At 65.9% G+C, this 57,671-nt stretch carries 41 protein-coding genes, 3 tRNA genes and 3 rRNA genes (2 of these 47 running past the window's edge); 7 read left to right on the forward strand and 40 right to left on the reverse strand.

What is annotated here, in order from left to right:
• From JOD62_RS03825 to JOD62_RS03875, 11 genes are all read right to left on the reverse strand, one after another.
• Window positions 1-1,277 carry the 5' portion of a DUF3375 domain-containing protein gene (locus JOD62_RS03825; RefSeq protein WP_204937993.1) on the reverse strand. 193 nt of this gene lie to the left of the window's left edge, so the window shows 1,277 of its 1,470 coding nt (coding positions 1-1,277); it begins with the start codon at window positions 1,275-1,277; its stop codon lies beyond the left edge, outside the window.
• A 102-nt stretch (window positions 1,278-1,379) separates the two neighbouring features.
• Window positions 1,380-1,453: transfer RNA gene (locus JOD62_RS03830), tRNA-Met, on the reverse strand.
• Window positions 1,454-1,489: 36 nt separating this feature from the next.
• Window positions 1,490-1,561 (reverse strand) — tRNA-Thr (locus JOD62_RS03835).
• 62 nt (window positions 1,562-1,623) lie between these two features.
• On the reverse strand, window positions 1,624-2,976 hold the full coding sequence (locus JOD62_RS03840; RefSeq protein ID WP_204937994.1) for a M23 family metallopeptidase: 1,353 nt from the start codon (window positions 2,974-2,976) through the stop codon (window positions 1,624-1,626).
• A 182-nt stretch (window positions 2,977-3,158) separates the two neighbouring features.
• A complete protein-coding gene (locus JOD62_RS03845; RefSeq protein WP_204937995.1) occupies window positions 3,159-3,950 on the reverse strand; it encodes an inositol monophosphatase family protein in 792 nt (263 codons plus the stop codon).
• A complete protein-coding gene (locus tag JOD62_RS03850; RefSeq protein WP_204937996.1) occupies window positions 3,950-4,987 on the reverse strand; it encodes a hypothetical protein in 1,038 nt (345 codons plus the stop codon). Before JOD62_RS03850 ends, JOD62_RS03845 begins: the two co-directional genes overlap by 1 nt.
• Before the next feature lie 146 nt (window positions 4,988-5,133).
• The gene (locus JOD62_RS03855; RefSeq protein ID WP_204937997.1) at window positions 5,134-5,931 is read right to left on the reverse strand and encodes an enoyl-CoA hydratase/isomerase family protein; all 798 of its coding nucleotides are present in this window, start codon (window positions 5,929-5,931) and stop codon (window positions 5,134-5,136) included.
• A gap of 152 nt (window positions 5,932-6,083) precedes the next feature.
• A 5S ribosomal RNA gene (gene rrf, locus JOD62_RS03860) occupies window positions 6,084-6,200 on the reverse strand.
• A 113-nt stretch (window positions 6,201-6,313) separates the two neighbouring features.
• Window positions 6,314-9,414 (reverse strand): 23S ribosomal RNA (locus JOD62_RS03865).
• 421 nt (window positions 9,415-9,835) lie between these two features.
• Window positions 9,836-11,359 (reverse strand): 16S ribosomal RNA (locus JOD62_RS03870).
• Together the 16S, 23S and 5S rRNA genes form the textbook arrangement of a ribosomal RNA operon.
• 619 nt (window positions 11,360-11,978) lie before the next feature.
• Window positions 11,979-13,811 (reverse strand): glycerophosphodiester phosphodiesterase, encoded by a 1,833-nt coding sequence (locus JOD62_RS03875; RefSeq protein WP_204937999.1) that lies wholly within the window; start codon window positions 13,809-13,811, stop codon window positions 11,979-11,981.
• Window positions 13,812-13,888: 77 nt separating this feature from the next.
• Between JOD62_RS03875 and JOD62_RS03880 the strand changes: the two genes are divergently transcribed.
• Window positions 13,889-15,265: a CoA transferase gene (locus JOD62_RS03880; RefSeq protein WP_204938000.1), complete on the forward strand. Its 1,377-nt coding sequence runs from the start codon at window positions 13,889-13,891 to the stop codon at window positions 15,263-15,265.
• On the opposite strand, the gene JOD62_RS03885 is transcribed toward JOD62_RS03880, so the two are convergent.
• The 13 genes from JOD62_RS03885 to JOD62_RS03945 form a co-directional block, all read right to left on the reverse strand.
• Window positions 15,189-16,010 carry a DUF4184 family protein gene (locus tag JOD62_RS03885; RefSeq protein WP_204938002.1) on the reverse strand — a complete coding sequence of 274 codons (822 nt, stop codon included), beginning with the start codon at window positions 16,008-16,010 and terminating at the stop codon, window positions 15,189-15,191. The two genes, JOD62_RS03880 and JOD62_RS03885, sit on opposite strands and share 77 nt — an antisense overlap.
• A 39-nt stretch (window positions 16,011-16,049) precedes the next feature.
• Entirely contained in the window at window positions 16,050-17,354 is a 1,305-nt protein-coding gene (gene tyrS / locus JOD62_RS03890; protein ID WP_271171438.1) for a tyrosine--tRNA ligase, read from the reverse strand.
• A 13-nt stretch (window positions 17,355-17,367) separates the two neighbouring features.
• Window positions 17,368-18,177 (reverse strand): hypothetical protein, encoded by an 810-nt coding sequence (locus JOD62_RS03895; RefSeq protein ID WP_204938003.1) that lies wholly within the window; start codon window positions 18,175-18,177, stop codon window positions 17,368-17,370.
• Complete coding sequence (locus JOD62_RS03900; protein WP_204938005.1) at window positions 18,174-18,821, reverse strand: SatD family protein; 648 nt, start codon at window positions 18,819-18,821, stop codon at window positions 18,174-18,176. Before JOD62_RS03900 ends, JOD62_RS03895 begins: the two co-directional genes overlap by 4 nt.
• Before the next feature lie 60 nt (window positions 18,822-18,881).
• On the reverse strand, window positions 18,882-19,772 hold the full coding sequence (locus JOD62_RS03905; RefSeq protein WP_239526533.1) for a bile acid:sodium symporter family protein: 891 nt from the start codon (window positions 19,770-19,772) through the stop codon (window positions 18,882-18,884).
• An 80-nt stretch (window positions 19,773-19,852) separates the two neighbouring features.
• A complete protein-coding gene (locus JOD62_RS03910) occupies window positions 19,853-20,632 on the reverse strand; it encodes a hypothetical protein (protein WP_204938007.1) in 780 nt (259 codons plus the stop codon).
• Entirely contained in the window at window positions 20,632-22,515 is a 1,884-nt protein-coding gene (locus JOD62_RS03915) for a glycoside hydrolase family 13 protein (protein WP_204938009.1), read from the reverse strand. The genes JOD62_RS03910 and JOD62_RS03915 overlap by 1 nt, the downstream gene beginning before the upstream one ends.
• A 123-nt stretch (window positions 22,516-22,638) precedes the next feature.
• Entirely contained in the window at window positions 22,639-24,096 is a 1,458-nt protein-coding gene (locus tag JOD62_RS03920; protein WP_204938010.1) for an alpha-amylase, read from the reverse strand.
• 3 nt (window positions 24,097-24,099) lie between these two features.
• Window positions 24,100-25,038, reverse strand: a complete 939-nt coding sequence (locus JOD62_RS03925) for a sugar ABC transporter permease (RefSeq protein ID WP_204938011.1) — start codon at window positions 25,036-25,038, stop codon at window positions 24,100-24,102.
• Between the two features lies 1 nt (window position 25,039).
• Entirely contained in the window at window positions 25,040-26,653 is a 1,614-nt protein-coding gene (locus JOD62_RS03930) for an ABC transporter permease subunit (RefSeq protein WP_204938012.1), read from the reverse strand.
• A gap of 86 nt (window positions 26,654-26,739) precedes the next feature.
• On the reverse strand, window positions 26,740-27,978 hold the full coding sequence (locus JOD62_RS03935; protein ID WP_204938013.1) for a sugar ABC transporter substrate-binding protein: 1,239 nt from the start codon (window positions 27,976-27,978) through the stop codon (window positions 26,740-26,742).
• Window positions 27,979-28,185: 207 nt separating this feature from the next.
• Window positions 28,186-28,269, reverse strand: a tRNA-Tyr gene (locus JOD62_RS03940).
• Between the two features lie 109 nt (window positions 28,270-28,378).
• Window positions 28,379-29,302 carry a PfkB family carbohydrate kinase gene (locus JOD62_RS03945; protein WP_204938014.1) on the reverse strand — a complete coding sequence of 308 codons (924 nt, stop codon included), beginning with the start codon at window positions 29,300-29,302 and terminating at the stop codon, window positions 28,379-28,381.
• A gap of 75 nt (window positions 29,303-29,377) precedes the next feature.
• Here JOD62_RS03945 and JOD62_RS03950 point away from each other — a divergent pair, with 75 nt between their 5' ends.
• Entirely contained in the window at window positions 29,378-30,013 is a 636-nt protein-coding gene (locus JOD62_RS03950; protein ID WP_239526534.1) for a hypothetical protein, read from the forward strand.
• A 90-nt stretch (window positions 30,014-30,103) separates the two neighbouring features.
• Here the strand turns inward: JOD62_RS03950 and rpoC are convergent, their stop codons facing one another.
• From rpoC to JOD62_RS03980, 6 genes are all read right to left on the reverse strand, one after another.
• Complete coding sequence (rpoC, locus tag JOD62_RS03955; protein WP_204938015.1) at window positions 30,104-33,979, reverse strand: DNA-directed RNA polymerase subunit beta'; 3,876 nt, start codon at window positions 33,977-33,979, stop codon at window positions 30,104-30,106.
• 66 nt (window positions 33,980-34,045) lie between these two features.
• Window positions 34,046-37,540: a DNA-directed RNA polymerase subunit beta gene (gene rpoB / locus JOD62_RS03960; RefSeq protein ID WP_204938017.1), complete on the reverse strand. Its 3,495-nt coding sequence runs from the start codon at window positions 37,538-37,540 to the stop codon at window positions 34,046-34,048.
• 249 nt (window positions 37,541-37,789) lie between these two features.
• Window positions 37,790-39,457 (reverse strand): ABC transporter ATP-binding protein, encoded by a 1,668-nt coding sequence (locus tag JOD62_RS03965; RefSeq protein ID WP_239526542.1) that lies wholly within the window; start codon window positions 39,455-39,457, stop codon window positions 37,790-37,792.
• Between the two features lie 23 nt (window positions 39,458-39,480).
• Complete coding sequence (locus JOD62_RS03970; RefSeq protein ID WP_204938018.1) at window positions 39,481-40,431, reverse strand: ABC transporter permease; 951 nt, start codon at window positions 40,429-40,431, stop codon at window positions 39,481-39,483.
• 46 nt (window positions 40,432-40,477) lie between these two features.
• Window positions 40,478-41,482 (reverse strand): ABC transporter permease, encoded by a 1,005-nt coding sequence (locus JOD62_RS03975; protein WP_204938019.1) that lies wholly within the window; start codon window positions 41,480-41,482, stop codon window positions 40,478-40,480.
• A gap of 76 nt (window positions 41,483-41,558) precedes the next feature.
• Complete coding sequence (locus JOD62_RS03980; protein ID WP_204938021.1) at window positions 41,559-43,235, reverse strand: ABC transporter substrate-binding protein; 1,677 nt, start codon at window positions 43,233-43,235, stop codon at window positions 41,559-41,561.
• A gap of 144 nt (window positions 43,236-43,379) precedes the next feature.
• Here JOD62_RS03980 and JOD62_RS03985 point away from each other — a divergent pair, with 144 nt between their 5' ends.
• Complete coding sequence (locus JOD62_RS03985; RefSeq protein ID WP_204938023.1) at window positions 43,380-44,297, forward strand: sugar kinase; 918 nt, start codon at window positions 43,380-43,382, stop codon at window positions 44,295-44,297.
• Window positions 44,298-44,311: 14 nt separating this feature from the next.
• Here the strand turns inward: JOD62_RS03985 and JOD62_RS03990 are convergent, their stop codons facing one another.
• From JOD62_RS03990 to JOD62_RS04010, 5 genes are read right to left on the reverse strand one after another with little or no spacing between them, the layout of a single operon-like run.
• Entirely contained in the window at window positions 44,312-45,175 is an 864-nt protein-coding gene (locus tag JOD62_RS03990) for a MurR/RpiR family transcriptional regulator (protein ID WP_204938025.1), read from the reverse strand.
• A gap of 27 nt (window positions 45,176-45,202) precedes the next feature.
• A complete protein-coding gene (locus tag JOD62_RS03995) occupies window positions 45,203-46,693 on the reverse strand; it encodes a glycoside hydrolase family 3 protein (protein WP_204938026.1) in 1,491 nt (496 codons plus the stop codon).
• Window positions 46,690-47,523, reverse strand: a complete 834-nt coding sequence (locus tag JOD62_RS04000) for a carbohydrate ABC transporter permease (protein ID WP_204938027.1) — start codon at window positions 47,521-47,523, stop codon at window positions 46,690-46,692. Before JOD62_RS04000 ends, JOD62_RS03995 begins: the two co-directional genes overlap by 4 nt.
• Complete coding sequence (locus tag JOD62_RS04005) at window positions 47,520-48,500, reverse strand: carbohydrate ABC transporter permease (protein ID WP_204938029.1); 981 nt, start codon at window positions 48,498-48,500, stop codon at window positions 47,520-47,522. Before JOD62_RS04005 ends, JOD62_RS04000 begins: the two co-directional genes overlap by 4 nt.
• Before the next feature lie 19 nt (window positions 48,501-48,519).
• Window positions 48,520-49,824, reverse strand: a complete 1,305-nt coding sequence (locus JOD62_RS04010) for a sugar ABC transporter substrate-binding protein (protein ID WP_204938031.1) — start codon at window positions 49,822-49,824, stop codon at window positions 48,520-48,522.
• A 128-nt stretch (window positions 49,825-49,952) separates the two neighbouring features.
• Here JOD62_RS04010 and JOD62_RS04015 point away from each other — a divergent pair, with 128 nt between their 5' ends.
• Window positions 49,953-50,819, forward strand: coding sequence for a spermidine synthase (locus JOD62_RS04015; RefSeq protein WP_204938032.1), 867 nt, complete (start codon window positions 49,953-49,955; stop codon window positions 50,817-50,819).
• Between the two features lie 94 nt (window positions 50,820-50,913).
• On the opposite strand, the gene JOD62_RS04020 is transcribed toward JOD62_RS04015, so the two are convergent.
• The gene (locus JOD62_RS04020) at window positions 50,914-52,719 is read right to left on the reverse strand and encodes a glycosyl hydrolase family 18 protein (RefSeq protein ID WP_204938034.1); all 1,806 of its coding nucleotides are present in this window, start codon (window positions 52,717-52,719) and stop codon (window positions 50,914-50,916) included.
• Between the two features lie 249 nt (window positions 52,720-52,968).
• On the opposite strand from JOD62_RS04020, the gene JOD62_RS04025 reads away from it, so the two are divergent.
• The 3 genes from JOD62_RS04025 to JOD62_RS04035 are packed head-to-tail and all read left to right on the forward strand — an operon-like array spanning window position 52,969 to window position 54,559.
• Window positions 52,969-53,496, forward strand: coding sequence for a hypothetical protein (locus tag JOD62_RS04025; protein ID WP_204938035.1), 528 nt, complete (start codon window positions 52,969-52,971; stop codon window positions 53,494-53,496).
• A gap of 45 nt (window positions 53,497-53,541) precedes the next feature.
• The gene (locus JOD62_RS04030; protein WP_204938037.1) at window positions 53,542-54,030 is read left to right on the forward strand and encodes a SprT-like domain-containing protein; all 489 of its coding nucleotides are present in this window, start codon (window positions 53,542-53,544) and stop codon (window positions 54,028-54,030) included.
• Window positions 54,031-54,076: 46 nt separating this feature from the next.
• Window positions 54,077-54,559, forward strand: a complete 483-nt coding sequence (locus tag JOD62_RS04035) for a hypothetical protein (RefSeq protein ID WP_204938039.1) — start codon at window positions 54,077-54,079, stop codon at window positions 54,557-54,559.
• Between the two features lie 6 nt (window positions 54,560-54,565).
• Here JOD62_RS04035 and JOD62_RS04040 read toward each other — a convergent pair whose 3' ends face one another.
• The 4 genes from JOD62_RS04040 to JOD62_RS04055 all read right to left on the reverse strand — a co-directional run.
• The gene (locus JOD62_RS04040; RefSeq protein ID WP_239526543.1) at window positions 54,566-56,017 is read right to left on the reverse strand and encodes an ABC transporter permease; all 1,452 of its coding nucleotides are present in this window, start codon (window positions 56,015-56,017) and stop codon (window positions 54,566-54,568) included.
• Window positions 56,014-56,775 (reverse strand): ABC transporter ATP-binding protein, encoded by a 762-nt coding sequence (locus JOD62_RS04045; RefSeq protein WP_204938040.1) that lies wholly within the window; start codon window positions 56,773-56,775, stop codon window positions 56,014-56,016. The genes JOD62_RS04040 and JOD62_RS04045 overlap by 4 nt, the downstream gene beginning before the upstream one ends.
• A gap of 122 nt (window positions 56,776-56,897) precedes the next feature.
• The gene (locus JOD62_RS04050) at window positions 56,898-57,536 is read right to left on the reverse strand and encodes a response regulator (protein WP_204938041.1); all 639 of its coding nucleotides are present in this window, start codon (window positions 57,534-57,536) and stop codon (window positions 56,898-56,900) included.
• A protein-coding gene (locus tag JOD62_RS04055) for a sensor histidine kinase (protein WP_271171439.1) crosses the window boundary here: on the reverse strand, window positions 57,533-57,671 show its 3' end. Its footprint extends 1,049 nt past the window's final position; 139 of the gene's 1,188 nt are visible here — the last part of the coding sequence; the start codon falls outside the window, past its right edge; its stop codon occupies window positions 57,533-57,535. Before JOD62_RS04055 ends, JOD62_RS04050 begins: the two co-directional genes overlap by 4 nt.

Consider the following 57,671-nt stretch of genomic DNA (forward strand, 5'->3'; position numbering starts at 1 on the left):
GCGTCCGCCAGGTCGAACTCCTCTCCGAGACCGGCGAGGTACGCCTCGATCTCGGCGTAGCGGGGGCCTCCCCATGCGCGGGTGTCGGCGTCAACGAATTCGACGTCGTCGGCGTCGGTGAGCGGCGCTGGGGTGCCCGGCGGGCGGATGTCACTGATGGACTGGCGGAGGTGCCCGAGGTCGAGACGCGGCAGGCTGCGCACGGGGTCGACGATGTGGCTGCCGGAGGTGTCGCGGGTCCAGGCGTGCAGGCCGGAGATCACGTCGCGCAGCAGATCATCGACCTGGCGATCGCGCAGCGGGTCGTGGGTCTTCACCTGCCCGGTGATGACGTGCGAGGCGCGCCGCTGCGCTGCCAGCACCTCTTCGACGCCGAGTTCGACGCGACGCCCGATCGCGTCAAGTTCGGCGCGCTGGGCGGCATCGAGTCGCTGCGAGAAGGGCTGGCGCAGCAGCACATGCAGCTGGTCGGTGAGGGCGTCGATGCGGTCGGCATCTCCGATGAGGCGGAGCGCTCCGGAGAACGCACGTCCCTCAGGGGTCGACTGCATGACGTCTTTGGCGCGCTGCAGGTATTCGCGCAATACCTCGCCGGTGGGACGCTCGTCGCGGCGGAGATGGGCGACGACATCGCGCTGCATGGCTTTGAGGGACTCCGCGACGCGGGTGAAGTCGGCGGGCAGCTCACGCGCGAGGTGCAGGACGTTCTCGGCTTCTTCGAGCAGCTCCTCGTCGTCGAGCGGAGCGAGATCGCCGAGTTCCGCGCGAGCGATCTCGGCGTCGATTGCGTCGCGCTCTGCCGTGAGGCGTACAAGACGGCGGATGGGGTCGGCCTCGGCGTTGTCGGACAGGTTCTCGACCGCTTCGAGGAGCGTGCGGATGCGGGAGTTGGAGACGCGGGTGCGGCCGGCGCCGGTGCGTCCGGTGATCTCGAGCGCTTCGACGGCGTGGGCGGAGAGACGGTATACCTCGACATCGTCGTCGATCTGCTGCACGAGCCAGCCGACCTTCGCCCAGGTGCGGCAGACTTCGCGTCCGCTGCCGGAGGGCAGTCGCCGCTCTTCATCGTCGTGACCGGCGGAGCGGAGTTCGTCGAGGATCTCGGCGACTTCGGCATGCGCGTCGGCGATCGCGACAGAGGGCCGATCGGCGGTGAAGAGGATCGAGAGGGCGGCGACCACGAAGGGCGCGAACCGCCCGTGCAGGAGATCGAGGGTCGGGGTTCTAAACGCCGCGAGAGAGCGGGAGTATGCCGCCTCGGCACGCGTATCAGTCACCGGATCAATCTTATCGGGGAGCGGTCCAACGGCTGAATTGGGCCCGTCCTGCGGCGGACCCTCAAACGACAAAACCCCCGGAAATCCGGGGGTCCTAGTCTGTAGCAGGAGCGGGGCTTGAACCCGCGACCTCACGATTATGAGTCGTGCGCTCTAACCAGCTGAGCTACCCTGCCGCGAGGCATCCGTTCACAGAGGAGAAGAATGCTGCGAGCCCCGAGTCAGGATTGAACTGACGACCCCTTCCTTACCATGGAAGTGCTCTGCCACTGAGCTATCGGGGCGATGCCGTATTTTTGGCAACCAGATGAGAATAGCACTCTCCGGCGTTCTCGCTAAATCGAGGCTACTTCCGCCCGGCGTTGGCCATCATCCACGGCAGAGGATCGATGGTGGAGCCGTTCACGATGAGCTCGAAGTGCAGGTGGGCGCCGTAGGAACGACCGGTGTTGCCCGTCAGCCCGACGATGTCGCCGACCTTCACCACGTCTCCGGTCTGCAGACGCTGCGAGCCGTACTGCATGTGCGCGTAGTGGCTCGTGATGAGCTGTCCGTCGATGACGTGATCGATGTAGGTTCCGACGCCGTAGCCGCCGTCGGACTCTGTCGCGAGACGCACGACGCCGTCGGCGATCGCCTGAATCGGTGCGCCTTCACCCGGGACCAGGTCGATACCGGCGTGCAGCTGTCCCCAGCGCGGGCCGTACGGCGAACTCATCGCCACACCGACGACGAAGGGCCACTGGATCGACGCGTTCGGGTCGTTCGTATACAGCGAGTCGGAGTAGCGGATGCCCTGCTCGGCGGCGAGATCGGCTCTCGAAATGGTCGAGAACCCGGCTGCGCCGGTGAGCGCCTCGTTCTGCACCGCGGTCGGCGCCACAAAGGCCTGGATCTCACCCTGTTCTGTCTTGCTGCTCCCCGCAGACGGCCCCTGCGCGACCAGCGAGGTTGTCGACGCCAGCGAGGCACCCTGCGCCGCAGCGACAGCCTCGGCCGGAAGCGTCATCGACACGGCGAGGAGACCTGCGATCCCCATGACGCCGGCGCTCGCACCGATCGTGACCATCTTGCGCAGCGCACCCACACGGGGGCGCTGCGGCACGACATGTTCTGACGTCGCTGCGGGGTCGGCCGATGCCGACCGGTGCCGCGGGAGGGATGGGCCAGCCGACTCGGGAGCGGCGGAAGCGAAAAGCTGGGAGGCTGCGGCGAAGACGTCGTACTCGACCTCCGGCGCCGTCGCGGGCGCGTCTTCGACGACCTGAGTGGGAACGGTGGCGGGTTCGGAGACCGGCGCGGCGACGGGGGTCACCGTGACCGTGGGTCGCGCTGCCGCTCTTGCCCGTGTGCGCGTCGTCGGCGCATCGTCTGATCGCGCCGACGGCGCGGAAGGGGTTGGCTTCGGCTCGTCCGACGGATCAGCGACGGCCTGCGCAGCCGCAAGAGCGGATGCGGCGATCAACGTCTGTGCGGCGGCGACCCCGTCGACCGTGTCGAGCTGCTGTGCCGAGGGGGATGCAGAAGTGGCGTCCTGACGTCGTGAACGACGCGTGAGAGGCGCGGGAGCCACGACGGCCGCGGGCGTCTCGAGCTGCTGTTCCTGCGAAGTCTCCGGAGTCTCCGGCGCACCGGAGGTCGGGAGGCGACGAGAACGGCGCGTGGGCGCAGACTCCGTCGCGGGGGATTCGAAGGGCAAAACGTTTCTCTCGGGGTTGGGCCGTATCGGGGCGGCTCAGTGGGTGGTACACCCCTCGTTATTCGGGTAACGAAGGTAACGATCGGATAAACACTACATGCATCGTCCTGGGAATGCCATGTGCACGTCGGCGTGCTGTGGATTGTTTCCGCGCACGTCGGTGCGGGGCCTCGTGCGGGTGCTCATTCTGCATCGAAGATCCGTCTGCGGAGCTCCGTGACCACACCCGCGGCGCCTGCGAGATTCATCCGCCGCGCCGCTGACTGCTCGGGCCGGGAGAACACTCCCCCCGCCTCCTGCACGATGAGAGACCCGGCCGCGAAGTCCCACGGCTGAAGACCGCGTTCGAAGTAGCCGTCGAGCCGCCCGGCGGCGACGAACGAGAGATCGAGCGCCGCGGATCCGCCGCGACGCAGATCGCGCGCCATCGGCATGACGCGGCCCACGGTGGCGAGATCTCCGGCGTGCGTCGCGGGGTCGTATCCGAATCCGGTCGCGAGCAGAGCACCGGCGGCCGAGGGCTCGGCAACGTGTATGCGTCGGCTGTTGAGCTGGGCTCCTCCGCCGTTCGCAGCGGAGAAGGTCTCGCCCAGCACGGGAGCATGAACCGCGCCCGCGAGCGGAACCCAGGTATCGGGGTCCGGGCTGCCCTGCACGACCGCGATGCTCACGGCATAGAGGGGAATACCCGACGCGTAGTTGACCGTGCCGTCGATAGGATCAATGACCCACGTGATGTCCGTCGCCCCCGCCGACGTGCCTGACTCCTCGCCGAGGAATCCCTCTCCGGGCCGTTCGGTGCGCAGTCGATCACGGATCAGCGCCTCCACTTCGCGGTCAGCGTCAGTGACGATATCCGCGAGCGTTGACTTCGTCGCGGCCAGCGCGACGCCCGCGGCACGACGCTGACGCGCGAGCTCCCCTGCCTCTTGAGCAATGTCGACGGCCAGTTGCCGATAGGCCTCCGGGTTCATCACCGGGGCGGTTCAGGGGCGGTGTCGTCGGTAGACGGGGCGGAAGGCGCCGGCGGGGCCGGAGGCGCGGGCGACACAGGTGGGACCGGAGGCGCGGGCGGTGCGGGAGGCGCCGGCGGGAACGCGGGCGTCGTCGGCTGCACCGGTGCATCCGCTCCGCTCTGCTCAGTCACGTGCACGGGAGGCCCGGGCGGAGCCGAAGGAGCCATAGCCGCCTGCGGAGCGCCGACGTGCGTCTGCGGGTCGTAGTTCCATTCGAGCTGCGGGGTGGGCACGCCGGTGTAGTAGGCGTTCCAGTCGGGCGAGCCGTCGTGGAGGGCTGGCAGCGGCGTGACACCGTCTGCGAACATCGGCCACGGCGCAAGCTGCGCTGCGGCGCTCACGGGCCGCGCTGGCTTCGGCTTCTTCGGAGCGAAGAGTGCGTTGAGCAGCGGAATCAGCGTCGTACCGACCGCCGTGAGAATCGCGAGCGCGACGACGATTCTCCAGTAGAGGTCGGCGTACTCGAACGAGCGCGGGAACGTGAGGAAGAAGACCAACAGGCCGACGAGCCCGGCAAGGAACACCTGGGTCAGGATCGTGATCACTCGGGTGAACGTCGTCACATACCTCTGAGAAGCCTTCGTGAACAGACGCACGTGAAGGAGCGCGAGTTGCAGTACGCCGATCGCGAGGATCAGGAACCAGAACCGTTCGGCGGGATCGAAGTAGCCGTAGCCGTACCGCTGATCTTCCGGGAGCCAGATCTTGACTGCGCCGACGAGCAGGGCGATGATCCATGACACCATGCTCAGCAGGGCCAGCCAGTCGGGTCGGTTCGGCGCGAGGCTCGCTTCGAGAATCGCGATACCCGCAAACCCCGCCAGCAGCAGAATCGTGAGGAAGGCGCGGCCGATCAGTCCTTCCTGATCGCCGATCAGCACCCAGACGACGCACACGAGCGCCGCTGCGATCAGCGCGCCGATGGCGATCCACAGCGAGCCGCGAATCAGCAGGGACATGTCAGGCTTGGACTCTTGCTGCGATGGGGCAGTCATGACGCGATCTCTCCTCCGGTCACCTTCGTGGCCTCAATCTTCGCATGCGTTGCGAACGATGCTCGTGTGGCACCCGCCTCGGTGGAAAGCCCTCAGAATCCCCCTCCTGTGGAGAGATCGATGGTCGCCGATGACAGCGCTGAACGTCAGGAGCGCCGCGCGGCCGAAGCCGCAGCGAACGCCGCCACCCGTGCCTGCGCTTCCGCACGGTCGAAGGATGTTCCGATCATCCGCGCCTCCTCGGAGAGCTGCTCCGCGAAAGAGCGGGCCGGCTGAGAACGGATGAGGCGCTTCGCCTCGCCATACGCACGGTAGGCGCCCTGCAGCCAGAATGCCGCGACGGCCTCCGCCCGTTCACGTACCGCTGCGGCGATCGCCGCGGCGTCTTCTGCGTCGACGGCTTCGGCGACGAGACCCCATTCCACGGCTTCCTCGGCGGAGAGCAGACGGTCCTGGAGCACGAGCTGCAAGGCACGACGCTCTCCCACTGCTCGCGCCAGCTGCGCGGACACAGACAGATCGGGCGTGAGCCCGATGTTGGCATATAGGCTTCCGAGCTTGGAGTTGCTGCCGACAATCGCGTAGTCACTGCAGAGAAGAATTCCGAGCCCACCTCCCGCGGTGGTTCCGTGCGCGGCAGCGACCACCGGGATGGGCGATTCGACGAGCGCGCGGATGCCACTGTTGATGACGCCAGCGAGCGCCGTGATCTCGGCACCAGAGCCCATGCTCTGTGCCATGTCGAGCACGTCACCGCCCGCACAGAACGACGGACCGGCGCCCTCAAGAAGAATCACGCCGACGGATGGATCCGCGACGACGGCGGTCGTGGTCTCCGCCCAGGCATGCGCGAGCTCGCTGTTGAAGGCGTTGAGCCGCTGCGGCCTGTTCAGCGTGATCCGTGCAAGACCGTCGGTCACGGTGCAGAGAAGCGGAGCGGTCATGAAACCTCCATACGAGCGTGCGTGCGAAGCCTCGAGCACAGCACACGCGTCATGCCACGCTCATCGGGGCACATCCAGCATAAGCGGATGATGCACCGTGCGCGTTAACGCAAAAGAGCCACCCAGCGATGGGTGGCTCTTTTACAAAAGAAGTCCGGCGGTGTCCTACTCTCCCACAGGGTCCCCCCTGCAGTACCATCGGCGCTGTGAGGCTTAGCTTCCGGGTTCGGAATGTGACCGGGCGTTTCCCTCACGCTATGGCCGCCGAAACACTATTGATGTTTCAATCAAAACCTTAGCAACACAATACATGTTGTGTTGAAGGTGGTTCTCGACCGTACATCGAGAACCACTCAGTGGACGCAAGCACCAAAAACGGTGTGTTATCAAGTCATCGGCTTATTAGTACCAGTCAGCTGCACGTGTTACCACGCTTCCACATCTGGCCTATCAACCCAGTAGTCTGGCTGGGAGCCTCTCGCCCGAAGGCATGGAAGTCTCATCTTGAGGCCGGCTTCCCGCTTAGATGCTTTCAGCGGTTATCCATTCCGAACGTAGCTAATCAGCGGTGCTCCTGGCGGAACAACTGACACACCAGAGGTTCGTTCAACCCGGTCCTCTCGTACTAGGGTCAAATCCTCTCAAACTTCCTACGCGCGCAGCGGATAGGGACCGAACTGTCTCACGACGTTCTAAACCCAGCTCGCGTACCGCTTTAATGGGCGAACAGCCCAACCCTTGGGACCTACTCCAGCCCCAGGATGCGACGAGCCGACATCGAGGTGCCAAACCATGCCGTCGATATGGACTCTTGGGCAAGATCAGCCTGTTATCCCCGAGGTACCTTTTATCCGTTGAGCGACAGCGCTTCCACAAGCCACTGCCGGATCACTAGTCCCGACTTTCGTCCCTGCTCGACCTGTCAGTCTCACAGTCAAGCTCCCTTGTGCACTTACACTCGACACCTGATTACCAACCAGGTTGAGGGAACCTTTGGGCGCCTCCGTTACTTTTTGGGAGGCAACCGCCCCAGTTAAACTACCCACCAGGCACTGTCCCTGAACCGGATTACGGTTCGAAGTTAGATATCCAGAGTGACCAGAGTGGTATTTCAACAATGACTCCACAAGAACTGGCGTCCCTGCTTCAAAGTCTCCCACCTATCCTACACAAGCCACACCGAACACCAATACCAAGCTGTAGTAAAGGTCACGGGGTCTTTCCGTCCTGCTGCGCGTAACGAGCATCTTTACTCGTAGTGCAATTTCGCCGAGTTCGCGGTTGAGACAGTTGGGAAGTCGTTACGCCATTCGTGCAGGTCGGAACTTACCCGACAAGGAATTTCGCTACCTTAGGATGGTTATAGTTACCACCGCCGTTTACTGGGGCTTAAATTCTGAGCTTCGCCGAAGCTAACCCGTCCTCTTAACCTTCCAGCACCGGGCAGGCGTCAGTCCGTATACATCGTCTTGCGACTTGGCACGGACCTGTGTTTTTAGTAAACAGTCGCTACCCACTAGTCTCTGCGGCCACCAAACGCTTTCGGAGCAAGTCCTAATACGTCGATGGCCCCCCTTCTCCCGAAGTTACGGGGGCATTTTGCCGAGTTCCTTAACCACGATTCTCTCGATCTCCTTGGTATTCTCTACCTGACCACCTGAGTCGGTTTGGGGTACGGGCAGCTAGAACCTCGCGTCGATGCTTTTCTCGGCAGCATAGGATCACCCACTTTTTATCCGCATCGTGTCTCAGCCTACGTGAACGGCGGATTTGCCTACCGTTCGGCCTACGCACTTGCACCAGGACAACCATCGCCTGGCTTGGGCTACCTTCCTGCGTCACACCTGTTAATACGCTAACCGCACCAGCATGGGGTCGCGCGCTCCACCAAACGATGCCACCCGAAGGTGACGGTGTCTGGCTTTGGGCGCTTAGCACCACTGGATTAGCTTGGGCGGTTCTTCGCCGGTACGGGAATATCAACCCGTTGTCCATCGACTACGCCTGTCGGCCTCGCCTTAGGTCCCGACTTACCCAGGGAAGATTAGCTTGACCCTGGAACCCTTGGTCTTTCGGAGGACGTGTTTCTCACACGTCTTTCGCTACTCATGCCTGCATTCTCACTCGTGTAGCCTCCACGGCTGGTTTACACCGCCGCTTCGCTGGCCACACGACGCTCTCCTACCCATCAACACGGCTGGACCACGAAGGCCTACCAATAATGTCAATGCCACAACTTCGGTGGCGTGCTTGAGCCCCGTTACATTGTCGGCGCGGAATCACTTGACCAGTGAGCTATTACGCACTCTTTCAAGGGTGGCTGCTTCTAAGCCAACCTCCTGGTTGTCTAAGCAACTCCACATCCTTTCCCACTTAGCACGCGCTTTGGGACCTTAGTTGGTGGTCTGGGTTGTTTCCCTCTCGACTATGAAGCTTATCCCCCACAGTCTCACTGCTGCGCTCTCACTTACCGGCATTCGGAGTTTGGCTGACGTCAGTAACCTTGTAGGGCCCATCGGCCATCCAGTAGCTCTACCTCCGGCAAGAAACACGCAACGCTGCACCTAAATGCATTTCGGAGAGAACCAGCTATCACGAAGTTTGATTGGCCTTTCACCCCTATCCACAGCTCATCCCCTCAGTTTTCAACCTAAGTGGGTTCGGTCCTCCACGCGCTCTTACACGCGCTTCAACCTGGCCATGGATAGATCACTTCGCTTCGGGTCTAGGACATGCGACTGAATCGCCCTATTCAGACTCGCTTTCGCTACGGCTACCCCACACGGGTTAACCTCGCCACATATCGCTAACTCGCAGGCTCATTCTTCAAAAGGCACGCTGTCACCCCTACTAAGGAGGCTCCAACGGTTTGTAAGCAAACGGTTTCAGGTACTATTTCACTCCCCTCCCGGGGTACTTTTCACCTTTCCCTCACGGTACTTGTCCGCTATCGGTCATCTGGGAGTATTTAGGCTTATCAGGTGGTCCTGACAGATTCACACGGGATTTCTCGGGCCCCGTGCTACTTGGGATACTCTCCACGCCAGAACACGCATTTCGACTACGGGGTTGGCACCCTCTATGACCGGCCTTTCAAGACCGTTCGTCTATACGCTTCTGTAACGTCGGACCTTCGGCAGAAGATCCAGGTGAGTCCCACAACCCCGAACATGCAACGCCTGCCGGCTATCACACATGCTCGGTTTAGCCTGATCCGGTTTCGCTCGCCACTACTAACGGAATCGCGGTTGCTTTCTCTTCCTGTGGGTACTGAGATGTTTCACTTCCCCACGTTCCCTCTACCCGCCCTATATATTCAGGCGGGAGTCACTAGGTCGGCACGCCGCCCAGCGGGGTTTCCCCATTCGGACACCCTCGGATCAAAGTGTGCTTATCCACTCCCCGAGGCTTATCGCAGATTGCTACGTCCTTCTTCGGCTCCAGATGCCAAGGCATCCACCGTTTGCTCTTAAAGACTTGAAATCACATGAGTTGAATCAAAACTCGACCCACACCCGAAAGTGTGAATCAGAAATTGACTAATGATCTTTAAGATCATCTTTCACAACACAACCCCAAAGGGTCATGTTGAAGATGCTCGCGTCCACTGTGTAGTTCTCAAAGTACGGGCGGTACTCAACCAGCAACCAACCAAAAAGGCCAGAAACCAGAAGAGTCCTGAGGTTCAGCCGCAACCCAAACGGGTTGCACCCGGTCCCTCAGGACCCAACAGCGTGCAGACACCCCGCTCACCAATCCCCACATTCCAACCAACCGAAGTTGACGTACTAGCAGAAACCAGCTGCGCTGATGTCATGTCAAATGTTCCACCCATGAGCTCCCAGCGAAGAACGTACGCCTTCGATCTGGGTTCTGGACTCGTGATGAGTCAGATGCTCCTTAGAAAGGAGGTGATCCAGCCGCACCTTCCGGTACGGCTACCTTGTTACGACTTAGTCCTAATTACCGATCCCACCTTCGACGGCTCCCTCCACAAGGGTTAGGCCACCGGCTTCAGGTGTTACCGACTTTCATGACTTGACGGGCGGTGTGTACAAGACCCGGGAACGTATTCACCGCAGCGTTGCTGATCTGCGATTACTAGCGACTCCGACTTCATGAGGTCGAGTTGCAGACCTCAATCCGAACTGGGACCGGCTTTTTGGGATTCGCTCCACCTCGCGGTATTGCAGCCCTTTGTACCGGCCATTGTAGCATGCGTGAAGCCCAAGACATAAGGGGCATGATGATTTGACGTCATCCCCACCTTCCTCCGAGTTGACCCCGGCAGTATCCCATGAGTTCCCACCATTACGTGCTGGCAACATAGAACGAGGGTTGCGCTCGTTGCGGGACTTAACCCAACATCTCACGACACGAGCTGACGACAACCATGCACCACCTGTTTACGAGTGTCCAAAGAGTTGACCATTTCTGGCCCGTTCTCGTATATGTCAAGCCTTGGTAAGGTTCTTCGCGTTGCATCGAATTAATCCGCATGCTCCGCCGCTTGTGCGGGTCCCCGTCAATTCCTTTGAGTTTTAGCCTTGCGGCCGTACTCCCCAGGCGGGGAACTTAATGCGTTAGCTGCGTCACGGAATCCGTGGAATGGACCCCACAACTAGTTCCCAACGTTTACGGGGTGGACTACCAGGGTATCTAAGCCTGTTTGCTCCCCACCCTTTCGCTCCTCAGCGTCAGTTACGGCCCAGAGATCTGCCTTCGCCATCGGTGTTCCTCCTGATATCTGCGCATTCCACCGCTACACCAGGAATTCCAATCTCCCCTACCGCACTCTAGTCTGCCCGTACCCACTGCAGGCTGGGGGTTGAGCCCCCAGATTTCACAGCAGACGCGACAAACCGCCTACGAGCTCTTTACGCCCAATAATTCCGGATAACGCTTGCGCCCTACGTATTACCGCGGCTGCTGGCACGTAGTTAGCCGGCGCTTTTTCTGCAGGTACCGTCACTTTCGCTTCTTCCCTACTAAAAGAGGTTTACAACCCGAAGGCCGTCATCCCTCACGCGGCGTTGCTGCATCAGGCTTGCGCCCATTGTGCAATATTCCCCACTGCTGCCTCCCGTAGGAGTCTGGGCCGTGTCTCAGTCCCAGTGTGGCCGGTCACCCTCTCAGGCCGGCTACCCGTCGACGCCTTGGTGAGCCATTACCTCACCAACAAGCTGATAGGCCGCGAGCCCATCCCAGACCGAAATTCTTTCCAATAGCTGACCATGCGGTCGCTACTCGTATCCAGTATTAGACGCCGTTTCCAGCGCTTATCCCAGAGTCCGGGGCAGGTTGCTCACGTGTTACTCACCCGTTCGCCACTGATCCACAAGAGCAAGCTCCTGCTTCACCGTTCGACTTGCATGTGTTAAGCACGCCGCCAGCGTTCATCCTGAGCCAGGATCAAACTCTCCGTAAAAAAGAAATGCATACACAACCGGGAAAACGGCCATGCAGCGAGTTTGAAACTGACCAAAGAGATAAATCATTGCTGACTATCCGTTGCCAACCCCAAAGGGTTGGTCTTTGATCCAAAGGAATTTCTCACCATCAACCCAAAAGGTCAATGGACGAGGAATAAATTGGCATTTGACAAGTGCACGCTGTTGAGTTCTCAAGGATCGGATGCTCCTGCGGTCCAGCCTCACGGCCTTCCCTTCAGGGCAACTTCTCTATCTTATCCGAGCCGCTCAGCCTGTCAAATCGACACGCCGTGAAGCTCGGAACCAGATCCGCCACCCAGAGCTGAACGCTCCGAGGCAACTTCTCTAGCTTACCCGCCAGACCCAGACTGTCAAATCGACGATCCAGACCAGCAGGCCACCACCAGAACCACAGTTCCAGGCCCTCCCCAAACGAGAAGAACACACCAGAACCAAACGGCTTCGAAGTGTGGTGGGCTGTCCGCCAGCATGAGGGGGGTGAGGCCTTCCGGCCCTTCCGCTTCCCTGTGGGGCGAACAAGTAATAACTTACGCGCAACCCCACCAACCCACAAATCACCCCACCCCGCCGGGCGTGTCGCCGCCGTCGTCCCGCTCAGGGATTCACGAGCAGACGATCCACCGCATCCTGCAGCCGGGCGGCGACGCCGATGTCGTCGCGGATGCCGTCCCTCTCGGTCAGCGCCACATCGGGGTGATCCGTGATGATCCCGTCGACGTTGTCTCGCATGTACTCCCGCATGGCGGCAGCATCCTGCACCGTCCAGACGAACACACCCTGGCCCCGGTCCCAGAGCATGTCCCGCTTCTCCCTGTCGTACGCGCTCTGCTCGAGAACGAGGAAGTCGGCCGGCGACTCCGGGACTCCGGTGAAGGAGAGAGCCAGGATGTACCCGATCGTGAGATCGGGGCGCAGCGTGGAGAACTCCTCGACCACGTGGGAGACGAGTGAGTGATAGATGTGCGCATCCGCATCGTCGACCTCGTCGATGAACGCGATGAGCTCCGCGACGTAGTCCGGCGTCTCCTTCCCGTGCGTCTTGATCTCGATGAGCAACTCCTGGTCGAGCTCCTTCGCGCGACGGAGGTAGGCCTCCAGCGAGGGGATCGTGTCGACGTGTCCGGCGGCATCGTGCACCTCGATCCGGGTGAGCTCGTCGAGCGTGAGATCAGCCACGGCGACGTCCTGACCTGCAAGACGCGACAGCGTCGTGTCGTGCATGACGACCCAGCCGCCGTCCTTCGTCTGCAGCACGTCCATCTCGACGAGATCGGCGCCTGCGCGGTTGGCCGCCTCCAGGGCGCTCAGGGTGTTCTCGACACCGCCGTCGCTGAAGCCGCGGTGACCGAGCACCTCCGCACTGCCGTCTGCAACCTCCGAGAGCGGACCGATCGCGGCCACCGTCAACGCCACGACTGTGGCGAGGGCGCCCGCTGCGACGATGCGCGCGGCGGTGCGGGAGGTCCGCACCGCCGAGGCATCCGATGCGTCGCCTGCATCGAAGACCTCCGGGGCATCCGCCCTCAGTGCGCCCCCGGCACCTGCCGCGTGCACGAGTGCTTGCATCTGGACCATGACGGACACGCCCACGAGGAAGAAGACCAGCACCTGCAGCAGCGCCAGACCGATGGCGGCGACCACGACTGAGGCCTCCGGCGCGACAGCATCACTGAGCACCGTGGGCAGGACGGCGATGATCCCCAGGGCGGTCAGCGCCAGGGTGAGCGGGACGGCAACGCCGAGCAGGAGCCCCACAACGCGGATGCTGCGCCAGCGTGTGAGGCGCCAACTCGCCGCGAGCGCACCCGGCGCGCTCCCCTCCCCCAGGACAAGAAGCGGCAATGCGAACACGAACCGCAGGTTGAGCCACCAGACGATCAGGAGGAAGCCGACGTAGATCGCGGTCGTGGTCGGAGACTTCAAGAGCTCATCCGACACGAACGCAGGGATCGAGACCCAGCGGGTCAGGACGGAGCCGAAGCCGACGTGCCCCAGCGGCAGCAGCAGAATGAGGTATGGAATGAGCGCCAGTGTCGACGGGCGCCGGGCCAGCGCGATCAGACGCTGCCGCAGCTGCGCGGCGATCGTTCGCACGCCCGGTTCGCCGCCGCCCTCTCTGTGCCGTGCGACGACCGCGAAGACCGCGAGCTGGGTGAGCGCCGCGGCGACCGTCAACAGCAGCGACACGACCACGATCGTCACCCCGAGCGGACTGCCGAACAGTGCGCCCGCTGTCGTGTCCGTCACCGCGATGAGTCCCGAGGATCGCGCGGCGAGTGTGAACATCCCGACGAGCAGGGGCGCCGCGATCAGGGCGACGGCGCCCTGCACCACGGCCACGAGAACCAGCGTTGACCGCAGGCGCAAGAGCGTCTGTCGATATCCGCTCGACAGGGACCCGAGAATCGGCAACGGCGCACGCGACATGAGGAGAGTCAACCATGCATACCGGTATTCCGACGCGGGCGGATACGCCGCGCGTCCTCCGGCATAGGGTGTGACGCATGACCGGTTCTGTGCGTGATTCGACGCTGCGACGCTTCCGCGATGCGCTCGGGGACTCTCCGCACAGCCTCGACGTCACGCATGCCGATCCGGGCGCGGTGCCACTCTCTGCACGGCTTGCTCTCGGCGACATGGCGTGGGCGAGCGTGACCGCCGCCGCGATCGCCGCCGCACGGCTGACCTCGGATGTCGTTCAGGTACAGACCGATCCGGTGCGCGTCGCGGTCGCCTTCCAGAGCGACCGACACCTGCGTATCAACGGCGCGACTCCCGACGTATGGTCTCCGTTCTCGGGATTCTGGCGCACGGCCGACGGGTGGGTGCGCACGCACGGCAATTACCCGCACCATGCGGCCGCCCTTCGGCGCGGACTGGATCTGCCCGCGGACGCCGCGCCCGAAGACGTTGCACGCAGACTGCGCGCCCTCACCTCCGTTGACGCGACGACCGCGGTCACTGCGGAGGATGGTCTCTGTGTCTCGGTCTCGCCTGAGAACCCCGAGGCGGATGCTGCGCTCTGCGAGCGCCCCGCGATCACCGTCACCCGGGTGACGGATGCGTCACCCGCCGTGCGCCGCTTCGAGGATCCCGGTGCGCCGCTGCGGGGCATCCGGGTTCTCGACCTCACGCGTGTGATCGCCGGCCCCGTCGCCACCCGCACTCTCGCTCTGCTCGGTGCGGAGGTGCTCCGCATCGATCCGCCGCGCATCCCGGAGCCGGAATGGCAGCACCTCGACACCGGTCACGGCAAGCGCAGTGCGCTGCTCGCCATCGCCGCCGACGCGATCCGCTGGCGTGAGCTGCTGCACTCGGCAGACGTCGTCGTCCTCGGCTATCGCACAGAAGGCCTCGCCCGTCTCGGTCTCACACCCGAAGCGCTGCACTCCCAGCATCCGCGTCTGGTGATCGCCCGGCTCACCGCCTGGGGTTCCGACGCCCCTGCGCGGCGCGGCTTCGACAGTCTCGTCCAGGCGGCAAGCGGGATCTCGTGGATCGAATCCGTGGACGGAGAACGTCCGGGCGCACTCCCCGCCCAGGGCCTGGACCACAGCGCCGGCTATCTCCTGGCGGCCGGCATCTGTGCGGCGTTGCGCCGGCAGAGCGTCGAAGGCGGCGGATGGATCGTCGAGACCTCGCTGCGACGCATGGCCGCCGAGCTGCTGCGACTGCCCCGGCAGAAGGACACGTCACACACCACAGTCGGCGACGTGACCGCCCACCTGCAGACGTTCGCCGTCGACGGCGACACCGTCACGACAGCGGCTCCGGCCGTCGCCTACCTCGGCGGCCCGACCCGCTTCAGCGCGCCACGTCGCTGGGGATCAGATCCTGCGGAATGGACCGCATCGCCCGGCGGGCCAGCGACGGAGCGATGAGGCACACGGCAAGAGTGAACACTCCCCACACCGCACACGCGGGAGGCAGCACGCGGTAGGCGAGGTGCCGCACCGTGAACGATGCCGTCAGCGGGCCGAACGCGGCCAGACCCCAGATCCAGGCAGCGAGCAGAAACACCGGAAGCGACACCCACCACGTGATCTGCAGGGCACGCGGGGCGCACGGGGCTGTGCCCGTGACGGCGCGACGGCGGACGAACCACACGAGGGCCGCGACCCCCAGCACCACGAGGCCGAACGCGGTCGAGCCGTACTGCATCCACTTGTAGCCGTCCAACGGACCCCACGGATGCGACAGCGCCGGCCACAGCGCTGTGCCGACGCGACCTTCATGCGTGAACGCATCCCACACGATGTGCGATGCCACTCCGATCAGGAGCGACACGACGAGCCAGATCACCCCGACGAGAGACGGAAACGTCTCGCGCACGGCAGCAGGCGCTCCCGCATCCCATTCGCGCGGAAGCCGCCGCGCGAGCCAGCGCGGTGCCAGCGGACGTACCGCCGGACGCAGCAGGCACCGCCAGACCAGCAGCAGCACGAGCGCGATCGTGGCCGTCAACGCGATCGCTCGCAGATCGTGCGTCACCATGTAGTCCGGTACCAGCACGCGGACGAAAAGCGGCAGGTCCGGAGTCATCGCACCGATCGCGATCGCCGCAGGAATCAGTGGCGTGCGAAGGAACGGCAACGCCACGATCGCATGACTGGGGGTGAAAGGCACTTCGCCTCCCGCGATCGTGGCGCTGTCGGCGGACGCGAATCAGGCCTGGATGAAAATACCGGCGAGGGTCTTCTTGCCGCGACGCAGCACCGAGACCCCACCGGGCAGAGAGCCCGTCACCGTCGCGGACTCATCTTCGACCTTCGCACCGTCGAGCGAGACGCCGCCCTGGGCGATCGCGCGACGCGCCTCCGAAAGGCTCGACACGAGTCCGGTCTCGACGAGGGCCTCGACCACAGGAATGCCCGATGCGGCCGTCGCGTGCGGAAGCTCTTCCAGAGCGGTGCGCAGCGTCTCGGCATCCAGCGTCGTGAGATCGCCCTGACCGAACAGCGCCTCGGAGGCTGCGATCACGGCCTGGGTGGCCTCGACACCGTGCACGAGTGCGCACACCTCGAAAGCGAGACGCTTCTGCGCGGCACGACGGAACGGCTCTGCCTCGACGAGCGCCGCGTACTCATCGATCTCGGCACGCGTGAGGAACGTGAAGACCTTGAGACGCTCGACGACGTCGGCATCCGCCTGGCCGAGCCAGAACTGGTAGAACGCGTACGGGCTCGTGAGCTCGGCGTCGATCCAGATCGCGTTGCCCTCGCTCTTGCCGAACTTCGTGCCATCGCTGTTCGTGATCAGCGGCGTGCCGATCGCGTGCACGGACGTGCCCTCGACGCGGTGGATCAGGTCGGTGCCACTCGTGAGGTTGCCCCACTGGTCGCTGCCGCCGGTCTGCAGCACGCAGTCGTACTGACGGTACAGCTCGAGGAAGTCGAGACCCTGAAGAATCTGGTAGCTGAACTCGGTGTAGCTGATGCCGGCGTCCGAATTCAGACGGGCCGCAACCGCGTCTTTCTTCAGCATGGTGCCGACCCGGTAGTGCTTGCCGATCTCACGCAGGAAGTCGATCGCGCTGAGCGGGGCCGTCCAGTCGAGGTTGTTGACCATGCGCGCGGCATTGTCGCCCTCGAAGCTCAGGTACTTCTCGATCTGGCCGCGCAGGCGGTCGACCCACTCGGCCACCGTCTCGCGGGTGTTGAGCGTGCGCTCCGCCGTGGGGCGGGGGTCGCCGATGAGGCCGGTCGATCCGCCGACGAGGCCGAGCGGCTTGTGACCCGCGAGCTGAAGACGGCGAAGAGTCAGCAGCTGCACCAGGTGACCGAGGTGCAGGCTGGGCGCGGTCGGGTCGAATCCGCAGTAATAGGTGACGGGCGGTCCTGCAAGAAGTGCGCGCAGCGCATCCTGATCCGTGGACACGTGGACGAGTCCGCGCCAGACAATCTCGTCCCACACGTTCTCGAACGTGGGGTCGATGGCCGGGGCGGCAGCCGTCAGAGTTGAATTCGACACGCCCACCAGGCTATCAGCGCAGCATTCCCGTCGATGCCGCCCACCACAGCAGGAATGCGCCCCCGAGAGCAGTCACCCAGCTGACGAGACTGCCGACGAGGAAGTACTCCGCACCCGCGCCGGATTTGCGATCGCGGGAGATCTCTGGGAAGCGCACGATGCCCTTCGCCGCCAGCATCGCGGCCAGCAGCGGGTATGCCGCAACGAGGGTGAGCGTGAGCACGAGGATGCGCTCGAGCGGTCCGATCAGACGTCCGCCGCGGAAGCCGGAAGCGGGCGCCGTGGGGACCGGGACCGGGGAGCCCGGTGCGGTGTCGCCTGTCATCGCGTCCTCAGACGAGGTCTGGACGGTCGACGGTTCTGTCGACGAGAGCTCCGCGGGAAGTTGCGCGTTCTCGCTGGCGAGGGCTGCCCGCACGATCACGTTGCCGGTCTCCAGGAGCACGACGGCGATTCCGGCAGCCAGGAGCGCGAGTCCGAACGGTACGGGGCCGGTCGGCGCGATGAGGACCCACGAGTCGCCGATCACTCCGAGCGCAGGGCTGCGCGGCGACCACACCACCGCCGCGATGGCGATGGCGGCCAGGATGCCCGCCGGCCAGAGCCCCAGACGCGGGCGGCGGCGGAGCGGCATCGCGAAGACCCACCCGACAGCCACCACGATGCCCGCGAGAGCGGGGAGGGCAGATTCGGATGCGGCCCCGAGCAGAAGCAGCACGACGGCAGCCACGCCGAAGGCGATCGGCTGCACCGAACGCCGCACGTGGGTGCGCAGCAGGTCGGCAATGCCGACGGCCAGCAGGATGTTCGCAGCGAGAATCATGCGGCCGCGCGCTCTCTGAGGATCTCGAAGCCGGCGACGACCGCAACGGCCCCCGCGTTCTGCAGCGCCTGCGACACGGCCGACTGCGTGATGCCCTCGGCCGCCGCGAGCGCCTTCTGCGTCTGGCCCAGGCAACGCCCATACGTGAGACGGCGCTCTCGTGCGGTCATTCCGGTGACCAGCTGGTCGCGCAGCAGGACGTACGCGTTGGCGGTGTCGATCGCGTCGCTCATCCGCCCATCATGGTCGTCACCGCCGACAATCCAGGTGCGGGTGCTCGGCATGGCGCGCTGTTGCCGCGCGTCCACGATGTCGATCGCGTCGCGCGCCGCCCACCATCCGGGGCCGTCCTGCAGCGCTGTGTCCGCACCGGTGACGGCTCTCACCTCGCCGACACCGACGCCGAAACGCAGGCCGAGCTCGTCGGGCAGGACCAGCTGAATCAACAGGAGAGCGGCGAGCGCCGCATCGAGCGTCGGATAGACCGCCTGGAACTCGTCACCGACGGTGGCACGCAGGGGCTCGGCGGCGAGAGGCATCGCCTCTTCGACCTCGGCGAAAAGGCGCGCGAACTCGCGTTGCGCGGCCGACCTGTCAGGAAGGGCGCGAGAGCCGATGATGTCGGCGATCACTGCAACAGGCATGACATAAGCATAGAGCTTATTTTTCCTGAATATAAGTGGATGGCTGATTTTCAGGACATATCAGGATGCGGTGGCGGATGCGCTTCGCTCCGGCGCAGCATCCGCTCCCTCCTGGCCCTTCCCCCGAATGAGGAAGCCGAAGCCGAACGCGATGAAGAACATCAGCACGCCGTACACCGCCGCAGGCAGACTCAGCTCGACCGAACCGAGCACTGTCTGCGCGATCACGATGGCCAGCGTCGCATTGTGAATGCCGATCTCGAATGACGATGCGATGGCCTGTCGACGACCGACGCGCAGCATCCGCGGCACCAGATAGCCGACAGCCAGGCTGATCACGCAGAACGCGACGGTGATGAGCGCGAGACGCGTGAAGTTCTCGACCAGCAGCGACCAGTTCGAGGCCACCGCCCCGGCGATCACCACGATCAGAATGATCACGGAGGCGATGCGGACCGGCTTGTCCATGCCATCCGCGAACCGAGGCCAGAACCGACGCACGAGCATGCCCAACGCCACAGGAAGCAGCACGATCGCGAAGACCTCCAGAGCCTTCGACCACTGCAGACCCAGTTGGTCGTCGAACGGCCGAAAGTACGCGATCGCGAGATTCGTGATGATGGGCAGAGTGATGACCGCGATCACCGAGTTCACCGCCGTGAGGGAGATGTTCAGCGCGATGTCCCCACGGAAGAGATGGCTGTAGAGGTTCGCGGTGGTGCCGCCCGGAGAGGCGGCGAGCATCATCATTCCCACGGCGAGGACGGGCGGAAGCTGGAACAGCAGCACAAGACCGAAGCAGATCGCCGGCAGCAGAACCAGCTGGCACAGCAAGGCCACGATCACCGCTTTCGGCTGCTTGGCGACACGGGCGAAATCGCCCACGGTCAGGCTCAGCCCGAGGCCGAACATGATGATGCCGAGTGCGACGGGCAATCCGATGGTGGTCAACGCTGATCCCATGGCACTCAGTGTGGCCGAGACTGCGACCGCGTATCAAGAGCCGGGCCCGAACGGACCCGGCTCCTGAATCACCAGCCCAGTCGCAGCGCGACGACGTCCGCGGCACGGGAAGGGAACTGCGCCCACCCGGGCTCCAGCACCTCGCGCGCGAAGAGATAGAGCTCCCGGGCGGCTTCCTCTGGCGGACGCGACAGCGCATCCGCGATCCGCGCACCCCAGACCGGGAAGTCCTGCTCGAAGCGCCGGAATGGATCGCACGGATCGCCGAAGCTCGCACCCTGCTCGCCGGCACGCCCGCGCAGCGCGCGAAGCAGATGCTGCACGGCCCACTGTCGGATGAACGCACCGCCCGCCAGCACCTCCCCGCGACGGACGCGACCCACCCCGATCAGGAGCTTCACCAGCACGAGCCGCGCATCATTCACCGGATCGAGCGCACCTGCCTGTTCCGCCTGCGTCCGTCCACGAGCCACGAGTGCGGCGAGCGCACCATCCGCGTCGTCCTCGACGATCGTCGCATCCGTCACGAGCGCACCGGAGAGCTCCTCCGCCTCGGCGAGCGCGAACTCGCAGAGCCGCGCATCGTCGTAGAGCGCGACGAAACCGACCTCGCCTTCGCGTGCCGTGAGGACGATCCGATCCTGATCGGGCAGCCACCCCAGATCCGGACGCACCGCAGGCCCGCGCCCGGGCGCGATCAGCGCGAAGAAGTCGTGATCCGACCATTCGTCTCGGCGTGCGGCCGCATCGGCGGATGCTGATCCCAGCAGGACGACCCCCCGGAGATCGTCGTGTGCACGCACCCCCGCCGCGATTCCGGCGCTGAGCTCTTCGAATCCCCTGCGCATCACGGCTGTGCCACCCCCGGAAGCGCCCAGGCGGCGAACACGGGCCCCCGGGCGGACAGACGCGTCGACCCGTCAGCACCGGGCCGGAGTGCGCCCTCCCCCACCAGGGCGACCGCAACTTCCGCACCGGGCACTGCCGCTGCCTCGAGGACGACGTCCACGTCGCGTAGCGACGCGACCACGAGGACACTCTCCTCCTCGGACTCCCGGATGAAGACGATCGCGTCGTCGTCGACGTGCACCCAGCGCATGCCGCCCGTGCCGAGAACCGGATGCGCACGGCGCAGCCCGATGAGCGAGCGGTACAGCGCCAGCCGCGCAGCCACCTCAGGCTCATCCTCCGTGCCCCAGGGCATGGGCGTCCGACTGGCCTCACCGTCCGTGCCGATGAGGCCGAACTCATCGCCGGCGAACACGACGGGAACACCGGGCAGCGTCATCGACAACCCCACCGCAAGCGGGATAGCCCCCGGTGCGGCATTCGTGGCGAAGCGCGCGGTGTCGTGGGTGTCGAGCGGCTGCATGTTGCCCAGGCGCACACGCCACGGGATGCTCGCTGTGAAGCGAGTCACCGCGGCCACGAACTCCGATGCCGTGTAGCGCGGGATGCCGCCGATGGGCTGGCCGAAGAACCACGGCTCGGTGAGCTCCTCGCCCTCGGCGTTCAGATACGGCGCACCCGTGGGCGCGCTGAGCCAGGCCCACAGCGGGCGGGTGAACGAGGGGTACGTCATCGCTCCGTGCCATCCGTCGCCCTGCAGGTCGCTCGCCGCGTCGTTGGTCGACTCCCCCAGCAGCACCGTCTCGGAGTTCACCTCGTGCATGGTCCGCTGCAGCACCTGCCGCACGTCCGCGTTGAGGTCGATGTCGCCGAGGCGGCCCGTCATGTTCGCAACGTCGATGCGCCAGCCATCCGTGCTGTACGGCGGCCGCAGCCACTTCGCGACCACCGAGTCCGCGCCGTCGATGAAGCGACGCCGCAGTTCCTGCGACGCCCAGTTGAACTTCGGCAGCGTCGGGGTTCCGAGCCACGAGATGTACTCGGTGTTCGCGTCGTCCGTGAAGTAGTAGAACTCCTCCTCCGGTGCGCCCGGGTGACCGAGTGCCGCCTGGAACCATTCGTGGCGATCACCGGAGTGGTTGCTGGTGAGGTCGCCGATGATGCGGATGCCTCGGGCATGCGCCGCCTCGATCAGGCGCAGGTACGCGTCATCCCCACCCAGGAGCGGGTCGACCGACAGGAAGCTCGAGGCGTCGTAGCGATGGTTGGACGCCGCCGGGAAGATGGGCGTCAGATACAGCAGGTTGACGCCCAGCTCGACGAGGTGGTCGAGGTGCGCCGTGATGCCGTCGAGGTCACCTCCGTAGAACTGCTGCGAGCGGCCGGGCAGCACCGGGTCCACCGGAGTGTCCCAGCTCGCGGCGATGGCCCAGTCCGGCGTGGGGTGGGCATCCGCCTGCGGCGAGCGCGCGAAGCGGTCCGGGAACACCTGATACATCACCGCGTCGTGCATCCATGCCGGAGGAGGAGGCGAGGTGACCAACGCGAAGTCCTCGGCATCGAGCGTCTCGAGGGTGTGCAGTCCGGACTGATTGAGCCAGTGCACGGTGCCGTCCTCGTGGACGAAGAGCCAGCGGTATCCATGCCGGGGATTCGCGACGACGATCTCCGCCTCCCACCATTCCCAGCCGTCGACGATGCCCTGCGGAACGGCGTCCGACCAGGCCGGTTCGTGGTCGGGGTTGGATCGCGTGCGCACGGCAGCGAGCGGCCCGTAGCCACTCGGGATGCGCACGCGCACGCGCACGGCGTCCCCGAGCGCGGGGGCGGAGTTCGACACGTACAGCGGCGAGCCGTCGTGGTGGGGGGTGAGGTGCGTCATGGTGGCACCGGATCCTTTCGTGGGGCGCACGAGTGCGCGGGATGCGACGCGGATGCACGGCAGGACGCCATGACAGAGCCTTCAGATTGTTGTTCAGTTATGAGTCCGATCGGTGCGGCGTCGCTACGACACCCGTGATCCGAGATGGATGGCAGCGGCCTGCTGCGGAGCCAGGTCGAAGGCGGCAAGACCGTCCCGCACGCGGACGCGCGCACCCTCCGGACAGGACGAACCCGACCCGTTCGCCACGACGTCGCAGTACTCGCCGTCGGGCATGGAGGTGGGAACAGCAACGGACGCGTCGGCATCGTTCGGATTGGCGGCGACGACCCCGCGTCCCTCGCGCTCGAAACCGTAGGCGTCGTTCTCGCTGACACCCGGCATCCGCGCCGCATCTCCGACGACCGCGCGCCACTCCAGCATCCCGACGATCCCCGCCCAGCGTTGCACGCAGGTGCGGTCGCCGTCGGCATACTCCGCGTCCGGAGCCGGATGCGGCGCGCACGTGCCACCGTCGACGGTGCCATCGGCGTTCGTCGGCGCACCCGCATCGCGGTCGCTGAAGGCGTAGCCCGAGTACACCACGGGCGCGCCGTAGTCATCGGCGAGCATGAGGACGTTCGCGAGGAGATACTCCGCGCCGTTGCGATAGGTCAGCGGTGCGTTGCCGCGCTCGGTGTCGTGGTTGTCGATGAACACGACCGCCGACGACGCCGGGACGTGCAACGCTCGCTCGTCCGAGAGATCCGGGTCGTACAGCATCCCCGACTCCAGCTGTGGACCGAGCTCTCGTGCGTACGAGAACTCGAACACCTCGCCGAACGCCGTGTACTCCTCCGGCTGGATCGGCTCGCGCGCACCGCGGATGACCTCACTCATCACCCTGGTGCCTTCGGGCAGAGCAGCGACGATCGCCGCGACGTCTTCCGCGGCCATGTGCTTGGCCGCATCGATCCGAAAGCCCGCGACGCCGAGCGAGAGCAGATCATCCAGGTACGCACCGATCGTCTGCCTGACCGCGGGAGATCCGGTGTCCAGGTCGGCGAGGTTCACGAGCTCGCAGTTCTGCACCTGCTCACGCGAGCCGTAGTCCTCGATGTCGTCCTGAGCGGTGAGACCGCAATGATGAAACTCCCCCGGCCCGTACAGCCCCGGATACCCCTGGTGCGCGTAAGCCGATCCTACCCAGCCTGTGCCGGGAGCATCCTGACCGCTCATGTGGTTGATGACGGCATCCGCGATGACATCGACACCGACCGCCCCGCACCGCGAGACCATGTCTGCGAACTCCGCCCGCGTCCCCAAGCGGGACTCGATCTGGTAGCTGACGGGCTGGTACGATACCCACCACTGCTCCCCCACGACATGCTCCTGCGGTGGAGAGGTGAGCACCCAGGCGAACCCCGCGGGGCCGAGCGCGCTCTCGCACTCCTCCGCGATGGAGGTCCAGGGCAGCTGGAAGAGCTGCACGCCCACGTCCGGGGCCGCAGGCTCGACAGCGGAGGGCACCGAGCATCCGGACATCGCCACAGCGGATGCCACGAGGGCACCCCACACGACGACCGAACGCACACCGCGCATTGCCTACTTGACGCTTCCCGCAGTCAGCCCGCCCACGATGAACCGCTGCAGCGCGAGGAACAACCCCATCGGGATGAGCGCGGCGAGCACCGCACCGGCCGCGAACACCGACCAGTTGCGCGAGGTCTCCTGCGAGATGAACTGGTAGAGGCCGACCGCGAGGGTCTGCTTCTCGGGATCGACGAGGATGACGCTCGCGATCACGAACTCGCTCATCGTGCCGAGGAACGACAGCAGACCGACGACAGCGAGGATCGGAGCGACGAGACGCAGGATGATCGTGAAGAAGATGCGCGCGTGGCCCGCGCCATCGATCTTCGCCGCCTCGTCGATCGACGCCGGAACAGTGTTGAAGAACCCGTACATCAGGTAGGTGTTCACACCCAGGGCACCGCCGAGATAGACCATGATCAGGCCGATCTGACTGTTCAGGCCGATCGCCGGGAAGATGTCGGCGATCGCGCTCATGAGGAGGAAGATCGCGACCATCGCCAGCAGCTGCGGGAACATCTGCACCAGCAGCAGCGTCATGAGTCCGAACCGGCGCCCCGTGAACCGCATGCGTGAGAAGGCGTAGGCGGCGAGGGCCCCCAGAAGCACCGTGCCGGCTGCGGAGCTGAGTCCGATCACGAGCGTATTGGCGAACCAGGCCGCGTACGGCTGCTGCGGACGGTTGAACAGCTCGACATAACTGCCCAGGTCGACGGTGGAGAACAGCGAGTTCGCTGTGACCAGGGTGCCACCGGGGTTGAGAGACGCCGAGAGCACGTACAGCAGCGGGAAGGCAGCGAAGACCAGCATCGCGATGCCGATGATGTGGCGCCAGCCGGTTTCGCGGAACCACTTCGGGAAGGGCCGGCGCGGCAGCGGGATCGTGCCGTCCTTGCCGGTGCGGGCGACGATCGCGGCTCGGGTCGTGGGATGAACGTCGGTGTTCGTCATGTCAGTTCAGCTCCTCGAGAGCCTTGGTCCGGCGGAAGGCGATGATCGAGATCGTCGCCACCAGGATGAAGATGATGATCGAGAAGGCACTGGCCAGACCGTAGTCACGGTTGGCGCCGATGAAGGCGACCTTGTAGACCATCGAGATGAGAATGTCGGTGGCGCCGACGTTCACTCCTGCGGTGATGTCGCGCGGGCCACCCCCGGTCAGCATGTAGATCAGGTTGAAGTTGTTGAAGTTGAAGGCGAAGGACGAGATCAGCAGCGGCGCGACGGAGACGAGCAGCAGCGGCAGCTTGATGAGACGGAACGCCTGGAAGGTGCGCGCGCCGTCCATGTGGGCGGCCTCGGTCAGCTCGTCGGGGATCGACTGCAGCGCCCCGGTCGTGACGAGGAACATGTAGGGGAAGCCCAGCCAGAGGTTCACGAAGATGATGCTGAACTTCGCCAGCCACTCGTTCGTCAGCCAGGGGATCTCGGCGCCGCCGAACAGAACCGTGTTGACGAAGCCGAACTCCTGATTCAGCATTCCCGCCCACACCAGCGCCGACAGGAACCCGGGGAACGCGTACGGCAGGATCATGATGACCCGGTAGAACTTCTTGCTCTTCATCCGCGGATCGTTGAACACGATGGCGAGGAAGAGACCCAGGATGAACGTCGTCGCCACCGAGAGGATCGCGAAGACGAACGTCCAGATCGTGACCGAGATGAGCGGCTCACGAATGCTCGGTTCGGTGAAGGCGCGGATGAAGTTGTCGAAGCCGACGGTGATCTGCCACCCCGGCAGGATCTCGGTGCCGTCCGGCGCAGTGAACGCGCCCGTGCCGATGTTGGAGAAGACGACGCCGCTCTCCGTGTCGGTCATCGTGTCGGCGACCTCGTCGTACACGTAGCGCGACGTGTAGAGGTAGGCCGTGGCGCCGTCGGCGGTGCTCAGCATCCCGTCGTTGACGTCGTCACTGATCGGCACGCTGATCTGCGTGATCTCCTCGGAATTCGCGATGAGCCCGGCAAAGTCCAACGTCGTGTAGCCGGGGGCTCCGACCGCCTTGCCACCCTCGAACGTCGCATCGTCGACGTTCTCGAGGGGGCGGTCCGTGCCGCCGATGAGAGCGTCACCGTCCGGGTCAGTGACCAGGAACAGGAGTTCGCCCGGCCCCTGCAGCACCGAGACCGGATACGCGTCGGAATCCGGCACACGCTCCTGGTTCTGCAGCATGATGCCGCTGATCGCATCTTCCTTGGTGCTGTTGTGGCCGGTGCCGTAGTTCGTGAAGGCGATGTAGCCCGAGTACAGCACGACGAAGATCTGGAAGATCAGCAGGAAGATGAGTCCCGGAGTGAGGTACTTCGCGGGCAGGCCACCTTTGCGCAGGTAGATGATGTTGACGACGACCGTGCCGACCGCGATGATCGAGCCCACGACCCAGTTGCCCGCGCGGAAGAGCACGAGGCACGAGTACAGCGCCATCGCGTCGATCAGGCCGAGCGCCACGATCTTGAAGAGCACGACCTTCCAGCCGCCGCTCGCCGCTTCCGCCATGCGCGCGGCACGGGCGGAGAGCTTGTCTCTGCGGATCTCGGCGGAAGTCCGCTGGGGAGTCATCGTCATCGTCTGAGCCCTTTGTTGTGGGGATGCTACCGCTGACAGTTCCGGGGCGACACCCTGTGCGAGCGCCGCCCCGGAGACTGAGCGAATTACTTGATCGCGGCCGCGATGTCGCTGGTCATCTTCTGCCACAGCGTGACCGGGTCACCCTGTGCGTTGATGATCGCGACCTCGGTCACGCCCCAGAACTCCCAGACGGATCCCATCTGCGGGATGTTCGGCATCGGAACGGCGTCCGCGCCGACGGTGCCGAAGCCCTCGACGATCTCATCGGATGCGAGTGCTGCGTCGAACGAGGCGGTCAGTGCCGGTGCACGGCCGCCGACCTCGAAGAGCGCGGTCTGCACGTCTTCGCTACCGATGTAGTTCGTGAGGAAGTTCGTCGCCGCGACGACGTTCTTGCTCTTCGCGCTGAGGAAGAAGCCCTGCACGCCGACGAACGGCTGCGCAGGCTGACCACCAGCCGAGGGGATCGGGTCGATCGCGATGTCGAGCCCTGCGTCCTGTGCGGCCGGGACGTTCCACGGGCCAGTGAGGAAGAAGGGCGACTTGCCCGCGACGAAGCTCTCACGAGCGAGGTCACCCGAGATGTTCGTGTTCAGGATGCCCGCGGCGCCCTGTGCGGCCAGCCATCCGGCGAATGCGTCGCCACCGGCATTGCCGATCTGCAGGTCGGCGGCGTTGTAGGTGCCGTCGGCGTTGGTGCCGAAGACCGGAGCTCCGAACGACGTCTGGAACGGGTACAGGTGGTACGGGTCGCCCTGCTCGGGGTCGAGCCCGACGAGGAACTTGTACTCGGTTCCTGCCGCCGTGCCCGCAGCGATCATGTCGTCGTAGGTCGCGGGTGCCTCCGGCGCCAGCGCGGTGTTCCGCATGAGCGCGATGTTCTCGATCGAGTACGGCACGCCGTAGGTCTTGCCCTCGTACGACATCGCGTCGATGGCGACCTTCTGGAAGTCACCCGCTGCGTCGCCGAGCTCGACCGGGGCGACCACTCCGTTGGTCACGAGCGTGCCGAGCCAGTCGTGCGCTCCGACCGCGATGTCCGGGCCCTTGCCGGTGGGGACCTGCGAGATGAACTGGTCGCGGATCTCACCGAAGTCCTTCTGAACGAGGGTGACCTTCACTCCCGTCTCATCCTGGAACGCCTTCGCGGCGTCCTTGAGCACGGTCGCGCGGTCGGCGTCGACCCAGACCGTGAGCGATCCGCCGTCGGCGGGGGCCGTGGAACCGGCGTCGCCGCCACCGCCGGCGCAGCCGGTGAGGATCAGGGCGCTTGTGGCGATCAGGGCGCTGATGCCGAGAACGCCCTTCTTGTTCACCTTCATTGGTGTACCTCTCTGTCGTGGTCCCGCGGAGTCTGGGATCGGCTCGCGCGTGGTCGTCGCTGTCCCGAGGGGATTGTGCAAGCGCTTACATTTATACCCGCGAGAAGGGCATGACGCAATGACCGATACCATCCCGTGATAGTTCGGCGGCAGCACAGGGCGAGAACGACGAAGGGCCCTGCTTACGCAGGGCCCTTCGTGTACTACTGGTGGCAAGTGAGGGATTCGAACCCCCGAAGCTTACGCGGCTGATTTACAGTCAGCTCCCTTTGGCCGCTCGGGCAACTTGCCAGTGCACGCCCGTCCCACTTTTCCAGCAGACCGGGGGCGCGAAGATCAATACTACCTGTCGAACGCGAGCGCGTGAAATCGCCCGATCAGCGACTAAATTCGCCAGGATCTAGGTCGCGCTGCGATCCATCGGCGACGCGAGCAGTGACTCCGGCGTGCGCAGCAGCCCGCCTTCCCCGCGGCACGTCGCCGCGGCGACCTCCATGATGCGCTCGAGGAGAGACCCCGCCGCTCCCTCCGTCTCGGGGACTCCGCCCACGAGCCCCGCAACGAGCGCGGCCAGCGTGGCATCACCGGCACCCACCGTGTCGACGATCGCCCCAGGCAGCGTCGCGATGGGTCGGCTGACCTCCCAGCCCGGCGCCCGCAACGCGGCACCCGCCGCGCCCGCAGTCATCAGGATGATCTCTGCGCCGTTGTCGCGCAGGCGCTCCCCCAGCGCCGGCAGGTCGCCGTCGGCGAGAATCTCCGCGTCATCCGACCCGATCTTGATCGCACGCGCGCCCGCGGCCACGCGCAGGAAACCTTCGGCGAGATCCGCACGATCGCGCATCATCCCGGTTCGAGGATTCGGATCGACGATCAGGGGTCGATCTCCCACTGCGTCCAGAAGCGCGTCGACCTCTGCGCCGTTGTCGAAGGGAAAGCAGCTCACAACGACGGCGTCGGCCTGTGCAAGCGCTTCCTTTTCTGCGTCGGAATAGCGGATGCTGCGACCTTGCGCAGCCTCATTGAACCGGTAGCTCGGCTCACCGTCCGCCCCACGTGTGACGATCGCCCGCGACGAGCCGAGCGGAGCCTCACTGGCCAGCAGTTGCACCCCGTGATCGTGCAGATAGGTGCGGATGTGGTCACCCGCCGCATCCGCTCCGACCATCGCGATGAGGGTTGCGGGAATCCCCAACCGTGTGAGCCCGACTGCCACGTTCAACGCAGCACCGCCGACGAGTTCACGCACGCCACCGGCATCCCGAATCTCATCGATCAGGGCATCCCCGATCACGACCACCCGCGACGGCACCGGCTCCGGCATCTTTGCTCCTCTGCACGATCGACTGCACGGCGCCGCATCCTGGCCACGCCCACTCTCGTCGACTAGCGTATGCCCATGAGCGCACCGACCAGCCCCCCGTCACGCCCGACACCTCTCCGCCACGGAATGATGCTGCTGGCCGCGCTCGGCCTCGCCTGCGGTCTCGCCGCGTGCGCGCCTCTCGGAAGCCCTTCAGGCTCCGAAGCGTCCTCCAGCAGCCCTGCGGATCCTTCGCCCAGCACCAGCGCTCCCACGACCGCGAAACCCAGCCCCTCACCAACGGCGACGACAAAGGCCGTGAAGATGCCCACGGACTGCCGAGAGATCCTCTCCGAGGAGGTGCTGACGCAACTCGGAGAGACCCCGCTGAACCCCGAGAACTTCGGGCCCACCGGCGCGCAGCCCGACGGCTCCCTCATCTGTCTCTGGCGAGATCCCCGGGCCGACACGACCTACCTCATGACCACGATCTCGGAGATGAACCGCGGCCCCGCACTCGATCTCCTGAACGGACTCGCCGCGAAGGAGGGCTTCACGTGCTTCACGCCCGACAACGGAACACGCTGCGAGAAGGAGTGGGCGAACGGCACCTACCCCGTCACCGACGGGCGCACCCTGTTCTGGCGTGACGACGTGCTCATCGATACCAAGTACTCCAACCTCGCCCCCAGCGGCTATACCTCGAGCATCGTCGCGCACCTGTTCGAGTAGGCGACAGCGGCTCGACAGCGGCATCCGCGAACGCGAAAGGCCCCCAGGTTCCGAAGAACCTGGGGGCCTTTTCAGTGACCTAGATCACGCTCAGTTGTAAGTGCCGGGCGTGATGTCGTCGGTCGAGAACGCGTCGAAGTCGACGTAACCGAAGTCACTGTCGGCGTATGCACCGTCGGATGCGAAGATCCGGTTCGGGTAACGCTCGCTCTTAGCCTCTTCCGTGGCCTCGACCGTGATGTCGCGGTAGCGACGCAGACCGGTGCCGGCGGGGATGAGCTTACCGATGATGACGTTCTCCTTGAGACCGATCAGCGGGTCGCTCTTGCCCTCCATGGCGGCCTGCGTGAGCACGCGGGTCGTCTCCTGGAAGGAGGCGGCCGACAGCCACGACTCGGTCGCCAGCGACGCCTTGGTGATACCCATGAGCTCGGGACGACCCGATGCCGGGCGCTTGCCCGCAGCAACCGTCTCGCGGTTGATGTCCTGGTAGCGACGAGCGTCGATCATCTCACCCGGCAGCAGGGTCGTGTCGGCGTGGTCGACGACGGTGACCTTGCGGAGCATCTGGCGGACGATGACCTCGATGTGCTTGTCGTGAATCGGCACACCCTGCGAGCGGTACACGCCCTGGACGCCGTTCACGAGGTAGCGCTGCACCTCGCGGGCACCCATGACACGCATGACCTCCTTGGGGTCGAGCGTGCCGACCTGCAGGGGCTGGCCGACCGTGACATGCTGGCCGTCTTCGACGAGCAGCGTGGCACGCTTCAGCACCGGGTAGACGACGGGCTCGTCGCCGTTGTCGGGCGTCAGGATGACCTTCTTGGCCTTGTCGGTCTCGTCGATCGTGATGCGGCCATCGGCCTCGGCGATCGGCGATGCACCCTTGGGGGTACGTGCCTCGAAGAGCTCCTGCACACGGGGAAGACCCTGCGTGATGTCATCGGCCGACGCGGAACCACCGGTGTGGAACGTACGCATCGTCAGCTGCGTACCGGGCTCACCGATCGACTGTGCCGCGATGATGCCGACGGCCTCACCGATGTCGACCGTCTTGCCCGTGGCGAGCGAACGGCCGTAGCACTGAGCGCAGACACCGACGGCGGACTCACACGTGAGAACCGAGCGGACCTTGATGTTCTCGACACCCAGGCCGACCAGCTTGTCGATGAGCACGTCACCCACATCGTCACCGGCGGAAGCGAGAACCTCGCCTGCCTCGTTGACGACATCGGATGCCAGCGTACGAGCGAACACCGAGTTCTCGACGTTCGGGTCGCGCACGAGCTCGCCCTGCGAGTTCGGAGCGGCGATCGGGAGCTCGAGGCCCTTCGACGTGCCACAGTCGTCCTCGCGGATGATGACGTCCTGCGAGACATCCACCAGACGACGGGTCAGGTAACCCGAGTCGGCGGTACGCAGAGCGGTGTCAGCGAGACCCTTACGGGTACCGTGCGTCGCGATGAAGTACTCGGCGACCGACAGACCCTCGCGGTACGAGGAGATGATCGGACGCGGGATGATCTCACCCTTGGGGTTGTTCACCAGGCCTCGCATACCCGCGATGTTGCGGATCTGCAGCCAGTTACCACGAGCACCCGAGGTCACCATGCGGTTGATGGTGTTGTCCTCCGGGAAGTGCGCCTTCATCGCGGCCTGGACCTCGTCGGTTGCCTCAGTCCAGATCTTGATGAGTTCCTGACGACGCTCCGTGTCGGTCGTGAGACCCTTCTCGTACTGCGACTGGACCTTGGCGGCCTGCTTCTCGTAGCCCGCAACGATCTCCGCCTTGTTCGGCGGGGTCAGGATGTCGCTCAGCGCCACGGTGACACCCGAACGGGTGGCCCAGTAGAAGCCGGCGTCCTTGATGCGGTCCAGCGTCGCCGCCGTCTCGACCTTGGGGTACTCCTCGGCGAGCTTGTTGACGATCTGCGACAGCTTGCCCTTGTCGGCCTGCTCGCGAACGAACGGGTAGCCCTTGGGGAGCGTGTCGTTGAACAGCGCCTGGCCGAGCGATGCGTCGACGAGACCGTGACGCTCGTAACCCTCGGGAGCTTCGCCCTCGAGGAACGTCAGACCCGGGATGCGGATGCGGACCTTGGCCTGCAGGTCGAGGGTTCCCTCATCCTTGGCCAGCGTCGCCTCGGCGACCGAACCGAACGCGCGACCCTCACCGAGGGCGCCCTCCTTGACCGTGGTCAGGTGGTGCAGACCGATGATCATGTCCTGCGAGGGCAGGGTCACCGGGCGGCCGTCCGACGGCTTCAGGATGTTGTTCGATGCGAGCATCAGCACGCGGGCCTCAGCCTGCGCCTCGACCGACAGCGGCAGGTGCACAGCCATCTGGTCACCATCGAAGTCGGCGTTGAACGCGGCACACACGAGGGGGTGCAGCTGGATCGCCTTGCCCTCGACGAGCTGCGGCTCGAACGCCTGGATGCCCAGACGGTGCAGCGTAGGTGCACGGTTGAGCAGCACGGGGCGCTCGCGGATGATCTCTTCGAGAACGTCCCACACCTCGGCGCGGGTGCGCTCGACGGCGCGCTTCGCAGCCTTGATGTTCTGCGAGTGACCGAGGTCGATCAGGCGCTTGATGACGAACGGCTTGAAGAGCTCCAGCGCCATCTGCTTGGGCAGACCACACTGGTGCAGCTTCAGCTGCGGGCCGACGACGATGACCGAACGGCCCGAGTAGTCGACGCGCTTGCCGAGCAGGTTCTGACGGAAACGACCCTGCTTACCCTTCAGCATGTCGCTGAGGGACTTCAGAGCACGGTTGCCGGTACCGGTGACGGGGCGACCACGGCGGCCGTTGTCGAACAGTGCGTCGACGGCCTCCTGCAGCATCCGCTTCTCGTTGTTGACGATGATCTCGGGGGCACCGAGGTCGATCAGACGACGCAGACGGTTGTTGCGGTTGATCACGCGACGGTACAGGTCGTTCAGGTCGGAGGTCGCGAAGCGGCCACCGTCGAGCTGAACCATCGGGCGCAGCTCCGGCGGGATGACCGGCACGACATCCAGGACCATCGACGCCGGGCTCATGCCGGTCTCGAGGAACGAGTTCACGACCTTGAGGCGCTTGATCGCACGGATCTTGCGCTGGCCCTTGCCCTCGGAGATCTGCAGGTGCAGGCTCTCCGACTCGGCCTTCAGGTCGAACGATGCCAGACGGCGCTGGATCGACTCGGCACCCATGTAGGCCTCGAAGTACTGACCGAAGCGGTCCTGCAGCTCGTGGAAGACGTCATCCTCGGGGCGCAGCGCGCCCACCTCGAGCGTGCGGAAGTCTTCCCACACGCGCTCGAGCTTGGCGATCGCCTCGTCGGCACCCTTGCGGATGAGCGACATCTCCTTCTCGGCGGCGTCCTTGACCTTCTTCTTCGCGTCAGCCTTTGCGCCCTCTTCCTCCAGAGCAGCAAGCTCCTCTTCGAGGCGGTTCAGACGGTCAGCGATCTTCGAGTCGCGGCGGTCGCCCAGCGTCTTGAGCTCAAGACGGATGTTGTTCTCCTGGGTCGCGAGGTCGCGGTGACGCGCATCCTCGTCGACCGAGATGACCATGTACGCAGCGAAGTAGATGACCTTCTCGAGGTCCTTCGGCGCCATGTCCAGCAGGTAGCCCAGGCGCGACGGGACGCCCTTGAAGTACCAGATGTGGGTGACGGGAGCGGCGAGCTCGATGTGGCCCATGCGCTCACGACGGACGGAGCTCTTGGTGACCTCCACGCCGCATCGCTCACAGACGATGCCCTTGAAGCGGACGCGCTTGTACTTGCCACATGCGCACTCCCAGTCACGGCTCGGTCCGAAGATCTGCTCTCCGAAGAGACCGTCCTTCTCGGGCTTGAGCGTGCGGTAGTTGATGGTTTCAGGCTTCTTGACCTCGCCGAAGGACCAACGACGGATGTCGTCGGCGGTGGCCAGACCGATGCGAAGCTGATCGAACGTTGTTGCGTCGAGCACTAGTTCTCCTGTGTCTCAAATAAAGCTTGTGATGAGCAGGTCAGGGACCTGTCGATCGGTTCTGGCTTAGATCTCGTCGATCGAGGCGGACTCGAAGCGGCTGGAGATGTTGATGCCCAGCTCTTCTGCAGCCCGGAAGGCCTCGTCGTCGGTGTCACGGAGGTTGACCGCCGTGCCGTCTGCCGAGAGGACCTCGACGTTCAGGCAGAGCGACTGCATTTCCTTCATGAGCACCTTGAACGACTCGGGGATGCCGGGCTCCTGGATGTTCTCGCCCTTGACGATCGCCTCGTAGACCTTGACGCGGCCGAGGATGTCGTCGGACTTGATCGTGAGGAGCTCCTGCAGCGCGTACGCGGCACCGTAGGCCTCGAGGGCCCACACTTCCATCTCACCGAAGCGCTGGCCACCGAACTGCGCCTTACCACCGAGCGGCTGCTGGGTGATCATCGAGTAGGGGCCCGTCGAACGTGCGTGGATCTTGTCGTCGACCAGGTGGTGGAGCTTCAGGATGTACATGTAGCCCACCGAGACGGGTGCCGGGTACGGCTCGCCCGAACGACCGTCGAAGAGGGTCGTCTTGCCGGACGAGTCGATCAGGCGAACGCCGTCACGCGTCGGCAGCGTCGAGTCGAGAAGACCGGAGATCTCCGCCTCGGACGCGCCATCGAACACAGGCGTCGCAACCTTCGTGCCGGGAGCGACGTCGAAAGCCTCCTGCGGCAGCTGCGCTGCCCACTCCGGAGTGCCCTCGATCTTCCAGCCCTGCTTGGCGATCCACCCGAGGTGGGTCTCCAGCACCTGGCCGAAGTTCATTCGACCCGGGATGCCGAGCGGGTTGAGCAGGATGTCGACCGGCGTGCCGTCCTCGAGGAAGGGCATGTCCTCGATCGGGAGGATCTTCGCGATGACACCCTTGTTGCCGTGACGGCCGGCGAGCTTGTCACCCTCGGTGATCTTGCGCTTCTGGGCGATGAAGACCACGACGCGGCGGTTGACGCCCGAGCCGAGCTCGTCGTCGCCGTCCTCGGCGTTGAACTCCTTGACCGCGATGACCGTGCCCTGCTCACCGTGAGGAACCTTCAGCGAGGTGTCGCGCACCTCGCGGCTCTTCTCGTTGAAGATGGCGCGGAGCAGGCGCTCCTCGGCCGAGAGCTCGGTCTCGCCCTTCGGCGTGACCTTGCCGACGAGGATGTCGCCGGGGCGAACCTCAGCACCGATGCGGATGATGCCGCGCTCGTCGAGGTCCTTCAGCAGCTCCGGGCTGACGTTGGGGAGGTCACGGGTGATCTCCTCCTTGCCGAGCTTGGTGTCGCGCGCGTCGACCTCGTACTCCTCGATGTGGATCGACGAAAGGGTGTCGTCCTTCACGAGGTCCTGGCTGAGGATGATCGCGTCCTCGAAGTTGTGGCCTTCCCACGTCATGAACGCGACGAGGAGGTTCTTTCCGAGTGCGAGCTCGCCGTTCTCGGTCGCGGGGCCATCGGCGATGACCTCGTTGACCTCGACGCGCTCACCGGCGGTCACGACGACGCGCTGGTTGTAGGAGGTGCCGTGGTTCGAGCGGTCGAACTTGCGCAGGTAGTACTCCTGCGTTCCACCCTCGTCGAGCATGACAACGACGCGGTCTGCGGAGACCTCGCTGACCACACCGGCCTTCTCTGCGGTGATCACGTCACCGGCGTCGATGGCGGCGTAGCCCTCCATACCGGTGCCGACGAGCGGCGACTCGGAACGGAGCAGCGGAACAGCCTGACGCTGCATGTTAGCGCCCATGAGCGCGCGCTGTGCGTCATCGTGCTCGAGGAACGGCACGAGCGAGGTCGCGACCGACACCATCTGGCGCGGCGAGACGTCCATGTAGCCGATCTCGGTGGGCTCGAACAGGTCGACCTCGCCACCCTTCTGACGGGCGAGAACGCGGTCTTCGCGGAACTTGCCGTCAGCCAGCAGCGGAGCGTTGGCCTGGGCGACGATGAAGTCGTCCTCTTCGCTCGCGGTGAGGTAGTCGATCTGGTCGGTCACGACACCGTCGACGACCTTGCGGTACGGCGTCTCGATGAAACCGAAGGAGTTGATGCGGGCGAAGGTCGCGAGCGAGCCGATCAGACCGATGTTCGGGCCTTCAGGAGTCTCGATCGGGCACATGCGGCCGTAGTGCGACGGGTGAACGTCACGAACCTCGACACCTGCGCGGTCACGCGACAGACCACCCGGGCCGAGGGCCGACAGACGACGCTTGTGCGTCAGACCCGCGAGCGGGTTGTTCTGGTCCATGAACTGCGACAGCTGCGAGGTTCCGAAGAACTCCTTGATCGCGGCGACGACAGGGCGCACGTTGATCAGGGTCTGCGGCGTGATCGCCTCGATGTCCTGCGTGGTCATGCGCTCGCGGACGACGCGCTCCATGCGCGAGAGACCCGTGCGGACCTGGTTCTGGATGAGCTCGCCGACGGCGCGGATACGACGGTTGCCGAAGTTGTCGATGTCGTCGGTCGCGAGACGGATCTCGGCCTTCTTGCCCGCACGGATGCCCGTGAAGGTCTCGACGTTGGCGTGCAGACGCACCAGGTACTTGATCGTGGCGACGATGTCGTCGACCGTGAGCACCGACTCGGTGAGAGCGGCGTCGAGACCGAGCTTCTGGTTGATCTTGTAACGACCGACCTTGGCGAGGTCGTAGCGCTTCGGGTTGAAGTAGAAGTTGTCGAGGAGCGCACGTGCGGCCTCGGCAGCGACCTGCTCGCCCGGACGGAGCTTGCGGTAGATGTCGCGGAGCGCATCTTCCTTCGTGACGATGGTGTCCTTGGCCAGGGTCTCCTCGATGGAGGGGAAGCCGGCGAACTCGGCGAGGATCTGCTCGCTCGTGAGGCCGAGGGCCTTGAGGAAGACGGTGACGGACTGCTTGCGCTTGCGGTCGATGCGCACGCCGACCTGGTCGCGCTTGTCGATCTCGAACTCGAGCCATGCACCGCGGCTGGGGATGACGCGTGCCGAGACGATGTCCTTGTCACTGGTCTTGTCGGGCGTCTTGTCGAAGTAGACACCCGGCGAGCGCACGAGCTGCGAGACGACGACACGCTCGGTGCCGTTGATGATGAACGTGCCCTTTGCGGTCTGCAGCGGGAAGTCGCCCATGAAGACGGTCTGCGTCTTGATCTCACCCGTGAGGTGGTTCATGAACTCGGCCTCGACGTAGAGCGGGGCCGCGTACGTCTTGCCGCGCTCCTTGCACTCGTCGATCGAGTACTTCTCGGGCTCGAGGTAGGGGTTCGTGAACGAGAGCTGCATGGTCTCGCCCAGGTCTTCGATCGGGGAGATCTCTTCGAAGATCTCTTCCAGACCGCTGACCGTCGCGACGTCCTTGCGGCCGGCCTTCTTGGCCTCGGCGACGCGCGCCTTCCAGGCCTCGTTGCCGACGAGCCAGTCGAACGACTCTGTCTGCAGTGCAAGCAGGTCGGGGACCGTCAGCGTGTCGGAGATCTTGGCGAACGAGAGGCGGGATGCGCCGCGTCCGTTCTTGTTGGTGGTGGGAGTGGATGCGTTGCGAGCAGCAGCCAAGGGAATAACCTCCGTGAGCCCCGCGGGGCTTCTCGATTCCTCTGTCGTCAGGTGGTTTTGCGCTCGATCTTTTTCCCGTGTCTGCGGGCACGCGCCGCTGGTGAGCGGGGCGCGCAGACAGTGCCGACCACCATATGAGGGCAGGGAGAATCGAGCGCAACTACCAACTATACGGCCAATTTCACGACATGTCCAGCGTGATTCTTGACCTTCTTCCCAACGTGGGGTATGTGCGCGTGGCAGAGCGCGTCAGGACGCGATCCCGAGCTCGTTCCCCGGGATGGATGCCAGAAGTCGACGCGTGTACGGATCACGGGGATTCGTGAAGATCTCCTCGCTCGACGCCGCCTCCACGAGCGCCCCGTCCTTCATGACGCAGACGTAGTCGCTGATCAGCCGCACGACGGCGAGGTCGTGCGAGATGAACAGGTAGCTGAGCCCGTACTCGCGCTGCAGATCGCCGAGCAGCCGCAGGATCTGGTCCTGCACGAGCACGTCGAGTGCGGACACGGGCTCATCGCAGACGATGAGCTCCGGCGAGAGCGCGAGCGCGCGGGCGATCGCGACACGCTGACGCTGACCTCCCGAGAGCTCTGACGGGTAGCGGCGCAGCATCGACTGCGGCAGCGCCACATCGTCGAGCAGCTGCCGCACACGCGCGCGACGCTCCGTGGTGCTCCCGCGCTTGTAGAAGTCGAGAGGTTCTGCGATCAGGCGCTCGATCGTGAACATCGGGTTGAGGCTCGCGTACGGGTCCTGGAAGATCGGCTGCACCTTCTGTCGGAACTCCCGCGTCTGGGCACGGTCCATGCGAGCGATGTCGGTGCCCTCATAGGTGATGGTGCCCGACGTCGGCTCGATGAGCTTCAGCAGCATCCGCGCTGTCGTGGTCTTGCCCGACCCCGACTCCCCCACGATCGCCACGGTCTCCCCTCGCGGAATCGCGAGCGACACGTCCTTGACGGCGACGAAGTCCTCCCCGCGTCCGCGCACCGGGTACACCTTGGTGAGGTTGGCCATCTCGACGATGTGGTCGGGTCGCGTGGGTGCATCCGCGGATGCCTCCTCCTGCCGCTCCTTCGCGATGAAGGCATCAGGCTGCAGACGCGCCACCGCGACGGAGGGCGCCGCCGCGACGAGCGCCTGCGTGTACGGGTGCTGCGGGTTCTCGAGGATCTGACGCGCCGGCCCCTGCTCGACGACCCGTCCGCGGTGCATGACGATCACGCGCTCCGCGCGTTCTGCAGCGAGCCCCAGGTCGTGCGTGATGAGGAGCACGGCCGTGCCGAGCTCGCGCGTCATCTGACCCAGCTGGTCCAGGATCGTCTGCTGCACCGTGACGTCGAGTGCACTCGTTGGCTCATCCGCGATGAGGAGGCGCGGCTTGCAGGCGAGACCGATCGCGATGAGCGCCCGCTGGCGCATGCCGCCGGAGAACTCGTGCGGGTACTGCTTCGCACGCTGCGCCGGATCGGGCAGCCCTGCGGCCTGCAGCGCCTCGACGACCTTCGCGTCCACGTCGCGCCTGTTCGCGAGCCCATGGGCCAGAAGCGTCTCGGCGACCTGCGTGCCGATCTTGGCGACGGGGTTCAGATTCGACATCGGATCCTGCGGCACGAGGCCGATGGAGCGCCCGCGGACCATCCGCATCTCGCTCTCGCTCGCGTGCGCGATCTCTCGTCCGTCGAGGCGGATGCTTCCTGCCGCGACACGTCCGCCGGAGGCGAGGAGCCCGATGATCGCCATCGCGGTCGTCGACTTGCCCGAACCGGACTCGCCGACGATCGCGACGGTCTCCCCTGCGGAGATCTCCAGGTCGACGCCCTCGACGGCGTGCACGACGCCGTCCATGGTCATGAAGTCGACGGCGAGGCCCTGCACGGAGAGGAGCGGGGCGGATGCCTCGGTGAATGTCATGCTCTCGTTTTCTCTCGACATGGTCATCGTGCCCTCGTCCGCGGATCCATCGCCTCGCGCAGCGCCTCACCGAACAGGGTGAAGCCGAGCGCGGTGACCGCGATGCAGATACCCGGGAAGAACGCCAGCCAGGGGGCGATCGCCAGCTCGTTCTGGGCGTAGGTCAGCATCCGCCCCCATTCAGCGGTCTCAGGGCGTCCGCCGCCGAGACCGAGGAAGGAGAGCGCTGCGGCGTCGATCACGGCCGTCGCGAGCGTCAGCGTGCCCTGCACGATGACCGGTCCGATCGCGTTCGGCAGCACGTGGGTCATCGTGATCGTGCCCCGACCGAGACCCAGCGTCTGCGCCGACAGCACGTAGTCCGCGGAGCGCTGCTGCAGCATCGACGCCCGCAGCAGGCGCGCGAAGATCGGCACCTGCGAGGCACCGATGGCGATCATGACGGCGAACGGCGTCTGGCCGAGAATCGCGGCGATCGAGACGGCGAGCAGCAGGTTCGGCACCGAGAGGATGATGTCGACGACGCGCATGATGACGGTGTCGACCCACCCGCCGAAGGTTCCGGCGATGAGGCCGAGGAGCATTCCGCCCGCGAGGCCGAGCGCCGTGGAGACCACACCGACCATCAGGGACGCCTGCGCACCCCAGATCAGCTTGGAGAGCACATCACCGCCGAAGCGGTCCAGCCCCAGCGGGAACTCGGGCAGCTCGCCCGGTCCGGGAATGTGGGTCGGTGTGATGAACTTCGCCCCCGGCAGCGCGGTCTCCGGGTAGGGAGCAAGTACCGGCGCGAGCGCCGCGATCAGCAGGAACAGCAGCACGATGGCCGCGCCGATCCACGCCGTCGGATTGTGGCGCAGACGTCGGAACACATCACGCCAGAAGCCGCCGGGGCCGTCTTTCAGATCGGCCTGAGCGATGGCGACCGTGTCGATCATGCCTCCGCCCTGGGCCGGGGGAAGTGCGACGCTCATGACGTCTCCTCCTCTCGTGCGGGCAGTCGATGCGCTGTGGTTCGCATCACTGCACCCGCACTCTCGGGTCGATCAGGCTGTACGACACATCCACGGCGAGGTTGATGAGTGCATAGGCGATCGCGATGAAGATGATGAATCCCTGCAGCACCGGGAAGTCGCGGGTGAAGATCGCGCGGGCCAGGAAGGAGCCGATACCCGGGAAGGCGAACACGGTCTCGGTGAGGACCGCCCCCGAGATCAGCAGACCGGTCTGCAGACCGATCGTCGTGATGACCGGCAGCATGGCATTGCGCAGGATGAATCGGTTGCGGAGCGTCGGGCGCGCCACGCCCTTCGCGCGCCCGGTGCGCACGTAGTCGGCGTTCTGCACCTCCAGCACACTGGCCCGGGTGATGCGCACGATGATCGCGAGCGGAATCGTGCCGAGCGCGAGCGCGGGCAGGATGAGATGGAGGAACGCGTCCCAGGCGGCGTCGAACTCGCCGGTGATGATGCCGTCCCAGACATAGAAGCCGGTGGGATGGGTCGCATCTATTCGCGGGTTCTGGCGGCCGTCCGACGGGAGCCATCCGAGCTGCACCGCGAAGACGTACTTCAGGATGAACGCCAGGAAGAACACCGGGATCGTGATGCCGACGAGGCTGAACACGACCGAGGCGTGGTCGCTGAACTTGCCGTGGCGGCGCGCCGCCCAGTAGCCCAGCGGAACGCCGACGCCGACGGCGAAGATGAGGGCCGCCACCGAGAGCTCGATCGTCGCAGGGAAGCGGCGGAAGAACTCCTCCAGCACCGGCCGATTGGTCTGGATGGACGTTCCGAAGTCGCCCTGCAGGAGGCGTCCGACCCAGATGAAGTACTGCTCGATGAGCGGCTTGTTGAAGCCGTAGAGCTCGTTGATGCGAGCGACAGCTTCGGGAGTGGCCTTCTCGCCGAGAAGGGCGACAGCGGGTCCGCCGGGAAGGGCACGGACCCAGGCGAAGAGCAGGATGCTCAGGCCGAAGAGAGTAGGGATGAGGAACAGCAGTCTCCTGCCGATGGTGCGCAGCACAGGATCTCCGTCGATCAGGTGCGGGTCGCCCCGCGCTCACGTCATGAGCGCGGGGCGACGCCGAACTCGGTCAGAACTACTCGGTCAGGACGATCTCAGAGAAGACCTCGTCATTGACCGGGCTGGCCGGGTAGCTCTTCACGCGGGGCGCGAACGCCAGCGTGGGAGCGGGGTGTGCGAGCGGAACACCGGGGATGAACTTCGCGACATCCTCGTTGATCTCCTGGTACAGCGCGCTCTGCTCCTCGAGGTTCGCGATGCCGCGCGCCTCGGCGAGCTTGCCGAACAGCTCGGGGTTGTCGAAGCCCCACTCCGAGCTCTGCTGTCCGAAGAAGACGCCGACGAAGTTGTCGGTGTCGTTGTAGTCGCCGGTCCACCCGAGCAGGTGGATGCCGTGGTCCGGGGTGCCGGTCGTGCGGTCGAGGTACTCGCCCCACTCCTCGGACACCGGGTTCGTCTTCACACCGGCCGCCGCAAGCTGCGTCGACAGGACCGTGAAGATCTGCTCGGGGTCCGGCATGTACGGACGTGAGACGTTGACCGGGTAGTTGAAGGTGAGCGTCAGAGGGTTGGCCTCGGTGTAGCCGGCCTCGGCGAGCAGCGACTTGGCCTTCTCGACGTCGAAGTCATACGTCGTGACGTTCTCGTTGTAGCCGTTGACGACCGGCGGCATGAACTCGATCGCCTTCTGCGTGCCCTCCGGCAGCACCTGGCTGATCAGCGCGTCCTTGTCGACCGCGTAGGAGAGCGCTTCACGCACCTTCGGGTCCTGCAGCTCCGGCACCGCCTGGTTGAAGGCGAGGTACAGGATCGTGAACGGCGGGCGCGAGACCATCGTGAAGCCCTTGTCTTCCAGAGCCTTGGTGTCGGCGGGGCCGACGAGGTCGTAGCCGTCGATGGCTCCGGACTCGAGCGCCTGGCGACGCGCGGTCGGGTCATCGATCGTGCGGAAGATGATCTCGTCGATCTGGCCCGTGTCGCCCCAGTAGTCGCCGAACGCGTTCAGGGTGACCTGCTCGCCCGGCGCCCACTCGCTGAACTGGAAGGGACCGGTGCCCACGGGGTGGCCCATCGCATACTCGGACATCTGCGGCGCCTCGGCCGAACCGCCCACGGCATCCGCGTCGAACTCCTGCAGAGCCGTCGGGCTCTGCATCGAGAACGCCGGCAGCGACAGCGCCGGGATGAAACCGGCGAACGGCTTGTTGAGCTCGATCGTCACCGAGAGCTCGCCGTCCGGCGTGCAGGACTTGTAGACAGCATCCGCTGCATTGCTCGCAAACCCCTGGAAGAGCTTGTAGTAGTAGTACCCGAACGCCTCAGAGGCGGCGAGGCCCGTCCAGTTGAACCAGCGGTCGAAGTTGAAGCACACGGCCTCCGCGTTGAAGTCGGAGCCATCGTGGAACTTCACGCCCTCTTTCAGGGCGAACGTGTGAGACATGCCGTCCTCGGACGACTCCCAACTCTCCGCGAGCAGCGGCGCCGGGTCTGCCGTGCCGGGCTCCGTGCCGACCAGTCCCTCGAAGATCTGCCGCGAGACGCGGAAGCTCTCGCCGTCCTGGGCGAACGCGGGGTCGAGGCTGACGGGGTCGGAGGAGGCCGCGAATACGAATGTCCCGTCGACGCCACCCTCCCCCTCTTCGGCCGATCCGCCGCCACGTTCACTGGCGACGCATCCGGACAGCACGAGGGCGGCGATTGCGGCACCCGTCACTGCTGTGAGGCCCCGGCGATTCATGCGCGTGTGGTGCATGCTGTGAGTCCTTCCCTGATCCTGCGCATCTTTGCGCGATCGGAGCGCAACGTTGCGCTTCACACGGTGAGTGTTGTTCGACCGTATCTGCGTCGACGCAATTCTGAAACCCCCGACGTGTCTCGATCCGGTATCGTCACGAACGTGCCCGAACACACTCCGCTCGTCGCCTGCTTCGGCGAAGGCCTCATCGCGCTCGTTCCCACATCGACCGGACCACTCGAAGACGTGCGCACTTTCGAGCGCTCTCTCGCGGGCGCCGAATGGAACGTGGCGATCGCCCTCGCATCCGCGCACACGCCCTCCGCGGTGATCTCCCGACTGGGTGACGACGGCTTCGGACGCTTCCTGCTGTCCGCGCTCGACGAGCACGGCGTCGACACCTCCGCGATCGAGATCGATCCGACCGCGCCGACGGGCCTGTACGTGAAGGAGCTCGGCCCCGCGACGCAGGGCGTGCTGGCCAGCTCCATGCACTACTACCGCGCGATGTCCGCTGCCACACGGATCACCCCCGCTCTGCTGGAGACCCCGGCGGTGCAGCGCGTCCTTGCGAAGGCGCGCCTCGTGCACACGACCGGCATCACCCCCGCGATCTCGGACGGCGCCCGTGCTGCGCAGGATGCGCTGTTCGCCGAGCGCGGTGACCGCCTCATCAGCTTCGACCTCAACTGGCGTCCGATGCTCTGGGAGGGCCGCGAGGACGAGGCGCGCGAAGTGCTCGGCGGCTACATGGCCCGCGCCGACATCGTGCAGTGCAGCTCTTCGGATGCGGCGGCTCTCTTCGGCACGAGTGACGCGGCCGCGCTGCGCGCCGCCTTCCCCGCGCCCCGCTACCTCGTCGTGACCCGCGAAGACGGCTCAGTCGCCTTCGACGGCGCGGAGCGCGTGGATGCTCCCGCCCTCGACGCGACCGTCGTGGAGACGATCGGCGCCGGTGACGCCTTCGCCGCAGGATTCCTCGCGGGAGTCCTCGCGGGGCTCTCCCTCGCCGGCTGCGTGGCACGCGCGCACCGACTGGCGACGCGAGTGCTCGGCACCACGCGCGACCACGTCGACTGAGCGGCGCGCGGCTCTCAGCTGCGCTTCGGCGCCACCGCGTCGCGAGTGAGCCTGAGCGGCTCTGCCGAGGCACCGCCACGCATCTGCACGACGCGCACGAACAGCACGTCGAGCAGGGCCAACTGCGCAATGCGACTGGACATGGCGGCGATCCGCAGCGGCGACTCACGCGCACGCGTGTAGAGCACGACATCCGCGAGGCGTGTGATCGACGACTCCGGCGCATTCGTCAAAGCCACCGTGGTGGCACCCGTCGCGCGCGCGATCTCCAGACCCCGCAGCGTCTCGGAGGTCTCGCCGCTGTGTGAGATTCCGATCGCCACCGCGCCGGGGCTCAGCAGCGCGGCCGAGGCGAAGGCGACATGCGGGTCGGACGACTGCCCGGCGGAGCATCCGATTCGTGCGAGCTTGAAGCGGAAGTCCTGCGCGGTCAACGCCGAAGCACCCTGCCCGAAAAGCTCGGTGTGCCGGGCGGCGGCGACAGCGGATGCGACGCGGTCGATGCCCGCGAAGTCGACCGCGAGTGCGGTCTGTTCGATCGCGCTGACCTCCTGCGCAGCGATCTTCGCGACCACCGCCTCCGCGCTGTCCTCGAGATCGATCACGGCGTCATCGAAGCCGAAGCGCTCTTGCTGCGCCTGTGCGCGCGTCACCGCACGGGCGCACTCGACCCGCAGTTCGCGATAGCCCGAGTACCCGAGACTCTGCGCGAAGCGCGCGACCGTGGACAGCGATGTGCGGCACACGCGCGCGAGGTCGGTGATCGCGAGGTCCACGACGAGCGTCGGGTCTCCGAGGATCACCTCGGCGACACGCGCCTCCGCCGCGCTCAGCCGGGGAAGTGACGCGCGCACGAGGGCGAGGGCGTCACCGTCCACGGCGAGCTCCCCCGCCCCCGACAGCGCTCACGACGCCCCGATCAGCCGTTCCCGCGCAACCGCGGCTCCGATGCGGCTTGCGGCGCGCACATCCAGCAACGGCAGCGGCAGTTCGGTCTGCGCCGAGGCGAGCCCGACGTTGACGACCACGGCGTCGGAGGCCGCCAGTGCGACCTGCGCGACGAGGTCACGCTGTGCGGCAGAGCTGTGCAGCCGGTCCACCAGGGCGATGACCTGCAGGTCGCGCTCGGATGCCACGCGCACAGCCTCTGCGATCGCTGCGGACGTCTCCTCCGGGGAGACCTCCGTCGTGTCCACGCGGACACGGAATCCGCCTTCGGCCAGCGTCTCTCCCACGTACGCGGCCGCGCTGTCGACGGCGAGCGTCGAGCGGGTGCGGGCGTCGATCACGGAGAGGGCGGACGCGGATGCTGCGGGCAGCGCGCCCTGCACGCTGAGGGCACGGGCGACGATCTCCGCCGCATCCAGCACCTCCGACTGCGCGACCTCAGCGGCTGCGAGCTTCTCGCCGAGGCGCGCCACACGGGCGACCGCCTCCTCCAGCCGCTCTCGCGACAGCGAGCCGTCGCGGAGGGCCGCGAGGATCCCGTCACGCGCAGCATGGAAGTCGCGCTCATCCTGGTCGGGCAGCATAGCGGGCCCGGGATTGGTGGGGTTGCCGATGCAGATCAGATCGACACCTGCGATCAGCGCCTGCGCGGCGCCACCGCCGATCCCGACGGACTCGCGGATTGCGGCCATGTCGAGCGCGTCGGTGATGATGACACCCTCGAAGCCATCGCGGCGGAGCATCCCGAGCACATCCGCGTTGAGGGTCGCGGGCTGCTCGCCCCACGCCGGAACAACGATGTGCGCCGTCATGATCGAGTCCACGCCCGCGGCGATCGCCGCTCGGAACGGCGGAAGGTGGTCACGCTCGATCTCGGCCGGTGTGAGGTCGATCGAGGGCAGCGCGTGGTGCGAGTCCAGGTGCGTGTCGCCGTGACCCGGGAAGTGCTTGACGCACGCGGCGATGCCGCCACCCTGGATCCCTTCGACCGACGCCACGACGTGCGCCGAGACCTCTTCCGTGTCCGAGCCGAACGCACGCACCCCGATGACGGGGTTGCGCGGATCCGTGTTGACGTCGGCGACCGGTGCGAGCACGACGTTCGCGCCCGCGGCCGCAACGCGGCGTGCGAGCTCCGCTCCGGTCGCGCGCGTCGCCGCCAGATCGTTCAGGACACCGAGCTGCGCGGCACCGGGAAGAGTGGAACCGCTGCCGGCCTCCAGCCGGGTGACGCTCCCGCCCTCCTCATCGACGCCGATCAGCACACGCGGATTGGCCGCGCGCAGTTCTGCGCTCAGCGCCGCGACATCCGGTCCCATGTTTTGGGCGAAGTACACGACGCCCGCGAGGCCGTTCTGCAGTTCTTCCGTCAGCCACGACGGCGCCTGCGTGCCGAGGAACCCCGGCCACAGGACGCCGTTCGCGAGCCGGGTCAGCTCATCCGTCATCCCTTGACTGCTCCTGCCACGAGGCCGCTCGAGAGGCGGCGCTGCACGATCACGAAGAAGATCATGACCGGCACGGTGATGATGGTCGACGCGGCCATGATGCTGCCCCAGTCGTTCGAGTGCAGACCGAAGAACGACTTCAGACCGATCGCGACGGTGTACTGGTCGGTCGCGCCGCCCAGCATCGTCATCGCGAAGATGAACTCGTTCCAGGCGGTGATGAAGGCGAAGACGCTCGTGGCGACCAGACCCGGCATGACCAGCGGCAGCAGCACCGAGCGGAACATCCGCCACCAGCTCGCGCCGTCGATGTATGCCGCCTCTTCGAGCTCGACCGGAACAGCCTGCACGAATCCGCGCAGCATCCAGATGCCGAAGGCGAGCGACAGCGCGACGTACACGACCATCAGACCGAGGATGCTGTTGAGCATGCCGAGGCTCTTGACCTGCAGGAAGAGCGGGATCACCAGCGCCTCGAGCGGAACCATCTGCACGATGAGGATCATCATCAGCACCATGGTGCGGAACTTGAACTTGAACCGCGCCACGGCGACGGCCGCGAGAAGGCAGACGAACCCGCTCACCAGCACCGTGACGAGTGCGACGATCAGCGAGTTGCGGAGGAAGACCCCGAAGCCGCCGTCGTTGAGCACGAAGATGAAGTTGTCGAAGGTGAACTCCTGCGGGACGAGCGACTGCCCACCGCTGGAGGCCTTCTTGTCGAACGCACTGGAGAGCATCCAGTACACCGGGAAGAGCGTGAAGAGCAGGACGGCCGTGATCGCTACACCGAGCCCGACCTTGGAGAGGATGCGCTTCGACGAATTCACAGCTCGTCCTCCTTCATGAGCGAGCGGATGTACACGATCGTGATGCCGATCAGCACGAGGGTCAGCAGCACGGCGAGCGCCGAGCCGAAGCCGTAGCGGTTCTGGCCGAAGGACTCGACATACGACCAGACGCCGAGGTTCAGAACGGAACGGTTGCCGCCGTTACCACCCGGCATCAGATAGACCTGCGCGAAGACCTTGAAGTCCCAGATCGTGGAAAGAATGATGACGACGGAGAAGACCGGACGCAGGGTCGGGAAGACGATCTTCCAGAAACGACGCCACGCGCCCGCACCGTCGAGCGCGGCCGCCTCGAGCATCTCCTTGGAGACGCCGAGCAGGCCGGCGAGGATCGTCACGGCGACGAACGGGAAACCGTGGTGCACGACGTTCAGCAGCACGATCGCGTAGAAGGACCACTGGTTGGTGAACCAGTTGACCGGCTCGTCGATCAGTCCCCAGTCCAGGAGCATCCGGTTGAAGATGCCGCGGTCGGCGTCGAAGATCCAGATCCAGACATAGGTGCCGGTGACCGCGGGCATCGCCCAGGCGACCATGATGCAGCTGGAGACGATCGTGCGCCACACCGTGCCCAGGCGCGCGAGAAGCAGCGCGACGAGCGTGCCGACGGCGACCGTGACGAACACGGCGATGGCCGCGAATCCCACGGTGTTCGGAAGAACCGTGGTCCACAGCGTCGGCTTGGTCAGCGCCTCGATGTAGTTGTCGAGGCCGATGAAGTTGGTCTCACCGGTGTTGATCTCGCGCAGACCGTAGTCCTGCAGCGAGAAGATGACGACCTGGATGAGGGGCCAGAGCATGAGACCCGCGAGAATCGCGAGCCCCGGCGCAAGCAGAAGCCACGGGCGTGCCTTCGCCCAGGTGAAGAGACGGCGGCCACGCGTGGGGCCGCCGGCCACGGACGCGGGGGTCTCCCGCGCGTCCGTGGCCGGCAGTGGTGCTTGCACCATTGACATTTGTTGTCGTTCCTACTTGTTACTGGTTGAGCAGCTCGGTCATCTCAGCAGCGGCGTCCTTCGTCGCGGTCGCGACGTCCTTCTGCCCGCTGAGGATGGCCTGGATCATGGCGTTGGTGGTCTTCTTGGCCTGGACAGCACCGAAGTTCGGGGTCACCGGCACGGAAGCGCCACCCTCGACCATCTGCTTCGCGAACGGAGCGACGAGCGGGTCGGTCGAGGCGAGCGCCTCTTCCATCGCCGACTGCACGCCGGGGAAGTAGCCGGTCTCGGCGGCCCACTTCTCAGCGAACTCGCCGACGGTCATCATCTTGACGAACTCCCAGGCGAGCTCCGGGTTCTTCGTGGTGTTGAACACCGAGAGGTGCGAGCCACCGAGAACCGACGGGGAGATGGTGCCCGGCTTCTGGCCGGGGATCACGGCTGCGCCGATCTTGCCCTCGAGCTCCGGGTTCGCCTCGATGAGCGACTTGGGGGTCCACGATCCGGAGATCATCATGGCGACGTTGCCCTGCGTGAACGCGTCACGCTGGTCCGTCTCCTTCCAGGTCGTCGCACCGGCCGACGAGAAGCCGTGCTTCACGGCGAGGTCGGTGTAGAACTGGATGCCCTCCTGCGACTCCTTGCTGTCCAGCTCGCTGGTCCAGGTGTCGCCCTTCTGGGTTGCGACCTCGCCACCGGCACCCCAGACCCAGGGGTAGACCAGGAACTCGGCGTCGCCCGGAACGGCGTAGGCCATCATCTCGGGCTTGGCGGCCTTGATGGCCTCCCCCGCGGCGACGATGTCGTCCCACGACTCGGGAGCCGAGAGACCGAGCTCTTCGAAGACGTCGGCACGGTACATGATCGAGCGCACACCGGCGTACCAGGGCATGCCGTAGAGCTCTTCGCCGTAGGTGCCGGCGACCGCGAGACCCTCGACGAGGTCATCGCGCAGGCCCTTCTCTGCGTCGACGTACTCGTCGAGCGCGAGCAGCGCGCCTGCATCGGCGAACTCGGCGGTCCAGGTGGTGCCGGTCTCTGCGATGTCAGGGGTCGTGCCACCGGCGATCGAGGTCACGAAACGGTCGTGCGCGTCAGCCCACTGGACCTCTTCGATCTTGACCTTGGCTCCGGTCTTCTCCTCGAACTCGGCCGAGACGGCGTCGTAGAAGGCGGTGGCGTCGGGGTTGGTGCCCTTCATGATCCAGACATTGAGCGTCTGGCCCTTGCCGTCGACGGGGCCTTCGCTGGCCGCCGGCTGCGTGCTGCCGCCGGAGCAGGCTGCAAGCCCAAGGGTTGCTACCGCACCGAGTGCGATAACGGGAAGAATACGATTCTTCATTCGGCAATCTCCTCTTTGAAAACATCCGAGCGGCCGGGTGTCCACCGCTGGAAAAAGTATCCGGGATTGTTAGGCGTCCTGCAAGTTGCTTCCAATGTCGTTACCCGAACGACACGTAGGGTCGACGTATGGGACGAAATCGCGCCAAGGACACGGAGCATCCGAGCACGCGTCTGGACTCCGGATCACGCGCGTGGATCGCGCCCTCCGAGTTCACCTCCGGCTTCGAACTCCTCGTCGACGACACCCCGCAGTCCCACGTCGATCTGGACGACCCGACACACCTGCACTTCGAGTACATCGTCCGGATGGGCGCGGTGATCGACCAGCTCACCGAGCCCGGAGCCGCACTCACCGCGGTGCACCTGGGTGCGGGGGCGATGACGATCCCCCGCTACATCGAGGACACACGGCCCGGTTCGCGCCAGCAGGTCGTCGAGTTGGAGGGCCCGCTCATCGAGCTCGTTCGAGAACACCTGCCGCTGCCGCGCGGTGCCGCCATCCGCGTAAGGATCGGAGACGCCCGCGAGGGACTGCGCCGCCTGCCGCCGGCAATCTCGGGCAAGGTCGACCTCCTCGTATCCGATGTCTACTCCGGCGCGCAGACGCCGGCGCACCTCACCAGCGTGGAGTTCTACCGTGAGATCGCCGAACTGCTCAGCCCCAGCGGCGTGCTGCTCGTGAACGTGGCAGACGGACCTGGTCTCGCCTTCGCGCGCCGTCAGGTCGCGACGATCACCGCTGCGCTCGGCGAGGTCGCGATCCTCGCGGACACCCAGATCCTGAAGGGCCGCCGCTTCGGAAACCTCGTGATCGCCGCATCCGCCGCCGCCCTCCCCACCACCTGGTTGCCCCGCATCCTCGCGGCGGGACCGCACCCCGCGAAGATCGCACAGGGCGCAGAGGTCGCAGCGTTCGCGCAGGGTGCGCCGATCGTCACGGACGCGGATGCCACTGCATCGCCGCGCCCGGACTCTTCGCTGTTCCTGCGCTGAGCTCCCCGCCCCGGCGCGAGTTCCGCGACACAGCGAAGAGGGACCGGTCGAAGCCGATCCCTCTTCTGGGTGAGTGTGCGCTACGGGCAGCGCGTCACTTCACGACCCACGCCGAGCCTGCAGTGCCGGGCTTCTCGTTGCGGGTCCACCAGCGAGCCACATACTCCTCGCCGTCGTGCGTCACCACTGCGCCCTTGAGGTACACGTGATCTGCATACCAGGGCTGCACGGCGGTCAGGTCAGCACCGCACTCGGCGATCGTCTGCCAGCCACCGGTCGTGGTCGTGTTCGGGTACTCGCCGCGGGTGTTCCACAGCGCCTCGTGCACGGCGCCGTCAAGTACGACGCGGTTGCCGCGGGCGTACATCGTCGAGCCGTTCCACAGCGGGGCTTCCTCGCAGACCGTCTTCTCGGCTCCGGCGAGCGGGCCGGGTGCCGCAGCGGTGAGAACTCCCAGGCTCGCAGCGGAGAGGTCGCCGGCGACATCGCCGGGGAGCTGCCAGAAGTCCACGCCGCCCAGACCGTTGGCGATAGCCCACTCGGTCTTGTGCTGCACGGCCACCGGGTCGTCCATCGAGAAGAACTCGGACGTGCTGGGGTTGTAACCGTACGAGGCGTTGAACTTGCCGTCGGCCGTGTAGGCGTACTCGATCTCGATGCCGGCGGCCTTCAGCTCGTCCCAGGTCCTGGTGCTCCCGGCGACGCCGCCACCGGACGGCTGCCCCGGCTCACGCACGGCGTCCTTCCAGCCCTGACCGTAGGCGGCAAGGCCGAGGTTGAGCTTCGTCGCGGGGATGCCCGCGTTCTTGTACGTGGCGATGACCGTGTCGAGCCCCAGACCGCCGTTGAACGCCGGGTCTCCGTAGATGTTGCCCTGGTGACCGGTCTGGTTGCCCCACGGACCCCACAGGTCGTAGCCCTGGATGTTGCCGAAGTCGAGGTTCTCCCACAGCGCCGGGTCGTTCCAACCGCCGGCCCGGATGACCGTGGGGCTCGCCGGGGCGAAGGTCGTGATCTCGTACTCGGTGCCGTTCTCTGCTTCGCGAGCGTCGAGCTGCGCCCGCAGCTCCTGCGCGAAGGCGAGGAAGTTGGCCTTGTCGTTCACGGGGTCGATCACGTTGCCGACCTCCTGCGCCCAGTCGGGTGCGCCCGGCCACTCCCAGTCGAGGTCGAAGCCGTCGAAGATGCCGGCGGCTGCGCCGTCGCCACCACGACCGTCGATCTCGGGCAGGTTGCCGTCGATGTAGAGGTCGATGCAGGAGCTCACGAGCTTGGTACGCGCCTCGGGCGTCGCGACAGCCGTCGAGAAGGACTTCGACCAGGACCAGCCACCAAGCGACATGAGGACCTTGAGGTCGGGGTAGGCGCGCTTGAGCTGCACGAGTTGGTTGAACGCACCCGCGAGCTTCTGCTTCTTCGTATCGGCGACGCCCAGGATCGACTCCTCCGCGCTGAAGGCGCGCACGAAGTCGATGTCAGCCTCGCCCGCTGCTCCCGTTTCGCCGGGCGCAGAGGCGACGCCGTCGGAGATGAAGCAGGTGTACGGCTCGACCCCGTCGAGCCCCTTGACGCCGGCGTCCCGCGCCGCATCGAGCGTCGCCTGGTCGCCAGCGATGTTGCCGAACGAGTAGTTCAAGTGCGTGATGGAGCGACCGTGCGCCCCGTCGATGAACAGCGCCTTCAGGCTCTTGGCCGGGTCATCCGCCATCCACTGCCCGTAGTAGCCGACGTTGCGATAGCCGTTGATCGTCGTCGTGGGCGTGCTGGTCGAGTCCGTGGCATCCGCTTCGGCGGCCTGTGCCGCGGGCGCGATGCCCAATGAGAGCGCAAGGGCGGCGCCGAGCGCCAGAGGGATCACCTTGCCCAGAGGCGAACGACGGGTGGACTGAGCTGGTGTCACGAACGAACTCCTTTGTCGGAACGAGAGATCGCGTCACGCAACTGGACGTGGCCAGTCGGACGCACCGCCATGCTCGCAGAGGCACTCCCCGGATGCTTCGGACCGAGGCGAATGTGTGGAAACTACGTATGCCCCACAGAGTCGCACCGGTATACCGTTGTGGCGGTGGGCGTCGCTGGGCGTGCCTCGACCCGATGCCGGAAGTCGCAGGCAGACTGGATGATGATCGCCAGCGGAGAGGAGAGACACGTGGGTTTCATTCGAGGATTCGACGAGGACACCCTCCGCGAGGTCGTCGATACCGCCGAGTGCGACGCACGGCTCGCCGAGATCGACGGACAGCGTTCGCTGCCCGCACTGCTGGAACGCGTCTGGCTGCTGAAGGTGCTCGGGCGCCTCGACGAGGCTCTCTCGCTGGGCGACGAGACAGTGCGGTTCGCGCGGATGGCGGGAACTCGCCAGGACCTGCTGCGCTCGCGCGTCCTGCGCGCCACCGTCCTGCAGTACCGCGGTGCCTACGCCGCCGCCGACCAGGAGATGTACACCTGCGCCGCCGAAGCGGAAGGGCAGGGATGGCCGTCGATCGCCGCGTTCGCCCATCAGCACCGCGGGCGGAATGCCTACGAAGCGGGTGACTTCGCGCAGGCACGTGAGAGCTTCAAGCGCACGCTCTTCCTCCGTCGCGAGGCGGGAGCGGATGACGCCGCACTGGAGAGCGCACTGCGAGCGATCGAGGCCGCAGACAAGCGTCGCGGACCGGCGCTCGTCCTCAGCTGACGATCCCCACTGGGCGTTGTCCGCCGCATGGCCTACCCTGACCTCATGGCCGAGTTAGACCGTGTGCGCATCTGGGGTGAGGCGCTGATCCGGGTACACCTCGACGACTCCTGGTCGTTCGCGTTCGACAACGCCAAACGTCGCGCGGGTCAATGCAACTTCCGTGACCGTCGGATCACCGTGTCCCGCTATCTGGCCGCCCGGTTCGATGACGACGAGATCCACCAGGTGCTGCTGCATGAGGTGGCGCACGCCCTCGCGGGTTTCCACGCGGCGCACGACAAGACCTGGAAGCGGATCGCCCGTGAGCTGGGGTACGTCGGGGGGACGACACACCACGGCGAAACGGCGACCGAGCTCGCCCCCTGGGTGGGCAGCTGTCCGGCTGGGCACACCACCTACCGCCATCGTCGGCCCAGCAGGCCGACGTCCTGCGTCAAATGCTCGCGCACCTTCGATCCCGCCTACCAGTTCGTCTGGGTGCGGCGCGAGATCACGACAGAGGTGCGACGCGCAGCGCAGCTGCCGCGCTGATCGCACCCCGGTTCCGTCCTGCCTCGCAGAGGTGTTGGATGGGCATATGAGGATCATGCTGAAGTTCGCGATCGACGTCGATGCGGATGCCGCGTGGCACGCGCTGCACTCGCCCGCGGTGCTGAGCGAGATCTACGGGCCCCTCATCACGCTCGAACATCTCTCGCCCGACGACAGCCCGGAGACCGCGCACCCGAGCTACGCCGTGCAGATGCGGCTGTTCGGCGTGATCCCGCTCGGTCGGCAGCTGATCGCCCTGAGCGACAGCATCCGCGATGATCGCATCGGGACCGTGCGCATCGTGCGCGACAGCGGGATCCCCCTGACAGGGCCGCTTTCCTCACTGGACGTCTGGGACCATCAGATGGCAGTGTCGCCGGTGCCCGGAGACCGGCGACGCACCCTGTGGCGTGATCGCCTGGTGATCGCCGGTCCCCTCACCCCTGTTCTCTGGCCGATGCTGTGGGTCGTGTGGCAGTGGCGGCAGCGCCGGATCCGTCGGATCGCCCCGTCCTGGGCGGGCGACTGACACCCGCTACTCCGCGGCGAGCGCCTCGACCGGCGTGACCCGCGTCGCGAGACGCGTCGGCGTCGCCGCCGCCACCAGAGTCAGCGCCGCGGTCGCGAGGACGATGATGACCATCGGCAGCCAGGGCACGTAGGGGGCCACGAAACCCGCAGGCTCCATGTTGGGGAGCGTTGGCACCGAGCCCAGAAGAGACTGCGCGCCGACCCACCCGTAGACGACGCCCAGCACCAGCCCGGTCAACGTCGCGGCGATCGTGATGTGGGCAGCTTCGAAGAGCACCATGGCCCGCACCTGGCCACCGGTGAGACCGATCGCGCGCAGCAGCCCCAGCTCCCGCCGTCGCATCACGACGCCGATGGTGAGCAGATTGACGAGTCCCACCGCGGCGATGACGGCGCATACCGCCACCAGCACCATCATGATCGCGCCGAAGGCGTCGAAGGGTGCGAACACCTCCGCGGGGACCTCCCCGTCGAGCTGACGCATCATCATGTGCTTCGCCGACTCGAGAGCGACGGCGAACATGGTCACGAGCGTGACCCCCATGACGACACCGATCGCCATCCGGCTCGAGCGCTCGGAGAAGCGCATCGCGTTCTCCGCGGCGAGCCGTGCGGTCGCGCTCGAGCCGAACATGCGCCCGACGGCACGAAGCACGGGTGGCATCACGAGCGACGCACCCAGCGTCAGTCCGGTGAAGGAGAAGAGCCCGCCGACGAATGCGACGACGACGCCGAGGGGCGACATCAGGCCGAGCACGACGCCGGCGGCGAGCAGCAGCGTTCCCAGGCCGAGGAGGACTCCCGCGACGGCATGGCGTCCGCGGCCCGCCGCGACCTCCTCGCGGCTGAGCTCGACCGAGCCACCCAGCGCCTGCAGCGGAGTGACCGTCAGCACGCGGCGGGAGCCCACCCAGGATGCGAGCCAGGTCGTCAGGGCGACGCCCACCACCGGGACGATGATGAGCGGCTGCGCGAGCGTGAACCCGACCGGGGGATTCGCGATGAACGGCCCGCTGATCGCGACACCCGCGGCCGACAACCCCAGACCGATGAGCAGGCCGGCCGTGGCGCCCAGCACACCCACGGTGAGCCCCTGCTGTCCGACCTGCAGGCGCTGCGAACGCGCCGTCGCTCCGATCAGACGCAGGAGTGCGATCTGCCGTGTGCGTCCGGCGACGATCGTCGAGAACGTGTTGGCCGTGACGATCGCGGCGACGTACATCGCGACCGCGGTGAGCAGCACGGACAGGATCGCGACGACCACGGCCAGCGTGCCGCTGTCGCCGATGAGCGGATCCGCTTTCAGCACGGCTCCGATGAACACCGTGGTCTCCACGAGCGTCACGCCGAACGCCGCAGACAGCGTCGCCACCAGCACACTCGCGCCCATGCCGCGCTCACGCAGCCACGCAAGACGCGACGTCGGCAGCGGCGTCTCCATCAGTGTGCCGCTCATGCCGCCACCTCCGCGGCGAGCATGTAGGCCGAGATCTGCTCGGGGCTCTGGCGAGGGTGGTCCGCCACGAGGCGTCCGTCGCCGAGGAAGAGCACCCGGTCGGCATGGCTGGCGGCGATCGGATCGTGCGTGACCATCGCGATGGACTGTCCGTGCTCGCGGCAGGCCGCGGCGAGCAGCGCGAGGACTTCGCGTCCTGTCCGCGAGTCGAGGTTTCCGGTCGGCTCGTCGGCGAAGATCAGGTCGGGAGCGCCGGCGAGCGCCCGGGCGATCGCAACACGCTGCTGCTGACCGCCGGAGAGCTCGTGCGGCCGGTGCCGCAGACGCGGGCCGAGCCCGAGCGACTCGACCAGCCCGTCGATGCGCGCACGCTCCATCGCCGAGGGGCGGCGTCCGTCGAGGTCGAACGGCAGCAGGATGTTGCCGAGCACATCGAGCGTCGGCACGAGGTTGAAGGCCTGGAAGATGAAGCCGACGCGGCGGCGCCGCAGAATCGTCAGGTCGAGGTCGCCGAGGCCCGTGATCTCGGTGTCGCCGATCCATGCGCGACCGCCGGTGGGCTGATCGAGCCCGGCCATGATGTGCATCAGGGTCGACTTGCCGGAACCGGAGGGGCCCATGATGGCGGTGAACTGTCCGCGACGGATACCGACGCTGACGTCATCGAGGGCGCGCACCGCGTTCTCGCCGGTGCCGTAGGTCTTGGACAGGTGCTGGACGCGGGCGGCGAGGCCGAGGTCTGTGGTCGTGATCTCCATGCCTTCGACGCTACGAAGAGAGCCCGAAACGGCACATCCGTCCGCCGATTCATCCGGCTACATCGCGGGGATGATCCCGCGTGCACCCTCGCATGCATGCGGTTCCGGAAGACGCCCGGCGGTCACACGAGGCCGTGCTCGAAAGCGAAGACGACGAGCTGTACCCGGTCGCGCAGCGCCAGCTTGGCGAGGATGCGACTGATGTGCGTCTTCACGGTGGCCTCGGAGAGGAACTCGCGCGCCGCGATCTCGGAGTTGGACAGTCCACGGGCCGCGAGGGCGAAGATCTCCTTCTCGCGGTCGGTGAGAAGTTCGAACTCCTCGGGCACCGCGGTGGGCTGGGCATCCGCGAAGTGCGCGAAGAGGTCGCGGGTCGCCGCCGCCGCGAACACCGCCGATCCCTGATGAACGGTGCGGATCGCCGAGAGCAGCGACTCCGGCTCGGCATCCTTCAGGAGGAAACCACTCGCCCCCTGACGGATGGCGCGCGCCGCGGCCTCATCGAGGTCGAAGGTGGTGAGCATGACGACCTTCGGAGGGTCGGGCTGCGCGAGGATCTCCGCGGTCGCCGCGATGCCGTCCATGACGGGCATGCGGATGTCCATCATGACGACGTCGGGGGCCGTCGCGCGCACGACCTCGACGGCTTCGCGCCCGTCACCGGCCTCACCGACGACTTCGAGATCGGGCTGCGACGCGACGAGCATGCGCACCCCGGCCCGAAACAGGGACTGGTCGTCGACGAGTACGACGCGGATCATGCGGCTCCTCCGATCGGGAGCCGCGCGCGCACGTGGAATTCTCCGTGCACCTGCTCCGTGGAAAGGTTACCGCCGACGAGCTGCGCACGCTCTCGCATGCCGATGAGGCCGTGTCCGCCGACCGCCGGCGTGGCG

Source organism: Microbacterium keratanolyticum (assembly GCF_016907255.1).
GTDB lineage: Bacteria > Actinomycetota > Actinomycetes > Actinomycetales > Microbacteriaceae > Microbacterium > Microbacterium keratanolyticum.

Excerpts from the sequence above, each read along its gene's own strand:
- JOD62_RS04045 (WP_204938040.1), bottom strand. The coding sequence starts at position 56,775 with ATGGAGATCACGACCACAGACCTCGGCCTCGCCGCCCGCGTCCAGCAC.
- JOD62_RS03875 (WP_204937999.1), bottom strand. The coding sequence starts at position 13,811 with ATGTCGCGTGCGCCGTTGCCGATTCTCGGGTCCCTGTCGAGCGGATAT.
- JOD62_RS04010 (WP_204938031.1), bottom strand. The coding sequence starts at position 49,824 with ATGAAGAATCGTATTCTTCCCGTTATCGCACTCGGTGCGGTAGCAACC.
- JOD62_RS03915 (WP_204938009.1), bottom strand. The coding sequence starts at position 22,515 with ATGACGCACCTCACCCCCCACCACGACGGCTCGCCGCTGTACGTGTCG.
- JOD62_RS03945 (WP_204938014.1), bottom strand. The coding sequence starts at position 29,302 with ATGCCGGAGCCGGTGCCGTCGCGGGTGGTCGTGATCGGGGATGCCCTG.
- JOD62_RS04005 (WP_204938029.1), bottom strand. The coding sequence starts at position 48,500 with ATGTCAATGGTGCAAGCACCACTGCCGGCCACGGACGCGCGGGAGACC.
- JOD62_RS03935 (WP_204938013.1), bottom strand. The coding sequence starts at position 27,978 with ATGAAGGTGAACAAGAAGGGCGTTCTCGGCATCAGCGCCCTGATCGCC.
- JOD62_RS04030 (WP_204938037.1), top strand. The coding sequence starts at position 53,542 with ATGGCCGAGTTAGACCGTGTGCGCATCTGGGGTGAGGCGCTGATCCGG.
- JOD62_RS03965 (WP_239526542.1), bottom strand. The coding sequence starts at position 39,457 with ATGACATTCACCGAGGCATCCGCCCCGCTCCTCTCCGTGCAGGGCCTC.
- JOD62_RS03925 (WP_204938011.1), bottom strand. The coding sequence starts at position 25,038 with ATGACGAACACCGACGTTCATCCCACGACCCGAGCCGCGATCGTCGCC.
- JOD62_RS03995 (WP_204938026.1), bottom strand. The coding sequence starts at position 46,693 with ATGACGGATGAGCTGACCCGGCTCGCGAACGGCGTCCTGTGGCCGGGG.
- JOD62_RS04015 (WP_204938032.1), top strand. The coding sequence starts at position 49,953 with ATGGGACGAAATCGCGCCAAGGACACGGAGCATCCGAGCACGCGTCTG.
- JOD62_RS03980 (WP_204938021.1), bottom strand. The coding sequence starts at position 43,235 with ATGCACCACACGCGCATGAATCGCCGGGGCCTCACAGCAGTGACGGGT.
- JOD62_RS03930 (WP_204938012.1), bottom strand. The coding sequence starts at position 26,653 with ATGACGATGACTCCCCAGCGGACTTCCGCCGAGATCCGCAGAGACAAG.
- JOD62_RS03910 (WP_204938007.1), bottom strand. The coding sequence starts at position 20,632 with ATGCGCAGGGGATTCGAAGAGCTCAGCGCCGGAATCGCGGCGGGGGTG.
- JOD62_RS03850 (WP_204937996.1), bottom strand. The coding sequence starts at position 4,987 with ATGACTGCCCCATCGCAGCAAGAGTCCAAGCCTGACATGTCCCTGCTG.
- JOD62_RS03845 (WP_204937995.1), bottom strand. The coding sequence starts at position 3,950 with ATGAACCCGGAGGCCTATCGGCAACTGGCCGTCGACATTGCTCAAGAG.
- JOD62_RS04040 (WP_239526543.1), bottom strand. The coding sequence starts at position 56,017 with ATGAGCGGCACACTGATGGAGACGCCGCTGCCGACGTCGCGTCTTGCG.
- JOD62_RS03950 (WP_239526534.1), top strand. The coding sequence starts at position 29,378 with ATGAGCGCACCGACCAGCCCCCCGTCACGCCCGACACCTCTCCGCCAC.
- JOD62_RS04050 (WP_204938041.1), bottom strand. The coding sequence starts at position 57,536 with ATGATCCGCGTCGTACTCGTCGACGACCAGTCCCTGTTTCGGGCCGGG.
- JOD62_RS03970 (WP_204938018.1), bottom strand. The coding sequence starts at position 40,431 with ATGAGCGTCGCACTTCCCCCGGCCCAGGGCGGAGGCATGATCGACACG.
- JOD62_RS03855 (WP_204937997.1), bottom strand. The coding sequence starts at position 5,931 with ATGACCGCTCCGCTTCTCTGCACCGTGACCGACGGTCTTGCACGGATC.
- JOD62_RS04035 (WP_204938039.1), top strand. The coding sequence starts at position 54,077 with ATGAGGATCATGCTGAAGTTCGCGATCGACGTCGATGCGGATGCCGCG.
- JOD62_RS03900 (WP_204938005.1), bottom strand. The coding sequence starts at position 18,821 with ATGCCTGTTGCAGTGATCGCCGACATCATCGGCTCTCGCGCCCTTCCT.
- JOD62_RS03920 (WP_204938010.1), bottom strand. The coding sequence starts at position 24,096 with ATGCGCGGTGTGCGTTCGGTCGTCGTGTGGGGTGCCCTCGTGGCATCC.
- JOD62_RS03895 (WP_204938003.1), bottom strand. The coding sequence starts at position 18,177 with ATGATTCTCGCTGCGAACATCCTGCTGGCCGTCGGCATTGCCGACCTG.
- JOD62_RS03880 (WP_204938000.1), top strand. The coding sequence starts at position 13,889 with ATGACCGGTTCTGTGCGTGATTCGACGCTGCGACGCTTCCGCGATGCG.